At 34.7% G+C, this 57,138-nt stretch carries 62 protein-coding genes and 1 pseudogene (2 of these 63 running past the window's edge); 19 read left to right on the forward strand and 44 right to left on the reverse strand.

All coding sequences use genetic code 11. The features are described from left to right. The 4 genes from ABJ955_RS11290 to thiE all read left to right on the forward strand — a co-directional run. Positions 1-12: the end of an NAD(P)-binding domain-containing protein gene (locus ABJ955_RS11290; RefSeq protein ID WP_347374728.1), read on the forward strand. It extends 618 nt beyond the left edge of the window; 12 of the gene's 630 nt are visible here — the last part of the coding sequence; its start codon lies beyond the left edge, outside the window; the stop codon is at positions 10-12. A 100-nt stretch (positions 13-112) separates the two neighbouring features. Continuing rightward, positions 113-973 (forward strand): formate/nitrite transporter family protein, encoded by an 861-nt coding sequence (locus tag ABJ955_RS11295; RefSeq protein ID WP_347374729.1) that lies wholly within the window; start codon positions 113-115, stop codon positions 971-973. A gap of 528 nt (positions 974-1,501) precedes the next feature. Beyond that, positions 1,502-2,119 (forward strand): DEAD/DEAH box helicase, encoded by a 618-nt coding sequence (locus ABJ955_RS11300; protein ID WP_347374730.1) that lies wholly within the window; start codon positions 1,502-1,504, stop codon positions 2,117-2,119. A gap of 58 nt (positions 2,120-2,177) precedes the next feature. Further along, a complete protein-coding gene (thiE, locus tag ABJ955_RS11305; protein ID WP_347374731.1) occupies positions 2,178-2,819 on the forward strand; it encodes a thiamine phosphate synthase in 642 nt (213 codons plus the stop codon). Between the two features lie 90 nt (positions 2,820-2,909). Here the strand turns inward: thiE and ABJ955_RS11310 are convergent, their stop codons facing one another. The 8 genes from ABJ955_RS11310 to nfsB form a co-directional block, all read right to left on the reverse strand. Beyond that, positions 2,910-3,437: a peptide-methionine (S)-S-oxide reductase gene (locus ABJ955_RS11310; RefSeq protein ID WP_347374732.1), complete on the reverse strand. Its 528-nt coding sequence runs from the start codon at positions 3,435-3,437 to the stop codon at positions 2,910-2,912. A 22-nt stretch (positions 3,438-3,459) separates the two neighbouring features. Beyond that, positions 3,460-3,741 carry a DUF427 domain-containing protein gene (locus tag ABJ955_RS11315; RefSeq protein ID WP_347374808.1) on the reverse strand — a complete coding sequence of 94 codons (282 nt, stop codon included), beginning with the start codon at positions 3,739-3,741 and terminating at the stop codon, positions 3,460-3,462. A 62-nt stretch (positions 3,742-3,803) separates the two neighbouring features. Then, positions 3,804-4,076: a GNAT family N-acetyltransferase gene (locus ABJ955_RS11320; protein WP_347374733.1), complete on the reverse strand. Its 273-nt coding sequence runs from the start codon at positions 4,074-4,076 to the stop codon at positions 3,804-3,806. A 257-nt stretch (positions 4,077-4,333) separates the two neighbouring features. Further along, the gene (locus ABJ955_RS11325; RefSeq protein ID WP_347374734.1) at positions 4,334-4,546 is read right to left on the reverse strand and encodes a hypothetical protein; all 213 of its coding nucleotides are present in this window, start codon (positions 4,544-4,546) and stop codon (positions 4,334-4,336) included. Between the two features lie 139 nt (positions 4,547-4,685). Continuing rightward, positions 4,686-5,138: a peptide-methionine (R)-S-oxide reductase MsrB gene (gene msrB / locus ABJ955_RS11330; RefSeq protein WP_347374735.1), complete on the reverse strand. Its 453-nt coding sequence runs from the start codon at positions 5,136-5,138 to the stop codon at positions 4,686-4,688. 318 nt (positions 5,139-5,456) lie between these two features. Next, on the reverse strand, positions 5,457-6,317 hold the full coding sequence (locus tag ABJ955_RS11335) for a helix-turn-helix domain-containing protein (RefSeq protein WP_347374736.1): 861 nt from the start codon (positions 6,315-6,317) through the stop codon (positions 5,457-5,459). A gap of 204 nt (positions 6,318-6,521) precedes the next feature. Continuing rightward, the gene (locus tag ABJ955_RS11340; RefSeq protein WP_347374737.1) at positions 6,522-6,899 is read right to left on the reverse strand and encodes an ester cyclase; all 378 of its coding nucleotides are present in this window, start codon (positions 6,897-6,899) and stop codon (positions 6,522-6,524) included. Between the two features lie 20 nt (positions 6,900-6,919). Further along, positions 6,920-7,576 (reverse strand): oxygen-insensitive NAD(P)H nitroreductase, encoded by a 657-nt coding sequence (gene nfsB, locus ABJ955_RS11345; protein ID WP_347374738.1) that lies wholly within the window; start codon positions 7,574-7,576, stop codon positions 6,920-6,922. A gap of 236 nt (positions 7,577-7,812) precedes the next feature. On the opposite strand from nfsB, the gene ABJ955_RS11350 reads away from it, so the two are divergent. Further along, positions 7,813-8,184, forward strand: a complete 372-nt coding sequence (locus ABJ955_RS11350) for a helix-turn-helix domain-containing protein (RefSeq protein ID WP_347374739.1) — start codon at positions 7,813-7,815, stop codon at positions 8,182-8,184. Between the two features lie 13 nt (positions 8,185-8,197). On the opposite strand, the gene corA is transcribed toward ABJ955_RS11350, so the two are convergent. The 9 genes from corA to hisG are packed head-to-tail and all read right to left on the reverse strand — an operon-like array spanning position 8,198 to position 16,390. Beyond that, positions 8,198-9,286, reverse strand: a complete 1,089-nt coding sequence (corA, locus tag ABJ955_RS11355; RefSeq protein ID WP_347374740.1) for a magnesium/cobalt transporter CorA — start codon at positions 9,284-9,286, stop codon at positions 8,198-8,200. Positions 9,287-9,325: 39 nt separating this feature from the next. Beyond that, complete coding sequence (hisIE, locus tag ABJ955_RS11360; protein ID WP_347374741.1) at positions 9,326-9,931, reverse strand: bifunctional phosphoribosyl-AMP cyclohydrolase/phosphoribosyl-ATP diphosphatase HisIE; 606 nt, start codon at positions 9,929-9,931, stop codon at positions 9,326-9,328. 5 nt (positions 9,932-9,936) lie between these two features. Continuing rightward, entirely contained in the window at positions 9,937-10,692 is a 756-nt protein-coding gene (gene hisF, locus ABJ955_RS11365; RefSeq protein ID WP_347374742.1) for an imidazole glycerol phosphate synthase subunit HisF, read from the reverse strand. A 40-nt stretch (positions 10,693-10,732) separates the two neighbouring features. Continuing rightward, positions 10,733-11,464 (reverse strand): 1-(5-phosphoribosyl)-5-[(5-phosphoribosylamino)methylideneamino]imidazole-4-carboxamide isomerase, encoded by a 732-nt coding sequence (gene hisA / locus ABJ955_RS11370; protein ID WP_347374743.1) that lies wholly within the window; start codon positions 11,462-11,464, stop codon positions 10,733-10,735. Continuing rightward, positions 11,461-12,048: an imidazole glycerol phosphate synthase subunit HisH gene (gene hisH / locus ABJ955_RS11375; protein ID WP_347374744.1), complete on the reverse strand. Its 588-nt coding sequence runs from the start codon at positions 12,046-12,048 to the stop codon at positions 11,461-11,463. The genes hisA and hisH overlap by 4 nt, the downstream gene beginning before the upstream one ends. Beyond that, on the reverse strand, positions 12,049-13,185 hold the full coding sequence (hisB, locus tag ABJ955_RS11380; RefSeq protein WP_347374745.1) for a bifunctional histidinol-phosphatase/imidazoleglycerol-phosphate dehydratase HisB: 1,137 nt from the start codon (positions 13,183-13,185) through the stop codon (positions 12,049-12,051). It abuts the gene before it with no gap. Next, positions 13,185-14,237: a histidinol-phosphate transaminase gene (gene hisC / locus ABJ955_RS11385; protein WP_347374746.1), complete on the reverse strand. Its 1,053-nt coding sequence runs from the start codon at positions 14,235-14,237 to the stop codon at positions 13,185-13,187. Before hisC ends, hisB begins: the two co-directional genes overlap by 1 nt. Then, positions 14,230-15,528 carry a histidinol dehydrogenase gene (gene hisD / locus ABJ955_RS11390; RefSeq protein WP_347374747.1) on the reverse strand — a complete coding sequence of 433 codons (1,299 nt, stop codon included), beginning with the start codon at positions 15,526-15,528 and terminating at the stop codon, positions 14,230-14,232. The genes hisC and hisD overlap by 8 nt, the downstream gene beginning before the upstream one ends. Positions 15,529-15,532: 4 nt before the next feature. Beyond that, positions 15,533-16,390 (reverse strand): ATP phosphoribosyltransferase, encoded by an 858-nt coding sequence (gene hisG / locus ABJ955_RS11395; RefSeq protein ID WP_347374748.1) that lies wholly within the window; start codon positions 16,388-16,390, stop codon positions 15,533-15,535. A gap of 288 nt (positions 16,391-16,678) precedes the next feature. Between hisG and ABJ955_RS11400 the strand changes: the two genes are divergently transcribed. After that, positions 16,679-18,406 (forward strand): sodium:solute symporter family protein, encoded by a 1,728-nt coding sequence (locus ABJ955_RS11400; protein ID WP_347374749.1) that lies wholly within the window; start codon positions 16,679-16,681, stop codon positions 18,404-18,406. A 56-nt stretch (positions 18,407-18,462) separates the two neighbouring features. Here ABJ955_RS11400 and ABJ955_RS11405 read toward each other — a convergent pair whose 3' ends face one another. The 11 genes from ABJ955_RS11405 to ABJ955_RS11455 all read right to left on the reverse strand — a co-directional run bounded on the left by ABJ955_RS11405 (position 18,463) and on the right by ABJ955_RS11455 (position 30,081). Continuing rightward, positions 18,463-19,278 (reverse strand): prohibitin family protein, encoded by an 816-nt coding sequence (locus ABJ955_RS11405; protein WP_347374750.1) that lies wholly within the window; start codon positions 19,276-19,278, stop codon positions 18,463-18,465. Positions 19,279-19,304: 26 nt separating this feature from the next. Further along, positions 19,305-21,338, reverse strand: coding sequence for a vWA domain-containing protein (locus ABJ955_RS11410; RefSeq protein ID WP_347374751.1), 2,034 nt, complete (start codon positions 21,336-21,338; stop codon positions 19,305-19,307). Between the two features lie 86 nt (positions 21,339-21,424). Then, positions 21,425-22,171, reverse strand: a complete 747-nt coding sequence (fabG, locus tag ABJ955_RS11415; protein WP_347374752.1) for a 3-oxoacyl-[acyl-carrier-protein] reductase — start codon at positions 22,169-22,171, stop codon at positions 21,425-21,427. Between the two features lie 227 nt (positions 22,172-22,398). Continuing rightward, positions 22,399-23,271 carry a succinate--CoA ligase subunit alpha gene (gene sucD, locus ABJ955_RS11420; protein WP_347374753.1) on the reverse strand — a complete coding sequence of 291 codons (873 nt, stop codon included), beginning with the start codon at positions 23,269-23,271 and terminating at the stop codon, positions 22,399-22,401. A gap of 111 nt (positions 23,272-23,382) precedes the next feature. After that, positions 23,383-23,796 carry a nuclear transport factor 2 family protein gene (locus ABJ955_RS11425; protein WP_347374754.1) on the reverse strand — a complete coding sequence of 138 codons (414 nt, stop codon included), beginning with the start codon at positions 23,794-23,796 and terminating at the stop codon, positions 23,383-23,385. Further along, a complete protein-coding gene (locus tag ABJ955_RS11430) occupies positions 23,793-24,731 on the reverse strand; it encodes a UDP-3-O-(3-hydroxymyristoyl)glucosamine N-acyltransferase (RefSeq protein WP_347374755.1) in 939 nt (312 codons plus the stop codon). The genes ABJ955_RS11425 and ABJ955_RS11430 overlap by 4 nt, the downstream gene beginning before the upstream one ends. A gap of 59 nt (positions 24,732-24,790) precedes the next feature. Further along, positions 24,791-25,357, reverse strand: coding sequence for an elongation factor P (efp, locus tag ABJ955_RS11435; protein WP_347374756.1), 567 nt, complete (start codon positions 25,355-25,357; stop codon positions 24,791-24,793). A gap of 77 nt (positions 25,358-25,434) precedes the next feature. Next, on the reverse strand, positions 25,435-26,220 hold the full coding sequence (gene lpxA / locus ABJ955_RS11440; protein WP_347374757.1) for an acyl-ACP--UDP-N-acetylglucosamine O-acyltransferase: 786 nt from the start codon (positions 26,218-26,220) through the stop codon (positions 25,435-25,437). 71 nt (positions 26,221-26,291) lie between these two features. Further along, positions 26,292-27,698 carry a bifunctional UDP-3-O-[3-hydroxymyristoyl] N-acetylglucosamine deacetylase/3-hydroxyacyl-ACP dehydratase gene (locus tag ABJ955_RS11445; protein ID WP_347374758.1) on the reverse strand — a complete coding sequence of 469 codons (1,407 nt, stop codon included), beginning with the start codon at positions 27,696-27,698 and terminating at the stop codon, positions 26,292-26,294. Then, positions 27,691-28,716, reverse strand: coding sequence for a UDP-3-O-(3-hydroxymyristoyl)glucosamine N-acyltransferase (gene lpxD / locus ABJ955_RS11450; protein ID WP_347374759.1), 1,026 nt, complete (start codon positions 28,714-28,716; stop codon positions 27,691-27,693). The genes ABJ955_RS11445 and lpxD overlap by 8 nt, the downstream gene beginning before the upstream one ends. A gap of 120 nt (positions 28,717-28,836) precedes the next feature. Continuing rightward, positions 28,837-30,081 (reverse strand): HD domain-containing protein, encoded by a 1,245-nt coding sequence (locus ABJ955_RS11455; protein ID WP_347374760.1) that lies wholly within the window; start codon positions 30,079-30,081, stop codon positions 28,837-28,839. Between the two features lie 112 nt (positions 30,082-30,193). Here ABJ955_RS11455 and ABJ955_RS11460 point away from each other — a divergent pair, with 112 nt between their 5' ends. The 4 genes from ABJ955_RS11460 to ABJ955_RS11475 all read left to right on the forward strand — a co-directional run bounded on the left by ABJ955_RS11460 (position 30,194) and on the right by ABJ955_RS11475 (position 34,042). After that, positions 30,194-31,744, forward strand: a complete 1,551-nt coding sequence (locus ABJ955_RS11460; RefSeq protein WP_347374761.1) for a response regulator — start codon at positions 30,194-30,196, stop codon at positions 31,742-31,744. A gap of 95 nt (positions 31,745-31,839) precedes the next feature. Beyond that, positions 31,840-32,247: a tRNA (adenosine(37)-N6)-threonylcarbamoyltransferase complex ATPase subunit type 1 TsaE gene (gene tsaE / locus ABJ955_RS11465; protein WP_347374762.1), complete on the forward strand. Its 408-nt coding sequence runs from the start codon at positions 31,840-31,842 to the stop codon at positions 32,245-32,247. A gap of 149 nt (positions 32,248-32,396) precedes the next feature. Next, positions 32,397-33,596, forward strand: coding sequence for an alanine dehydrogenase (locus tag ABJ955_RS11470; RefSeq protein WP_347374763.1), 1,200 nt, complete (start codon positions 32,397-32,399; stop codon positions 33,594-33,596). A gap of 68 nt (positions 33,597-33,664) precedes the next feature. Next, complete coding sequence (locus ABJ955_RS11475; RefSeq protein ID WP_347374764.1) at positions 33,665-34,042, forward strand: hypothetical protein; 378 nt, start codon at positions 33,665-33,667, stop codon at positions 34,040-34,042. Positions 34,043-34,055: 13 nt separating this feature from the next. Here the strand turns inward: ABJ955_RS11475 and ABJ955_RS11480 are convergent, their stop codons facing one another. Then, a complete protein-coding gene (locus ABJ955_RS11480; RefSeq protein ID WP_347374765.1) occupies positions 34,056-35,228 on the reverse strand; it encodes a proline dehydrogenase family protein in 1,173 nt (390 codons plus the stop codon). 70 nt (positions 35,229-35,298) lie between these two features. Between ABJ955_RS11480 and aroB the strand changes: the two genes are divergently transcribed. Both aroB and ABJ955_RS11490 read left to right on the forward strand, forming a co-directional pair. Then, positions 35,299-36,369 (forward strand): 3-dehydroquinate synthase, encoded by a 1,071-nt coding sequence (gene aroB, locus ABJ955_RS11485; protein ID WP_347374766.1) that lies wholly within the window; start codon positions 35,299-35,301, stop codon positions 36,367-36,369. Positions 36,370-36,447: 78 nt separating this feature from the next. After that, a complete protein-coding gene (locus ABJ955_RS11490; protein WP_347374767.1) occupies positions 36,448-36,741 on the forward strand; it encodes a hypothetical protein in 294 nt (97 codons plus the stop codon). Between the two features lie 80 nt (positions 36,742-36,821). Here the strand turns inward: ABJ955_RS11490 and ABJ955_RS11495 are convergent, their stop codons facing one another. The 4 genes from ABJ955_RS11495 to ABJ955_RS11510 all read right to left on the reverse strand — a co-directional run bounded on the left by ABJ955_RS11495 (position 36,822) and on the right by ABJ955_RS11510 (position 39,804). Continuing rightward, positions 36,822-37,370 carry a type 1 glutamine amidotransferase domain-containing protein gene (locus tag ABJ955_RS11495; protein WP_347374768.1) on the reverse strand — a complete coding sequence of 183 codons (549 nt, stop codon included), beginning with the start codon at positions 37,368-37,370 and terminating at the stop codon, positions 36,822-36,824. A 173-nt stretch (positions 37,371-37,543) separates the two neighbouring features. Further along, a complete protein-coding gene (locus ABJ955_RS11500) occupies positions 37,544-38,059 on the reverse strand; it encodes a DinB family protein (RefSeq protein WP_347374769.1) in 516 nt (171 codons plus the stop codon). Between the two features lie 68 nt (positions 38,060-38,127). After that, complete coding sequence (locus ABJ955_RS11505; protein ID WP_347374770.1) at positions 38,128-38,607, reverse strand: winged helix-turn-helix transcriptional regulator; 480 nt, start codon at positions 38,605-38,607, stop codon at positions 38,128-38,130. A 45-nt stretch (positions 38,608-38,652) separates the two neighbouring features. After that, complete coding sequence (locus ABJ955_RS11510) at positions 38,653-39,804, reverse strand: M14 family zinc carboxypeptidase (protein ID WP_347374771.1); 1,152 nt, start codon at positions 39,802-39,804, stop codon at positions 38,653-38,655. 321 nt (positions 39,805-40,125) lie between these two features. Between ABJ955_RS11510 and ABJ955_RS11515 the strand changes: the two genes are divergently transcribed. Both ABJ955_RS11515 and ABJ955_RS11520 read left to right on the forward strand, forming a co-directional pair. Next, entirely contained in the window at positions 40,126-40,515 is a 390-nt protein-coding gene (locus ABJ955_RS11515) for a helix-turn-helix transcriptional regulator (protein WP_347374772.1), read from the forward strand. A 42-nt stretch (positions 40,516-40,557) separates the two neighbouring features. Continuing rightward, a complete protein-coding gene (locus tag ABJ955_RS11520) occupies positions 40,558-40,932 on the forward strand; it encodes a DNA topoisomerase IV (protein WP_347374773.1) in 375 nt (124 codons plus the stop codon). 14 nt (positions 40,933-40,946) lie between these two features. Here ABJ955_RS11520 and cmk read toward each other — a convergent pair whose 3' ends face one another. The 3 genes from cmk to lon all read right to left on the reverse strand — a co-directional run bounded on the left by cmk (position 40,947) and on the right by lon (position 45,351). Further along, complete coding sequence (gene cmk / locus ABJ955_RS11525; protein ID WP_347374774.1) at positions 40,947-41,648, reverse strand: (d)CMP kinase; 702 nt, start codon at positions 41,646-41,648, stop codon at positions 40,947-40,949. After that, on the reverse strand, positions 41,648-42,667 hold the full coding sequence (gene porQ, locus ABJ955_RS11530) for a type IX secretion system protein PorQ (protein ID WP_347374775.1): 1,020 nt from the start codon (positions 42,665-42,667) through the stop codon (positions 41,648-41,650). Before porQ ends, cmk begins: the two co-directional genes overlap by 1 nt. A 233-nt stretch (positions 42,668-42,900) precedes the next feature. After that, the gene (gene lon / locus ABJ955_RS11535; protein ID WP_347374776.1) at positions 42,901-45,351 is read right to left on the reverse strand and encodes an endopeptidase La; all 2,451 of its coding nucleotides are present in this window, start codon (positions 45,349-45,351) and stop codon (positions 42,901-42,903) included. Between the two features lie 229 nt (positions 45,352-45,580). Here lon and ABJ955_RS11540 point away from each other — a divergent pair, with 229 nt between their 5' ends. After that, positions 45,581-46,315: a head GIN domain-containing protein gene (locus ABJ955_RS11540; RefSeq protein WP_347374777.1), complete on the forward strand. Its 735-nt coding sequence runs from the start codon at positions 45,581-45,583 to the stop codon at positions 46,313-46,315. Between the two features lie 73 nt (positions 46,316-46,388). Here the strand turns inward: ABJ955_RS11540 and ABJ955_RS11545 are convergent, their stop codons facing one another. The 3 genes from ABJ955_RS11545 to ABJ955_RS11555 all read right to left on the reverse strand — a co-directional run bounded on the left by ABJ955_RS11545 (position 46,389) and on the right by ABJ955_RS11555 (position 50,062). Further along, the gene (locus ABJ955_RS11545) at positions 46,389-47,777 is read right to left on the reverse strand and encodes a DUF6252 family protein (RefSeq protein ID WP_347374778.1); all 1,389 of its coding nucleotides are present in this window, start codon (positions 47,775-47,777) and stop codon (positions 46,389-46,391) included. Between the two features lie 57 nt (positions 47,778-47,834). Beyond that, positions 47,835-49,154, reverse strand: a complete 1,320-nt coding sequence (locus ABJ955_RS11550) for an MFS transporter (protein ID WP_347374779.1) — start codon at positions 49,152-49,154, stop codon at positions 47,835-47,837. A 92-nt stretch (positions 49,155-49,246) separates the two neighbouring features. Next, entirely contained in the window at positions 49,247-50,062 is an 816-nt protein-coding gene (locus ABJ955_RS11555) for a M48 family metallopeptidase (protein ID WP_347374780.1), read from the reverse strand. A gap of 279 nt (positions 50,063-50,341) precedes the next feature. Here ABJ955_RS11555 and ABJ955_RS11560 point away from each other — a divergent pair, with 279 nt between their 5' ends. The 3 genes from ABJ955_RS11560 (at position 50,342) to lpdA (ending at position 52,943) form a co-directional block, all read left to right on the forward strand. Continuing rightward, positions 50,342-50,869, forward strand: a complete 528-nt coding sequence (locus ABJ955_RS11560; RefSeq protein ID WP_347374781.1) for a collagen-like protein — start codon at positions 50,342-50,344, stop codon at positions 50,867-50,869. A 1-nt stretch (position 50,870) separates the two neighbouring features. Next, a complete protein-coding gene (gene msrB, locus ABJ955_RS11565) occupies positions 50,871-51,359 on the forward strand; it encodes a peptide-methionine (R)-S-oxide reductase MsrB (protein WP_347374782.1) in 489 nt (162 codons plus the stop codon). 207 nt (positions 51,360-51,566) lie between these two features. After that, positions 51,567-52,943: a dihydrolipoyl dehydrogenase gene (gene lpdA, locus ABJ955_RS11570; protein ID WP_347374783.1), complete on the forward strand. Its 1,377-nt coding sequence runs from the start codon at positions 51,567-51,569 to the stop codon at positions 52,941-52,943. A 98-nt stretch (positions 52,944-53,041) separates the two neighbouring features. Here lpdA and aroQ read toward each other — a convergent pair whose 3' ends face one another. The 4 genes and pseudogenes from aroQ to ABJ955_RS11590 all read right to left on the reverse strand — a co-directional run bounded on the left by aroQ (position 53,042) and on the right by ABJ955_RS11590 (position 55,354). Next, the gene (gene aroQ / locus ABJ955_RS11575; protein ID WP_347374784.1) at positions 53,042-53,467 is read right to left on the reverse strand and encodes a type II 3-dehydroquinate dehydratase; all 426 of its coding nucleotides are present in this window, start codon (positions 53,465-53,467) and stop codon (positions 53,042-53,044) included. 39 nt (positions 53,468-53,506) lie between these two features. Further along, positions 53,507-53,985, reverse strand: a pseudogene (locus ABJ955_RS11580) (porin family protein). A 41-nt stretch (positions 53,986-54,026) separates the two neighbouring features. Then, on the reverse strand, positions 54,027-54,674 hold the full coding sequence (locus tag ABJ955_RS11585; protein ID WP_347374785.1) for a porin family protein: 648 nt from the start codon (positions 54,672-54,674) through the stop codon (positions 54,027-54,029). A 134-nt stretch (positions 54,675-54,808) separates the two neighbouring features. Further along, entirely contained in the window at positions 54,809-55,354 is a 546-nt protein-coding gene (locus ABJ955_RS11590; RefSeq protein ID WP_347374786.1) for a porin family protein, read from the reverse strand. Between the two features lie 109 nt (positions 55,355-55,463). Between ABJ955_RS11590 and xerD the strand changes: the two genes are divergently transcribed. After that, on the forward strand, positions 55,464-56,360 hold the full coding sequence (gene xerD / locus ABJ955_RS11595; RefSeq protein ID WP_347374787.1) for a site-specific tyrosine recombinase XerD: 897 nt from the start codon (positions 55,464-55,466) through the stop codon (positions 56,358-56,360). A gap of 111 nt (positions 56,361-56,471) precedes the next feature. On the opposite strand, the gene rny is transcribed toward xerD, so the two are convergent. After that, positions 56,472-57,138: the final stretch of a ribonuclease Y gene (gene rny, locus ABJ955_RS11600; protein ID WP_347374788.1), read on the reverse strand. The gene runs 896 nt beyond the window's last position; 667 of the gene's 1,563 nt are visible here — the last part of the coding sequence; its start codon lies off the right edge, out of view; it ends in the stop codon at positions 56,472-56,474.

The following is a 57,138-nucleotide window of genomic DNA, read 5'->3' on the forward strand; positions in this document are numbered from 1 at the left end:
ATAACGAAGTAAAATCCTTAATTCTTAATACTACATAAGGTTTCGTTTCAAAACCAATAACAGTCCCTTTTCTTGAAACGAAACCTTTTTTTACAGCACAACTCCCAAAAAAATGGACGAAGAAGAAAAAAATAAAAAGGAGAAACAACAAAACATAGATAGAGAACTCAAAAACTCCAAGCCATCAGATTCTACTACAGCAAAATCTCACGGCGAAATCCTTAAACAACAGATTATTGAAGGGCAGGAGACCTACGATAAAAAACCAGTAAGCATCCTACTAAGCTCGCTTACAGCAGGGTTAGAAATTGGTTTTAGCTATTTAATGATCTGCGCTTTGTTTTTCTTTCTCTCAGGAAAAGTTGCCGAAGACACCATCATTAAAGCCCTTTCAATAGTCTATCCCATAGGGTTTATAATGGTTATTTTAGGGCAATCCATTCTTTTTACCGAGCAAACATCCTTGCTAACATTACCAGTGCTGAATAAAAAACGTTCTCTGAGAAGTCTCTTAAGACTCTGGGGCTTAGTAATACTAGGTAATTTAATCGGGGGCTATATTATTGCGTTTCTATTAGTTTGGTTCGGTCCTAAACTTGGTATTTTTAACCTTCAAACCATTGAAAAAATAGCCATACACGTAACAGACCACGAAGGCAGCGCCGTTTTTGTGAGTGCAATCCTCGCTGGCTGGCTGATGGGGTTATTATCATGGCTGGTAGCTGCTTCAAAAGATACCTTAAGCAGGTTGTTAATCATATTTATAATCACTGCAATCTTGTCATTTGCGGGATTACACCATAGTATTGTTGGTAATGTAGAAGTTTTTGCTGGCTATATAAGTTCGCCACAAATTAATTTTACAGACTATCTAAGCTTTATCGCCTTAGCGCTAATTGGTAATGCAGTAGGTGGCGCCGTGTTTGTAGCATTACTTAAGTACCGTGCATTTGTATACAATGTAAAAGATTAAGTTTCGATTACACACTTAAAGTAATAGCGGGTTTTTAAACATTCTATTTTACATAATATAAATTATAGTACATTTATAACAATTAGTGAATAGCGCTTTTTTGCGCTATTTTACATAGTTGCAGATATAATGACTGACAGACTTATATCGATAGCAATTATGTAACAGCTAATTGTGGCTTCGTTAGAATAATTTAGATGTGTAGCTATAATTCTCTATTATGGAAAATACCCCAGGAAGTCTTGTACACACAATAAACTGTAGTACTTGGGTCATTAAACATTAGGCTCTTGGTTTAGCACTAAATAAGAAACATTCTGCTGTTTGTAGCTATAATTAGCCGTTATGTAAAATAGCCGCTGCTCCCGAAGCTTCGGGACTCGATTGTTTTAAAATACAAATGCGTAGCATTCATGAGCTCCTCTAAAAAATAAAAATCCGCGATTCGCAGCGATTGGCGTTTGTAGGCAGTATATTTGCCAGCAGTAGTAAAAACAGTTTGCTAAAGCCTTTATTTATTTAACTTCTATGCCTTTTAAAAAACTACATGCCGATATACAAGAAAAGCTAGCAACTTTAGAAATAACCACTCCTACTCCATTTCAAAGTAAAAGCATTCCCGTTATTAAAAGCGGTGCTAATGTGTATTGTAATGCTCCAACTGGAAGCGGAAAAACCACTAGCTTGATACTTACAACCCTACAAAAGTTAAAATGTAAAGCCGTTGGTAATGCCCCAAGAGCGGTAGTTCTTGTAGAAAACAAAGAAAAAGCAATGGAGTTGTACGATGCTTTTTTATGCTATACCAAACACACTTCACTTCGGGTGTATGTAGGCTATGAAGAACTGCATATCGATGTGCAAAAATCGGAAATAGCAATGGGAGCAGACATTCTAATTTCCACCCCCAAGTCTATGAATAAATTGTTTTTATTAAACGGGGTAAGTATCTCACAATTAAAACTATTTAGTATCGATGACGCCGAGTTTCTAAGTCAAAAATCTTCCTATGCAGCAATAATGTCTATTACTCAAAGCATTCAAAAGTGTCAATATGTGCTATATTCGGAGAAAATGCACCCCATGTTACAACGTTTTGAAGGCTATTTTATGGAGTATGCTAAAAAAGTAGCTGTTGTAGACTAGCTAAAACTGTTGAATAGTAAAAAGGAAGTACTTATTTTCAATGCCAAACCCTTATAGCATGATACCCAAATTACACTATATCTCTCAAGGAAACACGCCAAAGGAACATCTTGAAAACATCCAAAAAGCATGTACCTCTGGTGCGGAATTAGTGCAATTACGCTTAAAAAACATTTCAGAAAAGAAAATCTTAAAATGTGCAAAGGAAGCTAGAGAGATCACGGCGCATTTTCAAACCAGACTGCTAATTAACGACTATTATAAAATAGCTATAGCTGTTAAAGCAGACGGTGTACACCTAGGGAAAGGTGATACCTGCCCTACCAAAGCTAGAAAACAGTTGTATACGTGGCAGTTTATTGGTGGCACCGCAAATACCTTAGAAGATTGTGAAACATTAATCGCTAAAGAAGTAGATTATATTAGCGTAGGTCCTTTTAGGTTTACTGAAACTAAAAATAACCTCCCTCCCGCTTTAGGACTAGCGGGATATGCTGCAATTAATGATTTTTTAAATACAGAAACTCCCATTATTGGTGTTGGTGGCATTACTGTTGCTGATGTTACCTCCATACTTGAAACAGGCATTTCTGGAATCGCAGCTTCAGGAGAAATTACACGTAATTTTAATACAATAAAGACATTTAACCAACTACTAAAAGCCTCGTCTACAGACGAAAAACGCTATACTTTTCAATAAATAGTGTAGGTTTCTCAAAATAATGTGCTAAAAGCCTGACTTAGCATTAAAAAAACTTTTTTGTAAGTTACTTCTATTCATCCAGACACTTTAGCTAAGTGGATCTGTTGGGATTTGTAGCCTATTTAAAGCTATATTCGCTCTAAACTTATCGTGCAAAATCTGCAATTTTGGCTTGATAAACGTTTCACAAAAAGGCTTTGAAGGATTGCTGTAATAATAATTAAGCAATTGTTTTCGGGATGGCTTAAATTCTGAAAAGGGGTATCTTTTTGTTATTAATTGCTCTTCAAATTCAGCTTGGTGGGAGTTAAGGATTTTAGCTACGACTAGGGCTTGTTTATCAGAAAAAGTATAAACAGCAGATCTATAGTTGTCGCGTATACTGTGCAATGAAGTACTTTTATGTGTGTGTAAATGCACTGATAGCAATACCTTTAAAGAGATCTGAATAGGGTTAAAATAAACTAAAACTGCTTCAGAAAATGAAGTAACTACTCCCTTTGAAGCAACATAGCCTTGAGAAGCCTTTTGAACCCCTTTTAGAGATTGAAAAACAGCTTCTGTGCCCCAATGGCATCCACCTCCTAAAGCTATTGTTTCTAGTTTATTTTTCATTTTATATCCCATGTTTATACACCTACTCGCCTACTTTGACACCTTTCCAAAAGGCTATATGATCTTTTATTCCTTTTGCTAAAGCAGAGGGGGTTTCATAAAACCAAGCGGCATCTTTATTTTCTTTTCCCGCTACAACTAGTGTATAATATGAAGCTTGCCCTTTCCACGGACATGAAGTATGTGTCTCTGAAGCTTTAAAAAACGCTTGTTTTATACTATCCTTTGGAAAGTAATGATTGCCTTCTATTTGAATAGTTTTATCGCTTTCTGCTATTATTTGATCGTTCCAAATTGCTTTAATTGTCATATTTTTTACTTTTATTTTAACATTAGTGTCTTCCCTACTGTAAGTTTTAGGGAGTATTATACTGCTATACGGGTTTTCCACTTTGAACTTCTACTCGCCACTGCTTTTACATAACTGCATACCGCTACAGCCTTGTACCCTTCTTCGGTGAGTTTTTCAAAGGTTTTTTCTACTAAAATTTTTCCAAGGCCTTTGCCTCTTAAATTAGAAGGCACTTCGGAGTGATTTAAATACATTTTCCCGTCTCTGAGAGTATAGGTTACCTTTGCTATTTCCCCATTGATATTTAATTTAAAACTATTGTTTTCTTTATCGTGTGTTATTTCCAAAATTTCTGGTATTAGTATGTTAATCTATTTATTTCCTTTTTCTCAGGATTTCGTAATTTTTTTTGCCAATGGTGACACTTGAAAAATTAAGCTTTCTATTTTTATAAAGTTGTCGAAGTTCCTTTGCAAACATTTCATTTGTTACTACAGCTAAAAAAGTAAAAGGCAAGAACGTGCTTTTAGCAATGACTGATACTAGCTGGTTTTATGACAGGCTGCTGCCCCCTACAACTTAATTACAGAAATTTTCTTCATGCTTATTTAATAGTTTTTATTACCGTAATTGCCTTTTTTGTATTGAGATGAAAATCTGAAAAAACAATAGTATCATGCTGGTCAATAAATAAAAACCCAAGGGTACCGCCGGTATTATAATCTCGAATTATTTTTGAACGGTTGTGGGAAGTTGCATCGCCAGGATTATGACCAAAAGGTATCTTAAGCTTATATTTTTTCTGTGTTTCAAGCATTTTTTCCACTGTATTTGGATGGCAACCCAGTGGTTTACTTCAAATTCCTTTGTTTTATAAATGGTCGTAGTATTGACAGTTTTCACGGTATATTAAAACAGCTAAACTTCACTTATACATAGGTATACGCATAGGTGGTTTAGACTATTTTATTTGAAAGCTCCATCGATTCAGAGTTTATACAATACCGAAGCCCGCTAGGTTCTGGTCCGTCAGGAAACACATGTCCCAAATGTGCGTCGCATGTATTGCACATTACTTCTATTCTAACCATGCCAAAGGCAGTATCTTTTTTATACTTTATTGCGTTTTCTTTAATGGGCTGCGTAAAACTGGGCCATCCTGTGCCTGAGCTAAATTTAATTGTAGAATCGAATAATGGCGTATCACAGCAAACACAGTTATAAAGCCCTTCTTTATAAACATTGCATAAAGTTCCACTGTTTGGTGCTTCTGTCCCTTTTCGTCTCGTTATTCTAAATTGTTCGGGAGTTAATAAGGCTTTCCATTCCGCTTCAGTTTTTTCTAATCTTCTATCTGGGGTTGGGTTGCCTTTTACTGTAAAATTTATTACTTCTTTCCATGTTAACATACCTTATCCTTTTTTAGTTTACGCTGCTTAAATACTTAGTTAATAATACAAATTTACAATGTTCATAGCAGTAAAAAAGTATTGATATTTCCTATAACCTTATACATTTTACTTACTGTGAAATGATTAAAAAAGTGTGGCTTAAAAAAGGCTTTTGCGTATTAAAAACTAACACTTATAATCATAAATATTCTCCTAATAAATGAATATCTATCCTCATTTTTACGTATGTAGGTAATTCTTTATGTTGGAAAGAATTATATTTGAAAAATTGGTTTGGGGCTAATTTTTCGTATTGAAAAAATATAATTAGAAGATTCAATTATGCGAATAATCCAGTTCATTTTTAAGGGTCTCTTTATACGATTTGGGAGATAAACCAGTGTTTTTTTTAAAAAATTTAGAAAAATGTGAAGCTTCTTCGAACCCAAGCTCAAAAGCGATTTCTTTAGTGCTTTTGTTTGAATACTGCAACAAACGTTGTGCTTCAAGGATGATACGCTCTCCTATAACTTTTAAAGGGGATTTATTGTGGTAGTTCAAAAATAAATTTGAGAGTGATTTTGATCCTATATTAAGTAAATCTGCATATTCAGAAACTTTATGCTTCGTGCGAAAATGCATTTCCAATACTAAATTAAATTGTCTGATAATATCTAACTTAGACTGTGGCATAGCAGAATCTTCCATAGTTCGTCTTGCTATTCGTACCGATTTTAATAAAAGGCGTTTTAATAAAACCCGAAGCATTTCGCCTTGTATTTTGTCTTTGGTGTTAAATTCTTCAATAAAAAAGCGATATAACAAATCGAAACTGGAATCCTCCTTCTCCGTTAATGAAATTACAACGGGAGATGAAGATCCATAAAATAGAAACCCATTGCAAGCTACTTCGCTATCGTGGTCTCTAACACAATAAAACTCTCTGTTAAATACATAGCAAATTGCAGCATCCGTTTCTTCTGAAACCTGTAACCTATTTAAAGGGGTGCAAAAGAGCAGCTGCCCTTTGTTTAAATGAACTCTATAACCGTCTAAACCCAAGGAAACACGATCCCTTTTTGCCCAGATAATCTTATAGCAATCACCTATTTTTAAGTTGTTGTAAAAAGATTCTTTTTTAAGATCGGTTAATACGAACTGCCCATTTTGATAAATATTATTATAAAAGAAATCCATTAAAAATGATTTATGGTAGCTAATACACTTAAAACTTAGGGCTGAAATTTTAGCTTGCTTATCGTATTAGACTAAATTTAGACCGAAAGTTACAGTTTTATCATTTATGAATTTAAAAATAATTCTCTTTCTTAAAATACTATCTCCTAAAAAAGACTCTTCATATTTTTATAGAAGAGCTTTTTTAGTAAAAGAATAAAGCCATTAATACATTGTATTCGAATTTTCTGATGTTTTAGGAAGCTGCTGAATAGCATCCCAATGTTCTACAATTTTTCCTTTTGAATCAAACCTGAAAAAATCCATGGTAACATATTGATCATTTCCTGGCCAAACTTGATGGGTATGTAGGGCTACTAAATCAGCCTCAGCTATACTACGCACAAAACTTATTGTCTTTTTAGGATACGCGCGCTGCATCCGCTCAAAATACGATATAAAGCCTTCTTTTCCATCTTCTACAGTTGGGTTATGTTGGATGTACTCATCGCCAACAAATAGTTTTACGGCTCTACTCGGGTTTCCTTCATACGCCATTTTATAAAAAGCGATGGCGTTTTGTTTGTTAACTTCAGTATGCATAAGACAGCTTTGGTTTTATATTAAACAAGTTGTGTGATTATTTCTTCTTCGGGAAACCTAGATTTTGGAAGTGTGGCATTAAAGTCTGTTTCTTTGCGATACCCTAAAGATACTACAGCAACAGCTGTAAGTCCTTTTTCGCGAAGCGCAAATTCTTGATCCAGAATTTTTAAATCTACTCCTTCCATAGGTACGGCATCAATGCCTAAAGCCGCGACCCCAAGCAATAATGCCCCCATATTTAAATATACTTGTTTTTCCATCCAATGCTGCAAATCTTTATAATCATAGCGATGTAAGTCTGCAAAAATCTTTCTTCCAGCATGCATTTGGTCTTTAAATTCTTGTTTTGCAAAACGACCATCTTTATCTTCTTGCTCTAAAACCTTTAGCATATATGAGGTATCAGCATCTGTTCTTGCACAGAAAACAATTACTAACGACGTATCCATAACCTTAGCCTTGTTAAAAATATAAAATCCCTCAGTAGCTTTGCTTATACGCTCTTTTCCCTGTTGCGTAGTGGTCATAATGAAATGCCATGGCTGAATGTTTGTGCTTGAAGGACTTAGTCTTAAAAGACCTTTGATTTGTTTAATATCTTCCTCTGAAATATTTTTTTTTGTATCAAACTCTTTTGTGGAATACCGTCTGTTTGAAATTTCAATTAAATTCATTGTATTTTATTGTTTTTAGGATTGAATAATTATACTATCAAAAGTATAGTGCAAAAGTAAGGATGGTTTTAATTTCTCACAATAACGGTCAAAAAGTATAGTATAAGAAACTAGAAACACAAAGAAGTTAACTTGCTAATTTAAAGTTGTTTATGTGTTTTAAAATAAACTATAAAAAATATAGTTGTAAACAATAGTATAGTGAGCTATCTTTGTAATTGCGTAATAACAATACAATGGAGATAACAACAAAAAAGAGACTAATAAAATATAACAATAAAACATTTTCTTGTACCACTAGTATTGCCATGGAACTAATAGGTGGGAAGTGGAAAAGTGTAATATTAATCTATTTAGTGGATGGGAAAAAACGTTATAATGAATTGCGAAAAACTATTTCAACAATTACCGAACGCACTTTGAGTTTGCAATTAAAGCAATTAGAAAAAGACGGCCTGATTACACGTAAGGTTTATACAAAAAAACCTCCTTTAAAAGTGGAATATGAACTTACTGAATTTGGAAAAAGCTTAGCACCAGTGCTTCATGCGATTGCTGAATGGGGAATGTCTGTAGCTAATGAAAAGGGGCAATTTATAGAAGATTAATGTTTTTTTACTTTTACAACCATTTTTTTCTTTTAAAATACCAAAGCATTCCCACAAATACGATAATCATTGCCGCCCATAAATAATAGTATCCATATTGGAAATGCAACTCAGGCATATTTTCAAAATTCATCCCATAGATTCCTGCCATAAATGTTAATGGAATAAAAATGGATGCCATAATGGTTAATACTTTCATTACTTCATTCATTTTGTTGCTAATGGTCGTCATATACATATCCATCAACCCCCAAATCATATCACGGTATATTTCTACACTTTCATTTACTTGAATAATATGGTCATAAAGATCGCGAATGTATTTATTGGTGCGCTCTTCAATTAATGGGGTTTCTATTTTTTCAAGCCTGTTTATTACTTCTCGAAGCGGTAAAACCGCACGTCTAATTTTTAAAATTTCCTTTTTAAGTTCTTGTATTTCTTCTGTAATATGATAATTGCCTTTGTCGTCAAAGAGTTTGTCTTCTAGCAACTCTACTTTATTACTTAAAAATTCTATTACTGTAAAATAATTATCAACCACAGCATCTAGAATTGCAAACATTAAATAGTCTGCTCCCGCACTACGAATTCTACCTTTGCCATGTACTAATCTTTCTCGTAAATCATCAAAAACATCGCCTTCAGCTTCTTGAAATGTAAGCACATAATCCTTTCCCATCACCATACTTACATGCTCCGTAGTAAGGAATTCATTTTCATTGTAATGCAACATTTTAAAAACTAAAAACAAGTAGTCATCATATTCATCAATCTTTGGACGTTGGTGAGTCGTTACAATATCTTCTTGTATAAGTGGGTGAAGTTCAAAATGGTCTCCAAGAGTAATAATAGCGTCCGTATCGCTTAACCCATTTACATTAATCCAAGTAATATGATTAGAGTCTTCATATTTAAAAGCATCCTGAATGGCATTCGTTTCAAAACGATCATAATGTTCTTTTGAATAGTCTATAATATCCAGTTGCGTTACAAGTGTGTGTTTTTTTCCTGTATAGCTAACTGTTCCTGGCGAAAGATTTTTGGCCCTTTTAGGTTCTATTTTTATTGTTTGTTGCTTTTTTCTTCTTTTGGCAGCCATAAACGCGGATTTTTTTTAAAGGTAGGAAAAAGTATAAAATTATTCTGCATTGTGTCGCAGCTCTAAAACATTCTCTATATCCTGCAATTTAAATCCTTTTGCTTGTAACAAAATCATATAATGAAAAAGTAAATCTGCGCTTTCATTCAAAAATAATTTATCGTCATTATCTTTTGCTTCAATAACAACTTCTACTGCCTCCTCACCTACTTTCTGAGCAATCTTATTGATTCCTTTTCTAAAAAGCGACGAAATATAGGAGTCTTCATTTGCAACATCTTTCTTTCGGTCTTCAATAATCGTTTCTAATTCTAAAAGAAACCCAAAATTCGACATATTTTTTTCCTCCCAACACGTATCAAAACCTTTGTGGCATACAGGGCCAACGGGGTTTGCTTTCACTAAAAGCGCGTCATTATCACAGTCAATTCGCATGGAAATAACTTTCAAAAAATTGCCACTTTCTTCGCCTTTTGTCCAAAGACGTTGCTTGCTTCTACTAAAAAAAGTAACAACGTTAGTTTCATTTGTTTTTAGAAACGCCTTTTGATTCATATACCCTAACATTAGTACGATACCAGTGGTATTGTCTTGTATAATTGCGGGAACAAGTCCATCGCTGTATTTATTAAAATCTATTTTCATCTTTTTTATAATCGCACAGGAATATCCTGATTCTTTAATTCGTTTTTTAAATTTGTAATTGTTATTTCATTAAAATGAAAAACACTTGCCGCTAAGGCTGCATCTGCTTTTCCTAAAGTAAATGCATCTGTAAAATGCTGAATTTTTCCGGCACCTCCTGAAGCAATTATAGGAATCGTTAACATGGTAGAAAGCTTTGATAAGGCTTCATTTGCAAAGCCATTCTTGGTGCCATCATGATCCATGGAGGTAAAAAGAATTTCTCCAGCACCACGCTGTTCAACTTCTTTCGCCCATTGAAATAAATCAAGATCCGTTTCTTTCTTTCCCCCCATTAAGTGAACTTTCCAGTTACCAGCAAGTACTTTAGCATCAATCGCCACTACAATACATTGCGCCCCAAATTTAGAAGCTAAATCGTTTATTAACTGTGGATTTTTAATTGCCGAGGAATTAACCGAAATCTTATCAGCACCATTATTTAAAAGGATCTCCACATCTTCAACCGAAGAGATTCCACCCCCAACAGTAAATGGTATGTTAATAGTTTCTGCCACCTTTAAAACCAATTTAGCCAATGTTTTTCTACGTTCTTCGGTAGCTGAAATATCTAAAAAAACAAGCTCATCTGCCCCATTTTCTGAATAATGTTTAGCAAGCGCTACAGGATCACCAGCGTCTCTCAGGTCCACAAAATTGATTCCTTTTACGGTTCTTCCATTTTTAATATCCAAACAGGGTATAATTCTTTTTGTAAGCATGGCTTTGGTAGTTATATTTTTAGTAGTTGTGCTAGGTATTTTAAAAATTATGTGCCAAAATATATTTTTCTAATTGATATAAACTGATTCTATTTTCATAAATCGCTTTCCCTATAATCGCTCCTTCACAACCAATTTCAGCAAGCTTAGGGAGCTCATCAACTGTTGAAATGCCTCCAGAGGCAATTAAGTTTACGGGGGCAATTTTTGAGGTGATTTTTTTATACAGCTCAAAGGAAGGACCTTCTAACATCCCGTCTTTACTAATGTCTGTACAGATTACATACAGTATTCCTTCTGCCGTATATTTCTGAATAAACGGCAATAACTCTTCCTCGGAATTTTCTGTCCAACCACTAACAGCTACTTTTTCATCTAATGCATCAGCGCCAAGAATAATTTTATCACTTCCAAATCTTTGAAGCCATTTTTTAAATTTCTCTGGATTCTTTACGGCAATACTCCCGCCCGTTATTTGATTTGCACCACTTTCAAAAGCAATTTTTAAATCCTCATCCGTTTTTAAACCACCGCCAAAATCAATTTTTAAAGTAGTCTTTAAAGCTATTTCTTCTAAAACACGGTGATTTATAATTTTTTTACTTTTTGCGCCATCTAAATCTACCAAATGCAAATACTGAATGCCATGCGCTTCAAACTGCTTGGCAACTTCCAAGGGGTTTTCGTTGTATATTTTTTTGGTCGTATAATCTCCTTTTGAAAGACGTACGCATTTTCCGTCAATTATATCTATGGCTGGGATAATTCTCATGGGGATAGTTCTAAAAAGTTTTTTAATACTTGCGCTCCGGCTTTGCTACTCTTTTCTGGGTGAAATTGCACCCCATAAAAATTATCTTTTTTAAGCGCTGAAGCATATTCATTTCCATAGACTGAGGTAGCTATAGTCTCATTACATTTTGGGGCATAATAGCTGTGAACCAAATACATAAATTCATCTTCAGAAATATTTTTAAACAAATCTGATTTTAAATTTGAAATTTGATTCCAACCAATTTGTGGTACTTTCACTACGTTTGAAAACTTTACGACAGCCACATCAAAAACACCCAAACCCTTTGTGTTTCCTTCTTCAGATGAATTGCAAAGCAGTTGCATTCCCAAACAAATTCCAAGAACTGGCTGTTTTAAAGTTGGAATAATTTTATCTAAACCTGAAGCTTTTAATTTTTTCATCGCACTACTTGCCTCGCCTACTCCAGGAAAAATCACTTTGTCTGCCGCTTGTATTTCTACTTTAGAACGCGTTAAAATTGCGCTGTGATTTAGCCTTTCAATAGCGAATTTTACACTTTGAATATTTCCTGCTCCATAATCTATAATTACAATTTTCATTTATAAGATTCCTTTTGTTGTTGGTAAAATCATTTTTTCTGAATCGCGTTTTACAGCCATTTTTATAGCTTTCGCAAAAGCTTTAAATATCGCTTCAATTTTGTGATGCTCATTTGTACCTTCGGCCTTTATATTTAGGTTTGCTTTAGCACCATCTGTAAAACTTTTAAAAAAATGGTAAAACATTTCAGTAGGCATTTTCCCAATCATTTCACGTTTAAAATCTGCTTCCCAAACCAACCAATTTCTCCCGCCAAAGTCAATCGCAACCTGCGCTAAGCAATCATCCATCGGTACGCAGAAGCCGTAACGTTCTATTCCCAGTTTATCGCCCAAGGCCTTGCCAAAAACGTCACCTAACGCAATGGCTGTGTCTTCAATGGTATGGTGTTCATCTACCTCTAAATCGCCAGAAACCTGGATTTCTATATCCATTTGACCGTGACGCGCTAGTTGGTCTAGCATATGGTCAAAAAATGCGATACCCGTGCTTATATTGCTTTTTCCTGTACCGTCAAGATTAATCGCAATGGTAATGGCTGTTTCATTTGTTGTACGCTTTAATGTTGCTACACGCGCTTTAAGCTTTAAAAACTCATAAATTTTCTGCCAATCATTGGTCTCTATAGCGATGTACTGTTGAATTTCTTCAGGATTTAAAGAGATTTCTGAGGTTCCTAAATTGGTCGCATCATTAATAAATATTCCTTTAGAACCAAGATTTTTAGCTAATTCCATATCTGTAAGTCGATCGCCAATAACAAAAGAATTTTCTAAATCATAAGACTTAGAAAAATACTCCGTCAATAACCCTATGCCAGGTTTTCGAGTAGGAGCATTTTCGTGTGGAAATGTACGATCTATAACTACATTCTTAAACACAATACCTTCATTTTCAAAAGATTTTATAATAAAATTTTGCACAGGCCAAAACGTTTCTTCTGGAAAAGAAGCGGTTCCCAAACCATCTTGATTGCTAATCAGAACCAATTCAAAATCTAATTCAGCAGCAATTTTACCGAGATATTTAAACACTTTTGGGTAAAAAATCATTTTCTCAAAAGCATCAATTTGCTCATCTATTGTTTCTTTTATAATTGTACCGTCACGGTCTATAAATAACACACGTTTTTTCATTATTTCAATTCTTTTAGTGTTGCAATTAGTCTCCTGTTTTCTACTGGTGTGCCTACCGTTATTCGTAAGCTGTTTGCGCAAAGCGGTTGTGTGCTTCTATTGCGAACTACAATGCCTTTTTCAAGTAATTGCGAATACCGCAATGCTGCATTATCTACTTTAATAAGTATAAAATTAGCATCAGATTGGTACATTTTAGTGATAAATTTTATTTGAACTAAACCTTTAAATAATCTATTCTTTTCAATTGCTAATGAACTAATATCAGTTTTTATTTTATTAGTATCACTTAAGTTTTTAATTGCCTCTTTTTGTGTAAGTTGATTTACATTATAAGGAGGTTTAATTTTATTTAAGATTGAAATTATTTCTGTGGAAGCATAGCAAATTCCAAGGCGAATTCCAGCCATTCCATATGCTTTTGAAAGTGTTTGCACTATAATTAAATTAGGAAACTCCTGTAATTTTGAAATCCAACTTTCTTGTGATGCAAAGTCAATATACGCTTCATCAATAACCACTAAGCCATTAAAATGGGTTAACAGTTTTAAAATTTTAGCCATACTAATTAAATTACCTGTTGGATTGTTAGGTGAACATAGGAATATGATTTTAGTATTTTCGTCTATGCTTTTTAAAATTTCATCCGTTTGTGGCTGAAAATCTTTATCTAAAAGCACTTCCCGGTTTTCAATAGCATTTAGCGCTGCCAAAACAGCATACATTCCATAAGTAGGCGGCAGTGTAAGTATAGCGTCCTTCCCAGGTTCACAAAAAGCCCTAAAAAGCAAGTCTAATACCTCATCGCTACCATTTCCTAATAAAATTTGATTTTCAGAAATATTCTTTAGCTTAGAAAACCAACGTTTAAGCATTCGTTGTTGCGGATCAGGATAGCGATTAAAGCTAGTTTCAAAAGGGTTTTCATTCGCATCAAGGAAAATCATTTCTTTTTCAAATTGCTTAAATTCATCACGCGCAGAACTATACGGTTTCATTTTCCATACATTGGGTCGCACCAATCGCTCTAAATTAAAATTAGTATTACACATTTTGCTCCTTTTTTAAGCTAGTTAAACGAAGTGTAACAGCGTTTTTATGTGCTTGTAAGCCTTCTGCTTCCGCCATAACCTCAATTGCTTCGCCTATATTCTTAATTCCTTTTTTTGTTATTTTTTGAAACGTCATACTTTTTAAAAAGCTATCTAAACTTACACCGCTATATTGTTTTGCAAAACCGTTTGTCGGTAATGTATGATTGGTGCCCGAAGCGTAGTCTCCGGCGCTTTCCGGCGTATAATTGCCAATAAAAACCGATCCTGCATTTTGTATATTTTCAAGGAAAAAACCTTCTTCCTTTGAGATAATAATGAAATGTTCAGGCCCGTATTCATTAATAAGGTTTATAGCTTCTGAATTATTTTGAACCAATATCAACTTTGAGTTTTCAATTGCTTTCGCAGCAATACTTTTACGAGTTAAGAGCTCGAGCTGTTTTAGCACTTCTTTTTCCACTGAATTCAGCACTTTTTTTGAAGTAGTAACTAAAATCACTTGGCTATCTGCTCCATGCTCAGCTTGCGACAACAAATCAGATGCTACAAATGAAGTATTTGCGGTCTCATCGGCAAAAACTAATAATTCTGAAGGCCCCGCAGGCATATCAATAGCTACATTATATTTCGTTGCCAGTTGTTTAGCAACAGTTACATACTGATTCCCTGGGCCAAAAATTTTATAAACAGCAGGGATTTTTTTAGTGCCAAAAGTCAATGCGCCAATTGCTTGAATTCCTCCAACTTTATAGATTTTTGAAATACCACAAAGTTTTGCTGCATATAGAATTGTAGCGTTTATTTTTCCGCTTTTATCTGGTGGTGAACACAAAACAATTTCTTTACACCCAGCAATAGCCGCTGGTATGGCAAGCATTAAAACTGTTGAAAACAAAGGCGCTGAGCCACCAGGAATATACAAACCTACTTTTTGAATGGGTCTTTTTTCTTGCCAACAACAAACCCCTTCTGTGGTTTCAACGGTTATTTTTTCCGTTTTTTGAGCTCGGTGAAATTTCTCAATGTTTGATTTAGCAATATTAATAGCTTTTTTTAAGCTGTCTGAAACTAGCTTTTCTGCATCTACAATTTCGTTCTCAGAAACTATTGTTTCCGCAATCGTTACCCCGTCAAAAAGCGCTGTGTATTTTTTTATGGCTTCGTCTCCATTTAATTTTATTTCAGAAAAAACTTCAGTTACCAGGGTTGCTACCTCAGCTACAGACTGGGTGGGACGTTTTAATAAAGCAGTCCATGTTTCTGGTTTGGGATATATAATTTTTTCCATTTTCTTATAAGATCATTTTTTCAATAGGGCAAACAACTATTCCTTCTGCTCCAGCCGCTTTAAGCTCCTCGATCACTTCCCAGAAGGTATCACGATTTACTACTGAATGTATACTACTCCAACCTTTTTCTGCCAAGGGAAGTAAGGTTGGGCTTTTCATTCCTGGAAGAATTTTAATAATAGCATCAATTTTATCATTTGGTGCATTTAGCAATACATAACGGGAATCTCGACCTTGCAATACAGATTGAATTCTAAAGCGAAGCTTATCGAGTATTTTATTGGTGTTTGTTGTAATATTTGGAGAAACAGCAAGTACAGCTTCACTCTTAAGGATTACCTCAACCTCCTTTAAGTTATTTTTAAAAAGTGTGCTTCCACTGCTTACAATATCACAAATTGCGTCTGCTAAACCTATGTTTGGAGCTATTTCAACACTTCCATTAATAATGTGTAATTCCGCTTCAATACCTTTTTCTTTTAAGAAATTTTTTGTTGTTTCAGGATAGCTTGTAGCTATTCTTTTTCCGTTTAAATCTTGAATGGAATCATATTCAAATATTTTTGAAACTGCCAGTGAAACTCTACATTTTGAAAAACCTAACCGCCTAACAATATTGATTCCTTCCCCTTTTTCAACCAAAAGGTTTTCACCAATAATGGCGCAATCAACAACACCGTCATTAAGATATTGCGGAATATCTCCATTCCTTAAGTAATAAATTTCTAATGGAAAGTTTGTTGCAGCAGCTTTTAGCTGATCCCGACCATTGTCTATATAGATTCCACAATCCTTTAAAAGCGCTAAAGACTCATCGTGAAGACGTCCTGATTTTTGTATGGCAATTTTTAGTTTTTTCATTGATTACAGTAGTTTTAGTTGAGTTATAGGTATAAAAAAACCCGTTTGATTGCTCAAACGGGTTTTGAATATTGTTGAATTTACAGCACAACCATATCACCTCGCGTGAGCAAAGAAATTAATATGGTGATGATGTAAACTTGTTCTATTCATAATTGTAGGGACAAATCTAAACAAAAAGATTGTTTAAAAAACTGTGAATATTAAATTTAACGATTAATTAATTTATAAATCTATTTCTTTACTTTAACGGCAGTAAAGTAAACCATAGTAAAACCAATACTTCTTATGCATTTAGCCACACTTGACTGGGTTCTTATAATTTTCTTTTTTATTGTTTTTATTGTTATTGGATTAGTTGTAGCAAAAAAGTCTGGTAAAGATTCAAAATCCTTTTTTCTTTCCGATAGAAATATGCCGTGGTGGTTGCTTGGTGTAAGCATGGTGGCTACAACCTTTGCTGCAGACACACCCAATTTTGTAGCGGGCGTTATTCGTGAAGATGGAGTGTTTGGCAATTGGATCTGGTGGAGTTTTCTTTTAACAGGAATGCTTACCGTGTTTTTTTACGCTAAACTTTGGCGAAAAAGTGGAATAACCACAGATTTAGAATTTTATGAATTGCGCTACAGCGGCAAAAGTGCTGCTTTTTTAAGAGGCTTTCGGGCTATTTACCTAGGTGTTTTCTTTAATATAGTAATTATGGCGAATGTCTGCCTGGCAGCAATAAAAATTGGCCATGTAATGTTTGGTTTGTCATCGTATGAAGTTTTATTAATTGCTTCTCCTGTAGTAGTAATTTATTCGGCTTTTGGTGGTTTAAAAGGTGTTTTACTTACAGATTTTGTGCAATTTATAATTGCTATGATAGGAAGTATTTGGGCAACTATCTATATTGTAAATATGCCTGAAATTGGGGGAATAGAAAAATTACTCTCCACCCCTGCCGTAGCAGCCAAGACGGCTATGTTACCTGACTTTTCTAAACCAGAGCTTTTAATTCCGCTACTTATTATTCCCCTTGCGGTGCAATGGTGGAGTGTATGGTATCCTGGAGCAGAACCAGGCGGAGGCGGTTATATTGCGCAAAGAATGCTTGCTGCAAAAGATGAAAAGCATGCAACTTGGGCTACCTTATTTTTTAATATAGCGCATTATGCACTTCGCCCTTGGCCTTGGATTATTATTGGTTTAGCTTCCATAATTGTTTTTCCAAACCTTGAAAGTTTACAGGCTGCATTTCCAAACTTGGATCCATCATTTGTGAAAAATGATTTGTCATATCCGGCAATGCTTACATTTTTGCCAGCAGGTTTATTGGGTATCGTAATTACATCGTTAATTGCTGCATTTATGAGCACCATTTCTACACATTTAAACTGGGGAAGCTCGTATGTGGTAAATGATTTTTATGTTAGATTTCTTCGCAAAGAAGCCTCAGGAAAAGAACAAGTGGCAGTTGGCAGAATCGCTACTGTTGTAATGATGGTACTTGCTGGTTTATTAGCGCTCGTTTTAGAAGAAGCTCGTGATGGGTTCAATTTACTACTATCTATTGGAGCCGGAACTGGATTACTCTTTATTTTACGATGGTTTTGGAGTAGAATAAATCCATATAGTGAAATTGCTGCAATGCTAATCTCTTTTGTTATCGCTGCTTTTTTCTTTATAAATGAAAAAATGGAGACTCCTATGGTTGAAATAGCTGGGCATTGGCAACTGGTGTTAGGAGTAGTAATAACAACCCTTGGTTGGGTGCTTGTAACATTTTTAACGAAACCTTCAGATGCAAATACATTAAACAGTTTCAACAGTCTAATTTTTGGTAATGAATCAAAATTTAAAGGCTTTGGAATGAAAATTCTTGGTTTTTTTGCAGGTGTGGTTGGCGTGTATTGCACCCTGTTTGCTATCGGAAATTTTATTTATAGCAATACTGTTTTAGCTTTTGGGTTAACAGCTGTAGCTGTAGTTTGTGGCTTGGTAATTATAAAATCATTTCAGAAAACAGAATAAAATAAAAGCCTTCCACAAAGGAAGGCTTTATTAAAAATTTGAATGTTGTTACTTAATTAGTTATCCCCTAAAATTAAAGGCAAACCGCTTTCACCTGAACCAACCACAACTACTTTCGCATTTGGTGATTTTGCTAGCTCTAAGGTAGCATCAATACCTTTGTCCTGAAGAATTTTATCTGTCAAAGACGCACTTAATATCTTGTTAGCATCTGCTTTCCCTTGTGCTTCGATACGTACTTTTTGAGCTTCTTTCGTAGCTTTTTCAAGACGGAATTCATATTCTAACGATTCTTGCTCTTGTCGTAGTTTTCTTTCAATTGCATCTTTAATCGCAGCTGGAAGGGTTACATCACGTACTAAAACTTCATTCAATTGAATGTACTGCTTGTCTAAAATCTTCTTTGTTTCTTCAAAAATCTCTTCTTGAATGGCATCACGCTTGCTAGAATATAATTGCTCTGGCGTATAACGTCCTACAACACTTCTTGCCGCACTTCTAATTGCTGGCTGAATTACACGTTGTAAATAGTTTTCACCTTTCTCTTGGTGTAATTTAGCAATATCTGAAGGAACTGGTTGGTACCAAGCCGAAGCATCCAGTTTAATTTCAAGTCCATTTGAAGAAAGCACCTGCATTTTTTCACTTAATTCCTGCTGACGTACTTCATAAATAAAAACTTTATTCCAAGGAGCAATGATGTGAAACCCCTCCCCTAATGGGGGTTCGTCTGTAACAACCCCATTCGAAAATGTTTGATAAAGCACTCCAGCATGTCCTGCTTTAATAGTAACTGAAGATTTTGAAACTAAAATAATAAGTAATACAATTCCTACGATTACAGGTATTGTGAGTTTGGGTAATTTTTCCATTATTTATTTTGATTTTGATTATTTAACTAGATGAGCCCGTTATACTTTCTGATAAACCATTCTGCAGCGAGGGCAAAAACGATAAGTGCGAGAAGATATTTCCAATCTATCAAAGGTACCACTTTTTGTTCGCTTCGTTCAATATTTTGAAAATTTGGATTGTCAATTAATGATTTTAGTAGGGAATCGCTTTGCGTCACAAAATAGCTTTCCCCCTTAGTATTAGTTGAAATACGTTGTAATTTTGAAACAGCTGCATTTTGAAATTGCTGTTCTACATTAAAATCTAAAATTGTAAAGTTTCCACTACTAGAAACCCCTTCATTTGCTACAGAAATGGTATAAGCATATTCACCCGCAGCAAGACTATTTAAATCTACTTCATAATAATTATTTCGCAAAAGCATCGGAAAAACGGTTTGTTTCTCCGTTTCCTTATTTTTTACAGTAATATTAAGTGCTGCGCGATTATCAAAAGCATAGTTTTTATCAAAATACTGTGCCGAAATCTTTATAGCATTGTTATTGTAGTAAAATGATTCAGCGCTAACCGCTAGCCTACTTCTACGCTTATTTGAAGCCAAATACTGAATAAGGTTTCCTAAAAAATCATCAAACTCTTGAAAACTAGTCCCTTTTAAAAAACTAGCGGCACGCCATCGCCAAAAACCTTCACCATCCCATATAGCATCGCGCTTACCATTAATTTCCATTGTAGCTATCAAAGGGTTTCCATTAGCAATTCCACTAACATTTTGTGTTAGCATTACTTCATTTGGTACACGAATCGTTAACGCACCAAACTCTGTATGCAGTGGCGGAAAATTATGAAACCCAATGTCTGCAACAGCAAAAGTTCCATAATTAGTGCTTAATGCAGCTTGCACATCTTCACTTTGACTGCTGGCTTCTTTGTTAAAATTGTTTTGAGCAGCATTTAAAAAATACCAATCTGTTTGAAGCCCAGAAATAATCCAAGTATTTTTTTTAAGCTTTTCAAGTTCTGAAAATACCGAAGCAAAATTCCGATCAGGTTGATATAGAATAACTAGCTGATAATCATTTAAAATAGAAACTGCTGCTAGCGGTTTTTTGAAAGTTACTGTGCGTTGCTCGTTTGTTGTTATGGCACTTTTAAGAGCGCCTAAATCGGGATGTGTTAATTTGCTAACCACCAAAACATTCGTAGCTTCGTCTATAACTTCCACTGCAAACTGCTTTGTGTTGTTTGTTTTATTTTTTTCGTCTAAAAGGGGGCGTATTTGTGCTGTATATTTTTGAAGACCAACACTAGTCGCTGAAAGTGTAAAATGAAGCGTTTTTGAAGTTTCATTAGCAGCAAATGAAACCTTGGAACTATATACAGTTGAAACTCCTTTAGTAACCACAAATTCCGCATTTACAGGACTAGTGCCACTATAGTTTAATATCACTTCAACTGGAAATTGGTTTTTTAAAAACGCATACCTATTGGTGTTGAGCTGTTCAATTTTTAAATCAGTGTATCTTATGGAGTCGCCTAAAACCACTGTATATATTGGATTTTTATAGGTGGTGGTAGAAAATTCATAATCGCTGCCCAGCGTTTGGTTTCCGTCGGTTACTAAAACTGTCGCTGCGTTCTGGTTTTTAAAGAGTTCATTTGAAGAAACAAGTGCTTTTGAAATATTGGTGTTTTTTTCAGTAAACGAGAGCGAATCACCTTCGCGAAAATCATTTCCGAAGGAATAATAAGAAATATCAAATTTTGAATTGAGTTTATCGCTTTCTTTGAACGCTTGAAGTAATTGTTGCACATTCTCTTCTTGCCCCAACTCCCCTATTGAAGCTGAATTATCAACCAGAATAGGCAGCTTAGGCTTTTCAATAGTATAGCTTTCACTTTTAAATTTTGGATTGATTAATAAAAGTAAAATAGATCCTAATGTTATAAAACGTAGTAATCCAAAAACCCAAGCTAAAGCCCCTTTTTGTTTTGACTTATAGCCATACATAAAAACCGCCAGAGCAATAGAAATTATTCCGGCGATGATTATATAAAAAATGGTTACTGTGGACATTTGGATTTACGATTTAGATATTGGATTTAAAGTATAATCTTAAAGTTTCAACTTTTCAATAATAAATATAAATCGCATATCTTAAATTAAGTCAACATTCCTCCGTCTACATTAAGCACTTGGCCTGTAACGTAGGCAGAAAGGTCGCTGGCTAAGAAAACACATGCATTTGCTATGTCTTCTGGAGACCCGCCGCGTTTTAATGGAATGGCATCACGCCAGCTTTGAACGGTAGCTGCATCAAGCTTTCCAGTCATTTCTGTTTCAATAAATCCAGGAGCAATTGCGTTACAACGAATGTCGCGAGATCCAAGTTCTAACGCAACAGATTTTGTAAACCCAATAATACCGGCTTTTGAAGCTGCATAATTAGTTTGCCCAGCGTTTCCTTTAACCCCAACAACAGAGCTCATATTAATTATAGAACCTTTACGTTGTTTCAACATGGTGCGCTGTACGGCTTTCGTCATATTGAAAACAGATTTTAGGTTAACTTCAATAACCTTATCGAAGTCTTCCTCCGAAATGCGCATTAAGAGATTGTCTTTGGTAATTCCTGCGTTATTTATAAGAATATCGATGCTTCCGAAGTCTTTTACAACTTCTTCAGCCAGTTTTTGTGAATCTTCATAGGAAGCAGCATCACTCTTATATGCTTTTGCTTTTACGCCAGTTTTTGAAACTTCAGTTGCCAGTGCATTTGCTGCTTCAGCAGAAGCGCTATACGTAAAAGCTACGTTAGCACCGTGTTGTGCGAAAACTTCAACGATACCTTTTCCAATTCCACGGCTGCCGCCTGTGATGATTGCTGTTTTTCCTTCTAATAATTTCATATAAAAAAGTATTTCAATTTAAATTAAAAAGGTTTCGGCGCCACTTTTCTAATTCGTTGGGAACGCTTAACCAGACATATATTTATTAAAAAAGCCGCAAAAGGCGGAGAGTCAAATATAATAAAAGCTTATGGGTTCTCCATAAAAAAAGCCCTGTGAAAACCACAAGACTGTAAAAAAAGACCTGTAAGGTTATAAAAACGCTACAGGTCTTATAGATGTATTGATTATCCTAAAACTTCGGCAACTTTTTTACCAATTTCTGCAGGAGAATCTACCACGTGAATTCCACATTCACGCATTACTTTTTTCTTAGCTTGAGCAGTGTCTTCACTTCCTCCAACAATTGCGCCAGCATGGCCCATTGTTCTTCCTGCAGGTGCAGTTTCACCAGCAATAAACCCAATTACAGGTTTTTTAATTCCACTATTTTTATACCAGTTTGCAGCGTCAATTTCTAACTGACCACCAATCTCACCAATCATAACAACAGCTTCACTTTCTGGATCCATTATCAACATTTCCAATGCTTCTTTAGTTGTAGTTCCAATAATTGGATCCCCGCCAATACCAATTGCAGTTGTAATACCTAAACCTTGTTTTACTACTTGGTCAGCAGCTTCGTAGGTAAGTGTTCCAGATTTTGAAACAATACCAACTTTTCCTTGTTTGAATACAAAACCGGGCATAATACCTACTTTTGCTTCCCCTGGAGTAATAACTCCTGGGCAGTTAGGGCCTATTAAACGACACGCTTTATCTTTTATATAGTCTGAAGCAATAATCATGTCTTTTACAGGAATTCCTTCAGTAATTGTGATAATCACTTTAATACCAGCGTCAGCAGCTTCCATAATAGCATCTGCAGCAAATGCTGGGGGAACAAAAATAATGGTTGTATCTGCCCCAGTTTCTTTGACAGCTTCTGAAACCGTGTTAAATACTGGCTTGTCAAGATGTTTCTGTCCACCTTTTCCTGGCGTAACGCCTCCAACCACATTGGTGCCGTACTCTATCATTTGTCCGGCGTGAAAAGTACCTTCACTTCCGGTGAAACCTTGAACTATTATTTTTGAATTTTTATTTACTAAAACGCTCATTTTTAAGTATTTTCTGTTGTTTATGTATGTTAATTATTGAAGTAAATTCAGTATTGCTTTTTTAAATAATTCCCGCAAAGATACGGCTTTTGTTGGGGGAAAGAAAAAATATTAAACCTTAACTCTATGATAAGATTCAGTAGTGTCATCATTATCGGTTACAGGTTGACTTACTTGGTATCCACGATAAAGCTTATCGTCTTTTACTTCCCATATAGCGATAAAATGTGCTATCCCCAATTCTTCGTCTGGGTTTTCCATAGTACGGATATAGTATTTATAACGTATCGTTACATGGTTAGCATCACCTAATAAATGACTTACCTCAATGCGAAGATCGTTATAGGAACGACGAACTTCACTAAAAAAACCAACAATATCATTATAATGCATTATTGAAAGTCCATTGGCACTGTTCCAAATTAGAACAAGTTCTGGATGAAAAAAACGCTCCAAAACGCTATCATCATTCAGAATATCAGACTTATAAAAATCTCTTACTACTTCTTTTGCTTTATTGTTCATGATAATTTGTCCAATTTTTCAATAATATCTGGAATCAGTTTTATTGACGCTAATTCTTTATATTTTTTTCTAAATTCATCTGCTGGGGATCCAAAATACGATTTATTTCCAACTAAAGATTTACTTACGCCACTCTGAGCTGAAATTATAGCTTTTTCACCTATGGTAACGCCGCTAGTAATACCAACTTGCCCCCAAATGGTAACATAATCTTCAATTAAAACGCAACCTGCAATACCAACTTGAGAAGCAATTAAACACCGTTTTCCTATAACAGTATCATGCCCTACATGTACTTGATTGTCAAGTTTTGAACCTTCTCCAATTGTGGTTGAAGCGGTAACGCCTTTATCGATGGTGCATAACGCGCCTAAATCTACATTATTTTCAATAACAACGTTTCCACCACTTAAAAGCTTATCAAATTTTTCGGGACGATTTTTATAGTAAAAAGCATCACTTCCTAAAATAGTTCCAGCATGGATTGTAACATTATCCCCTAGTATCGTATTATCATAAATACAAACGTTTGAATGAATCAAGCAATTGCGACCAATCTTTACATTGTTGCCTACAAATACATTTGGCTGTATAACGGTTCCCGCTCCTATTACTGCAGATTCAGCAATTGAGCTCGTAGCACGTTGGAAAGGTCTAAAATGATTTGTTAGTTTATTAAAGTCTCGAAACGGATCTTCTGAAATAAGCAGTGCTTTCCCTACAGGGCATTCCACTTTTTTGTTAATAAGTATCACCGTCGCTTGTGATTGCAATGCCTTGTCGTAATACTTTGGGTGATCTACAAAAACAATATCTCCGGGCTGAACAACATGAATTTCATTCATTCCAAAAACCGGAAAATTTGCTTCACCTACATAATCTGAACTGATTAAGGATGCTATATTTTCAAGAGTTTGAGGATTTGGAAATTTCATTTATGCTTGCTCGGTTTTTATTTCAAAAAAATCATTGAAGTTACTATTGCTATTGAATATTATTCTTTTACTCTTTCTTGATATTGCCCTTTTTCAGTATCGATTCTAATTTTATCCCCTTCATTTATAAAAAGTGGGACGTTAATTTCAGCTCCTGTTTCAACAATAGCTGGTTTTGTAGCGTTTGTAGCTGTATTTCCTTTTACCCCAGGTTCGGTAGAAGAAACCTCTAAAATAACATGCGCAGGCATTTCAACTGAAAGCGGAGCACTATCTTCTGTATTTATAAGAACTGTCACTATTTCGCCTTCTTTCATTAATTCTGGCGTGTCGAGTATTCCTTTCATTAAACTAATTTGAGAATAATCTTCGGTATTCATAAAATGATACATTTCGCCTTCATTATAAAGGTATTGAAACTTATGAGTCTCTACACGTACATCTTCAATTTTATGACCTGCAGAAAACGTATTGTCAATCACTTTTCCTGTGGTAACACTTCTCAATTTAGTACGCACAAAAGCGGGGCCTTTACCGGGTTTTACGTGAAGGAATTCAATAATTTTGAAAATGTCGTTGTTATAGCGGATGCAAAGTCCTTTTCTGATATCTGATGAAGTAGCCATTATAAATTTTATTTTTTTAAATGTGGTTTTTAGATTGTTGCGTTAAAATTATCAACCTCTAAGTATTTAAACTCTTTTTAATTTGAATTGAAATATCCTTTCATAATTCCTCTTTTCGAGTTTTTTATAAATTGAAGTATTTCGTCGCGCTCAGGCGTAGCTTCCATTTCCGCTTCAATAATTTCTGAAGCCTGGGAAGTATTAAAGTTTTTTTGATATAAAAGTCTATATATATTTTGTATTTCAGTGATTTTCTGTGAAGTGAAGCCTCTTCTTCGCAAGCCAATACTATTGATACCCACATAACTAAGGGGTTCACGCGCAGCTTTTACAAAAGGAGGAACATCTTTTCTAACCAAAGAACCGCCGGTAACAAAAGCGTGATTTCCAATCATGCAAAATTGGTGAACCGCAGTCATTCCTGCCAAAACTACGTGATCTCCTACAGTTATATGCCCTGCTAGTGTACTATTATTTGAAAAAATACAGTTATCCCCCACTATACAATCATGTGCAATATGGCAATATGCCATAATCCAGCAATTTTTACCAACAACAGTTTTACCGCGATCAATAGTTCCACGATTAATTGTTACATATTCACGGATTGTGGTACCATCCCCAATTTCAACAGTAGTGTCTTCATCCTTAAATTTTAAATCTTGAGGAACTGCTGAAATTACTGCCCCTGGAAAAATATTGCAATTTTTACCGATGCGTGCACCTTCCATAATTGTTACATTACTACCTATCCAAGTTCCTTCGCCAATTACAACATTATTGTGTATTGTTGTAAACGGTTCTATAACAACATTTTTGGCTATTTTTGCGCCCGGGTGGACGTATGCAAGTGGTTGGTTCATTATTTAATATATTATATTTTTAATGAAATTAGAATTGTGTTCTAAATACTAAAACACACTACATTATTCATCTATAAGTTTTTTGTTTTAACCATTTGGGCCATTAATTCAGCCTCGGTTACAAGCTTGTCGTTTGCATACGCATTACCTTTCATATGAACAATACCACGACGTATTGGAGACATTAATTCTAATTTAAAAATAAGTGTATCCCCTGGATTAACTTGTTGTTTAAACTTTACATTGTTTATTTTCATAAAGAATGTAAGATAATTTTCAGGATCAGGAACCGTACTTAATGCTAGGATCCCCCCTGTTTGTGCCATTGCCTCAACAATTAAAACACCAGGCATAACGGGTGCTCCAGGAAAATGACCTACAAAAAACGGCTCGTTCATTGTAACATTTTTAAGCCCTACAACATGGGTGTCAGACATTTCCATGATCTTATCAACCAGTAAAAAGGGTGGCCTATGTGGAAGCATTGCCATTATCTGGTTTACGTCCTTTACAGGAGGTTGATTTATATCGAATTTTGGAATATTATTTCGACTCTCTTGTTTTATTATTTTAGAAAGTTTTTTTGCAAATTGGGTATTTACGTGATGCCCGGGTTTATTTGCAATTACTTTTCCTCGAATTCGAGTTCCTACTAACGCTAAATCCCCTATTACATCTAAAAGTTTATGCCTTGCAGCTTCATTTGGGTAGTGTAATGTTAGATTGTCTAAAATCCCATTTGGTTTTACAGAAATTGTATCTTTTCCAAAAGCAGTACGAAGCTTATCCATTGTACCCGGCGAAAGCTCTTTATCTACATAAACTATTGCATTATTAAGATCTCCACCTTTAATGAGTCCATGTTCTAATAACATTTCAATTTCATGAAGAAAGCTAAAGGTTCTTGCGTTTGCAATTTCATCTTTAAATCCTGAAATATGCGTTAAGGAAGCATTTTGTGTGCCTAAAACTTTAGTGCCAAAATCAACCATGGTTGTTACTTGGTATTCATCAGCCGGCATTACAATTATTTCACTACCCGTTTCTTCATCTAGGTATGAAATAACTTCTTTCACCACATACTCTTCTCTTGGGGCATCTTGTGCTACAACCCCTGCTTTTTCAACGGCTTCAACAAAAAACTTTGAAGATCCATCCATAATAGGCGGTTCAGAAGCGTTTAATTCCATAATACAATTATCCACTTCAAGTCCTACCAATGCGGCAAGCACATGTTCAGATGTTTGGATTTTTACACCGCGTTTCTCAAGATTTGTACCTCTTTGTGTATTGACTACATAATTTGCATCTGCTTCAATAACAGGATGCCCTTCCAAATCAATTCTCACAAACGAATACCCGTGGTTTTCGGGAGCGGGTTTAAATGTTATTGTTACTTCTTTACCCGTATGCAGACCGACTCCGGTAAGCGAAATTTCCTTTCCGAGGGTGCGCTGTTTTACAACACTTTCATTCATTATCAAGCTTTTTTTCAACTATATTGAACCTATCCATTATTTTGGGTAGGTTTTTAAAATATACATAACTTTTATTGTAATCGGCATAATTTAACGCTGGTGATCCTTGTAGGGTTTCATTGTCCTTTACATTTCTACCGATTCCACTTTGGGCTTGTATTTTTACATTGTCGCCAATTATAATATGCCCTGCAATACCAACTTGGCCGCCAATCATGCAGCTTTTGCCAATTTTGGTTGAACCAGCAATCCCAGTTTGAGCAGCGATTACAGTGTTTTCTCCAATAATAACATTGTGAGCTATCTGAATTTGATTATCCAGCTTTACTCCTTTTTTTATAACTGTAGCTCCCAAAGTTGCGCGGTCTATGGTAGTGCCCGCGCCAATGTCTACATTATCTTCAATAATTACGTTTCCAGTTTGAGGTACTTTATGATATTCTCCTTTTTCATTTGGCGTAAAACCAAAACCATCTGCCCCAATAATAACTCCACTATGAATAACACAAGCTACACCAACAACTGTTTCAGAATAAAGCTTTGCTCCAGTAAAAAGAATTGTATTATCGCCAATAGTTACATTATCACCAATATAAACATTCGGAAAAATTTTCACATTATCGCCTATTTTTACATTTTCTCCTATATATGAAAAAGCGCCTAAATATAAATTTTCTCCATATTTGGCACTTTCCGAAACAAACACAGGGTTTTCAATCCCCGTTTTATTCATTTTTACTTGATTGTAATACTCTAAGAGTTGCGAAAAGGCTTTATACGCATTTTCTACCCTAATTAAAGTGGTTTCTATTTTGCTTTCAGGAACAAAGTCGTCATTTACTATTGTTATTGAAGCTTTGGTAGAATATATATAATGTGTGTATTTTGGGTTTGCCAAAAAAGTAAGGCTCCCTGTATTCCCTTCTTCAATCTTTGCAAGTTGTGAAACTTCTACTCCTTCATCACCATCTACGGTACCGTTTAAAATTCCTGCTATTTGGGCTGCTGTAAATTTCATTGGATGTGTTGGGTTATTTTAACCAAATTATAGAAAGTTGGCAACCGCAAAATAGTATTTTTTATGTGAATTAAATTTTGTTGGTTGGTTTTCATTCATGCAAAAATAGAAAAAAAGGATTTAGCGTTGATAGCTATCTATATTGTTTTTTGGATAGCACATATAGTATTTTACAACAGATTTAGAAAGCGCCTCCAAATTTAACTGGTCGCTGGCCTTCGCAACGTCAACTGTTTTACCGTTTTTCTTAAGTAGGTTTATGGTGTCTTTTTCCATGCTATAAGCTTGGTTCTCCATTTTTCCTGTAAAAACAAAATAGGAAGCTTCTTCTTCAGAAAGCTTAAAAACGTCACTTATTTTATTTCTTTTAACGGCTACTTTTTGAAGTGAAAAGGGTTGCGATTTTACTTTAATTTTTAATAAATCACGATTAAGAAGCATTTTAGAAAGGTTCTTAAGCACAAAATCACTGCTGCTTACCCACATTTTCATCGCAGAAATTATATCGTAATCATCGAGTTTTGAAAAAGTATTTAGTACTTCATCCGAAAAATCATCAAAACTTATATTGTTTTTTAGAAAAAAACGCAAGCCTTCACTTGCTGGAAGCTCCACTCCTTCAGCAGTTAATTGCTTGGCACGTTTTAGCAGGCGTACTAAAAGTTGCTCTGCGACTATACCCGTTTTATGAAGGTATACTTGCCAGTACATTAATCTGCGGGCAATTAAAAAATTTTCAACCGAATAAATACCTTTTTCTTCAACCACCAACGCATCATCTTTTACATTTAGCATCGCTATTAATCGTTGCGCATTTACCGTGCCTTCTGAAACTCCAGTATAAAAACTATCTCGTTTTAAGTAATCCAAACGATCCATGTCTAACTGGCCTGAAACCAATTGATGTAAAAACTTTCGGGAGTACTGGTCTTTAAATATGTGTATGGCAAGCGTTAAACCGTTGTTAAACTTTCGGTTCAACGACTCCATAAATAGCAGAGAAATTTGTTCATGACTTACATTTTCAACAATGCTATTTTCCATAGCATGCGAGAAAGGACCATGACCAATATCATGAAGAAATATAGCAGCATACAAGGCTTCCTCTTCTTCTGTAGAAATGGTTACGCCCTTAGATTTAAGTACTTGCACCGCTTTTTGCATTAAAAACATGGCGCCTAGCGCATGATGAAAACGCGTGTGGTGCGCACCTGGATAAACAATATAAGAGAACCCCATTTGCGAAATTCTACGGAGCCTTTGGAAATATTTATGCTCCATTAAATCGAATATCAGTTTTGTAGGTATGGTAATAAAACCATAGATCGGGTCGTTTATAATTTTAAGCTTTGGAAGGGATTTCAAACTTTAACTTTTAATTAATAGCTTCAAAAATTTTTTGAAATAATTCAGGTTTATTTTTGAAGAAAATTCTTCGTAAAAGCGCAGAATTATTTACACACACAAATATACATATATGAGCGACATAAAAGTACTATGGGTTGATGATGAAATAGATTTGCTTAAACCACATATTCTATTCCTTGAGAATAAAAACTATAAAGTAACTACAGCACAGAGCGGTACAGAAGCTTTGGAAGAAATAAAAAAAGAAACTTTCGATATTGTTTTTCTAGACGAAAATATGCCTGGCCTCACCGGGCTTGAAACATTGGCTGAGATTAAAGAACAACAAGCTTCCTTGCCTGTGGTAATGATTACTAAAAGTGAAGAAGAATATATAATGGAAGAAGCTATTGGTTCTAAAATTGCCGATTACCTTATAAAACCAGTTAACCCAAACCAAATTTTATTGAGTTTAAAGAAAAACTTAGACCACAACAGGTTGGTTTCTGAAAAAACAACTTCAAATTATCAGCAGGAATTCCGCAAAATTGCGATGGACCTATCAATGGTGAATAGTTTTGAGGAATGGAAAGACCTATATCAAAAGTTGGTATATTGGGAGTTAGAGCTTGAAAACATTGAAGATTCAGGGATGTTTGAGATTTTAGAATCTCAAAAAACAGAAGCTAATAGTCAGTTTTGCAAATTTATAGATAAAAACTACCCTAGATGGTTTGAAAATCAAGATGAAGCTCCAACCATGTCTCATACCTTATTTAGAGATAAAGTACAGCCAGAGTTGCAACAAGGCAAACCTACGCTATTGGTCGTAGTTGATAATTTAAGATTTGATCAATGGAAAGCTTTTGAGCCTACAATTGCTACTATTTACAAAAAAACTACCGAAGATCTTTTCTGTAGTATTCTCCCAACAGCTACCCAGTATTCCCGTAATGCTATTTTTTCTGGACTTATGCCTAGTGAAATGGAAAAATTACACCCTGACCTTTGGTTAAACGATACCGAAGAAGGCGGAAAAAACATGAAGGAAGAGGCGTTTTTTTCTGCCCAACTTAAAAGACTTGGACTAAAACTAAATTGGAGCTACCACAAAATTTCAAGCTTAAAACAAGGTAAAAAACTAGTTGAAAACTTTAAAAGTCATAAAGATGAAGACTTAACTGTTGTAGTATACAACTTTGTTGATATGCTTTCACACTCCAAAACCGAAATGGAAGTAATAAAAGAGCTTGCTTCAAATGATAAATCATACCGTTCTTTAACACAAAGTTGGTTTAAAAACTCTCCTTTATTAGAAATCATCCAACAAGCAGCTCGCCTAGGCTTTAAGTTAATTATTACCACAGACCACGGTACCATTAACGTAAAAAACCCTTCAAAAGTAATAGGCGATAAAAACACCAGCCTTAACCTACGTTACAAAACAGGAAAAAGCCTTACCTATGAAGATAAAGAAGTTTTGGCAGCAAAAGACCCGAAATCAATCTACCTACCTACTATAAATATGAGTAGTTCGTTTATTTTTGCCAAAGGGGATTATTTCTTTGCATACCCAAACAATTACAACCATTATGTAAGTTATTATCGAAATACCTACCAACACGGTGGCGTTTCCTTAGAAGAAATGATTATTCCGTTTTCTGTTTTAACACCGAGGTAACACGTTTACATTGCTTTAAATTGAAGCCAAACAATTGTTTTGTAAACCATGGATTTGACAAATAATTTTTTTTATATTCGTTTTGATTTAAAAAAATGAACTTTACCTATACCCAATCTGAAATTACTGAAATTGCTGAGAAAATTATAACCCTCTCAGCATCTAAAACTTTCTTGCTATATGGTGAAATGGGGGTTGGTAAAACAACACTTATTAAAGAGATCGTCCAACTTCTTGGCGTTAAGAGTGTTTCTGGCAGCCCCTCCTTTTCAATTATTAATGAATATGAAGCTACCGATGGTGTTGTTTATCACTTTGATTTCTATAGAATTGATAGTGTAGAAGAAGCGTTTGATATTGGTGTTGAAGATTACTTTTATAGTGGAAATTACATTTTTATTGAATGGCCTAAAAAAATTGAAGCTATTTTACCAGAAAATGCAACCAATATATATATAACAAAAAACGCTAACGGCAGTAGAACACTAAGACTAGTTGTATAACATAGATTATCTGGGACTTCTTAAAACCCATTGCACATTCAATATTCAGGATTTACAACTAAATGAGAGACCAATCAAATGACCGTTTTTGATCGTTTTTTAAAAATGAAATATAAAATTATTACGTAACTTGAGGTCAAGTTTTTAATATGTCTAAGCCAAAATCACCTTTTACAAGAGAACAATTACTTCCCCAGGAAGAAATGCTTGAAATAGCCAAACAAAAAGGGGAATTACATATTGGTATTCCTAAAGAAGCTTATTTTCAAGAAAAAAGAATCTGCCTTACGCCAGATGCCGTTAATGCTATTGTTAGTAATGGCCATCGGGTTTTAATTGAAAAAGGAGCTGGAAACGAAGCTGGATTTTCCGACAAAGATTACGCCGAAGCTGGCGCAGAAATGACGGAAGACACTAAGAAGGTTTTTGGCTGCCCCATGGTATTAAAAGTGGAGCCACCAACACTTGAAGAATTAGAACTTATAAAACCGAAAACGGTACTTATTTCTGCCCTTCAATTAAAAACTCGTCAAAAATCTTATTTTGACGTACTTGCAAAAAAGAAAATTACAGCCCTTGCTTTTGAATTTATTAAAGACGAAGACCATAGTTATCCTGCCGTTAAAGCTTTAAGTGAAATTGCGGGCACGGCCTCTGTATTAATTGCTGCAGAATTAATGGTTAACGCAAAAAAAGGAAATGGGTTACTTTTCGGAAATATTAGTGGCGTCCCTCCCGTAGAAGTTGTTGTTATTGGCGCAGGAACTGTAGGCGAATTTGCCGTTAGATCCGCCTTAGGACTTGGAGCAAACGTAAAAGTATTTGATAGTTCAATAACAAAATTAAGAACCATTCAGACCAACGTAGGCCGTATATTATACACTTCAACAATACAGCCTAAAAATTTAATGAAAGCATTATTACGCTGTGATGTAGCTATTGGTGCTGTACGCGGACACAATAGGGCCCCTATTATTGTTTCGGAAGCTATGGTGCGAAATATGAAAAAAGGTGCTGTAATAATTGATGTTTGTGTAGATATGGGCGGTTGTTTTGAAACTACTGAAACAACTAGTCATGACGCTCCAACATTTATTAAACATGAAGTAATTCATTATGGAGTGCCAAATATTCCTGCGCGTTACCCCAAAACGGCCTCAATTTCAATAAGTAATATTTTTACTCCATACGTTTTAGAAATCGCAGAAAGCGGGGGGTTAGAAAATGCGATTCGTTTTGACAATGGTTTGAAAAATGGTTTGTACTTTTACCGCGGAATACTGACTAATAAAGCAGTTGCAGATTGGTTTGATATGCCTTATAGCGACCTCAATTTATTGATTTTTTAAAACGTATTGAATACGTGCTTATTAGAGTTTTTTATTGAGTCAAACCACAAATCCTTAAATCTAAATTAATGAGATTAGCATACCGGTTAGCCTACTTTTCAGGTGGTTTTTTACTTGGAATAGCATTGCTCCTATTTATCTTAAATGGCAAAAAAACATCCTGCGCATATGGCCCAGAATCTAGAACACTTAAAAACCTAAGATTAAAAGAACGTGCTTTTTCTAAGAATACCTTAAATGTGCTTCGTGAAAATAAAATGGATACTTCCGCAATTTCTATTTTGCTTAAAGATGGAGATGTGCTTTTTTCTGAAAGCAATACCGCCCTTGACTCCTGCAAACAATATGTTATTGAAGGAGAAATCTTAGAAAAAATATTAAAAATTAGAGTTGAAAATTGTGAAAACAAAGCTACAATTATTGATGCTAGTGTTTTTCAAGAATAATATTTCTAAAATATTATAATTTTCTTCGCGCTTTCTCTTTTTTCAATAGTGTAAGCTCTCTACTGGTCTGTCCCGCTACAGAAGTGTTTTCTTCTGCACGACGAATTAAATAAGGCATAACGTCTTTTACAGGTCCAAAAGGAAGGTATTTTGCTACATTATAACCTTCAGCACCAAGGTTAAAAGTAATATGATCACTCATACCGTAAAGTTGTCCAAACCAAATACGACTATCGCTCTTTGCAATCCCCTTTTCTTTCATTATATCTATAGCTAGATAGGTACTAGATTCATTGTGAGTGCCAATAAATAGTTCTATATCTTCAAGATTATCAATAATATACTTCATTACTTCATTGAAGTTATCATCCGTAGCTTTTTTACTTTCACAAATTGGAGTTTTATATCCTTTTTCTATAGCACGATCGTTTTCCTTTTCCATATACGCACCACGAACTACCTTAAAGCCAAGTTTAAAGCCTTTCGCTTTTGCTCTTTGATGCAACCCTTTTAAGTAGTCAAGCCTATCCCAACGATAACATTGCAATGTATTAAAAACAATAGGGCGCACTTTATTATACTTTTCCATCATTTTCTCACAAAGATCATCTGCGGCATCTTGTATCCATGATTCTTCACCATCTATAAGCAGACTAATTTTACTGTCGTGAGCAATTTTAGAAATTGCATCGTAACGCTTCTCAATTCTTTCCCATTGCGCTTTTTCATTTGCTGTTAAAGGCTGTTTTTCAGTTACTTTTTGCCAAATAGAGAACCTACCAAGACCTGAAGGCTTAAACACCGAAAAAGGCATCGCTTCTTTATTCTGTGCAAATTCTGTAAGCTCCCCTACTTTATTAGCTGTTGCATCAAATTGAACCTCCGCTTCTTTCCCTTCCACAGAATAATCTAAAACAGCAGATACACCAACATCAAAAAGACTATCAACAGTGCTCATACAGTCTCTTTCATTTATGCCGCCGCAAAAATGGTCAAAAACTGTAGCGCGAATAAGCCCTTCTACAGGTAGGTTTATGTTTAATGCAAACTTTGTTGCCGCAGCCCCTATTTTTACTAATGGTTCTTTAGAAATCATTTTAAATAGAAAGTATGCGCGTTCTAGCTCAGAATTACTTTTCAATTGAAAAGCAGTTTCTGTATTATCGAAAAGTGAATTTGAGGTCATAAAAAAAAATAATGTGTGCAAATATAGTTAGATTTGAACTTTGAATAATGAAGAATAATTGCCAAAATTGATGGAAGAAAAGAATAATTTTAAAGGAGGGGTCTATAAAGATGAAATTGCATGGAAAACACTATTAAAACATGTTGAAAACCTTACGCCTTCCAAGGTTTTTATAATCTCCGACACCAACACCTCAAAACACTGTATTCCATACCTTTACAGCAAGTTTTCCTTTCAGATTACTCCAGAGGTTATTACAATCCCAGCGGGTGAAAGCTACAAAACAATACATACCTGCTTACATGTTTGGGAAATACTTTCAGAAAAAGGCGCAGATCGAAATAGTTTAATAATTAACCTAGGTGGTGGTGTGGTTACAGATCTTGGTGGTTTTGTAGCATCAACATTTAATCGCGGCATTCCCTTTATAAACATCCCCACCTCCCTACTCGCTATGGTGGATGCTTCTGTTGGTGGAAAAAATGGGGTGGACCTTGGGCATATAAAGAATCAAATTGGTGTAATAAATCCTCCAGAAATGGTTGTTTTAGATACTTTTTTTTTAAAAACTTTACCCGCAGCGCATATTACATCTGGAATTGCAGAAATGCTTAAACACGGCATTATTCATAGTAAAGCATATTGGAATCGCGTAAAGAATATTGATTTTAACAATAAAATGGAATTTGAAACCCTAATTTGGGATTCTATCGAAATAAAAAGAGAAGTTGTTGAAAAAGATCCTCTTGAAAAAGAGCTGCGCAAAACCTTAAATTACGGTCATACACTTGGCCATGCCATAGAATCGTATTTTCTTGATAGCCCTGAAAAGAGCGATTTATTACATGGGGAAGCGGTTGCTGTGGGGATTATTTTGGCTACATATATTTCAAAAGAAATCTATAATTTCCCAGAAGAAACTTTAACTGACATCTCAAAAAATGTTTTAAAGTATTTCCCAAAGCTAGATTTCTCTCAAAAAGATATTGCTGCAATCATAAAATTAATGGTCTTCGATAAGAAAAACAGGAATGGAAAGGTGCTTTTTGTGCTATTAGAGGATATAGGAAGCCATAAAACAAACTGCATCGTGAGTAACGAATTGATATTCAGCGCCTTTAATTATTATAAAAATTTATAAAAAATTTCTTGTAAAAATTTTTAAGTCTTTTATATTTGAATAGTTTTATAACCCCAAACTAAAAAGATTGAATTATAAATGAAGCGAATCATTGTAGATTACCGAAAGTTAACACCAGAAATACTTTCCCTATTAGTAGAAAAATATCCAGATGGGTATGATGACGCCCATGTTATCACTTTTAAAAATGCTAAAAACGAAACAGTTGAAGCGGTTGAAGTGAAAACGGAAGACACTATTTTTTTAGTGAAAGTAAGTTCGCGACTTGAAATAACCATGGCAAATTTTGATGAAGACGACTATGATGATGCTGATTTTAACGAGCCAATCAGTGAGATTCCTGATAGAAAAAAAATGGATGAGGAGGAATAATCCTTCATTACATAGCTAAACAATAAAAAAGAGGCGAAAATCGCCTCTTTTATTGTTATATGCTAAACGCATTTAGTTTATTAAGCATGTTGAAGCTCATGTTTCCCCTCTTTAATCTCTTCAATTAATTTTGAATTAAATGCTGGTAAATCATCTGGATTCCTACTAGTAACAAACCCTTCGTCCACAACCACTTCTTCGTCTACCCAATTAGCACCTGCATTTATAAGGTCATCTTTAATAGAACTAAAGGAAGTCATTTTTCTATCTTTTACCACTTCCGCAGAAATTAAAACTTGTGGTCCGTGGCATATTGCTGCAACAGGTTTCTTTTGTTCAAAGAAATGTTTTACAAATTTCAATGCGTTTTCATTTCTCCTTAATTTATCTGGGTTTATAACACCTCCCGGCAAAACCAATGCATTATAATCAGATGAAGATGCATTTTCAATGGTTTTGTCTACTGCGTATTCATTACTCCAGTTGCCATCAGCCCATGCTTTTATTTTACCTTCTTTTTCACTAATAATTTCTACAATAAACCCTTCATTCTCCATCGCCTCTTTTGGTGACTTCAATTCAGATTCTTCAAAACCATCCGTTGCTAAAATTGCTATTCTCTTATTCATAATCTTTTCTTATAGTTAAACAATTAATTTTACGTGAAGATAATAAGCAACTAATTTACTAGGAATTATTTCCTATTAATGTTTTACTAATCTTTGTTAAGAAATGCTAATGATACCAGCTATTTACAGCTATCTTTAATATTGGAAGTGAAGTTTATAAGAGTCTTTACGACTTATAAGTAACGCTCTTTTATAATATTACAATGGTGTATTTCGTGACCACAAATAATAAAACCAGCAGCTCTCACAGACATTAAACTACCGTTTGCTGTCCCTGTTTGTTTTAATTCAGATTCATTGAGGTATTTAAATAATGAAAGTGATGCCGCTCTGATAGTTTTGTATTCATTTATTAAGTCTGTTATAGATTTTTTGTTAGCATGTGCATTCATAGCAAAAACATTTTCATCAAAACCTTTAAGATCTGCATTTTTAAATCTCGCAAAATACAATGCCCTATAGGCAAAAACCCTTTCAGTATCCGAAACATGCTGCAATATATCTTTCGGAGTCCATTTATCTGGCGCATATTGATACTTCCATTTTTCTTTAGGTAAAGTCTCAAAAAATGTTTGCGTCGTTTCTAAACCAACTATTAGTGCGTTAGTAAGTGAAGTCTTTTCAACTAAACCTATATAGTTTTTATAATAGGAATTATATTCAGCGGCTAATACTTCAGATCTTGTCATGTTTTTTTATTAAATATAAAAAAACCTTTGCTGTAGGGCAAAGGCTTTAATCTAAATTTTAAAGACACTTATATCTCATTAAATATGGAGTGTAGTAATCTTTTTTTATCATTAATGCTTTCTTCCATAGATATCATCGTTTCTGTTCTACTAACCCCTTCAATATCATCTATTTGATAAATTATGTCTTTTGCATGCGAAGTATCTCGTGCTCTAATCTTACAAAAGATATTAAATTTTCCCGTTGTAACATGTGCTACAGTTACAAATGGAATATGGCTTATACGCTCCAAGACAAACTGGGTTTGTGATGTTTTAAAAATAAAAACCCCTACATAAGCTATAAATGAATACCCTAATTTTTTATAATCAACTTGAAGAGAAGAACCTGTAATTATTCCAGCCTCTTCCATCTTTTTAACACGAACGTGAATTGTTCCTGCAGAGATTTCTAATTTTTTTGCAATGTCAGTAAAGGGGATTCTTGTATTGTCTATTAAAAGGTCCAGGATTTTGTGGTCCGTATCATCTAACTTAAACTTCGGCATATCAATTATATTTTTTTTGCAAAAATATGAAGTTTTATGATATTACTAAATAAAATTGTAAGAAAATATTACCGAATTCGTAGTTTTATCAATTATTTTTGAAATATCCATGCCGACTGTTAAACTTTCTTGAGGAATTGTTAATATTTCACCCCCATTTAAGTCGGCCTCTTTATGCCCAATTCTAGTATCTAGCCCCCCTATTTCATCAATAAATGGCTTAAAATCAACAGATTTATTTTGTAGGAACTCTTTAAATTGAATTGCAATCGAGACTGTTTCTTTTTGTGTAGGAATTGTTACATTTCGCAAGATAAAATCGTTGAAATTTTTAAGATTTTCAGGAATATTAAAATATGCTTTATATTCTGGCGCACTCCCTTCGCCAATAATATCAAATAATGCTACTAATGCATAAAAAATAAACTCTCTAGGCTTTTCGCGTTGATAATCCTGCTCATAATGTCCAGCCTCAAATAAAATAGTTGGCGCGCCTGCTTTTTGAAAAGTATCACCTACACAAGTATTATTAAAGCTATCATCGTACCTTCCTACTTGACCAGGAATGTATTTCTGAAGTATTGCATTCATTTTAACAATCTGCTCCATAGCAACTTTCCGTGCTGTTGTTACAGTCCGTTCTTCATCTGCTGCCGGTGATAAAAATGAAATTGTAGCGGGTTTCCCACTTTTAAAGCCAAATATAGAGCGTTGGTCATGCAGGTTTAAGCAAAGTGAAGGTTTTAATTCTTCAAATAATTTACGTAAACATTGACTCTCCAGTTGCGATAAGCTTAATGCATCGCGGTTAAGGTCAATATTATTTGCGTTTACTCGTGTGTAACATGCGGCGCCATCTGGATTGAGGATTGGAACTATATAAAAGCTATACGTATTTAAAAAATGTTCTATTTCGGTTTTAAAAACTGTATCCTGACTTATAAATTTTAAAAAATCAAAAAGAGCCTTCGTAGTGGTACTTTCATTTCCGTGCATTTGAGACCAGCCCAAGACCACTTTATCACCTTTTCCAACTTTAAGCATTGGAATGTCTTGACCCTTTTCTGAAACCCCAATCACAGAAATTTCATATTTTAAATTATACATTTCTAACAAAGGGTAAACATGCTCCATGCTTATATAACGACCCAATAAATGATGCTCAAAATTTTGTTGATACCAACTTTCTATTTTCATACTTAAATTTATTGTTTACAAAGTTAAACAATGGATAGTTTACAAATGTAAACAAGATTCATCTTTCATTTTGATTACAAGGGTAAACAAGCAGCGCTATTTTGAACCCAATAATTGTTTAAAATAAATGGCTTAAACAAAATCAACTATAAAATATTTTATTTCAGGTAATTAAGATCATCACTATAAAGTCTTAGTTTAATAAATTTGTGTAAATTTTACATTATATATTGTATATCTATTATAATATTTTACATTTGTAACCGTTGATATGATAAGAACAATGTTACAATGGTAAACAGCGAGGATTTTGTAAAACGGATGGAAAAAATACTGGATTATTACAATCTTACTGCTACAGCTTTTGCAGAAGAAGTGGATTTTAACCGCTCCACTATTTCGCATTTGTTATCGGGTAGAAATAAACCTAGTCTTGAGTTTGTAATGAAGTTACTTCAGAAATTTCCTGAGGTAGATTTAAATTGGCTTCTTTATGGAAAAGGGACCTTCCCTACTGTTTTGAATAACTTAAAAGAAATTAATACGCCATCACAAAAAAATCAGAATGACACAAAAAAAAGCTTCGATCTTTTTTCGAATGACATTACGGATACCACTAAAAACATAATCCACAATAGTGGAAATTCAAATAAAATAGAAAAAATTGTATTTTTTTATAGCGATGGGAGTTTTAATGTTTATCAAAATTGAGCCGTTTCAGTAATTTTTCAGAAATTCGCATAAAAATTGAAGATGCGCGTATTCCTCTTACTAGTAAGTTTATTTTTATTGAGCAGTTGTTACGAAACAGAACGCAATTGCACTGATTTTAGAACAGGAACCTTTGAGTTTGAAGCACTTTCTGGTACTGAAGTTTTTAAAACAACCATTACACGCTCAGATTCTATTGAAGTTGATTATTTCAATGAAAAAATTGATTCTTCTACTATTCGCTGGGTAAATGATTGTGAATATGTGTTAGAAAAGATTAATCCAAAAAATCAAGCTGAAAAGAAAGCTATTCTTATAAAAATCTTGACTACAGATAAGGATTCTTATACTTTTGAATTTAGTGAAGTTGGAAAAACTAAGACCAGTAGAGCAACGGCTCGTAGAGTTAAGCCATAATATTTTTTCTAAAACTAGTATAAAAGACGTCCTGCAATTCGGTCTTTTGCCAATTGCAATACCGTATGAAATTGATCTTCAAGATTCATTTCAGAATTGTCAATTTCAATGGCGTCTTTAGCTTTTAGTAAAGGAGAATCTGCTCTAGTAGTATCCATATAATCGCGCTCCTGAATATTTTTTAATACATCGCTGTACTGTACACTATTATCGCACTCTAGAAGTTCTTTATACCTGCGTTGTGCACGTTCTTGCGCAGAAGCATTCATAAATATTTTAAGCTCAGCATCAGGAAAAACTACGGTACCAATATCACGACCATCCATTACAACACCTTTTTCCAAACCCATTTTTTGCTGTTGCGCAACTAATTTTACACGAACTTCGTGTATGGTTGCTATGGGACTCACAAATTCTGAAACTTCTAGATTACGTATTTGACTTTCAACATCTTCTCCATTTAAAAAAATATGAGCCTTATTCCATTCCTCTTTCTTTTTAAAACTTAAATTAATGGAGTCTAGCGAATTTTTAAGTTTTTCTTCATCAAAATTGTCTTTTGAAATAATCTCATTTTGCATAGCAAACAAAGTAACAGCGCGATACATGGCGCCACTATCTACATAAACGTAACCCAAGTAGTCTGCGAGTTGTTTTGCTACAGTACTTTTGCCCGTGGAAGAATATCCGTCAATTGCAATGGTAATTTTTCTCATTATTGAAGGTCTATATTTAATCCAAAGAAGCTTGATGATGCTGCAGCGCTGTATTTTGAGTACGAATAGCTTAAACGTAATTTATTTAATTTTATACCAAATCCGGCACTCAACCCTGCAAATGTTCTCTTTTCAACAATGCGAAGCTCTTCTCCTCTTCTAAAATTGTATCCCAAACGGATATTAAAACCACTTTCTGGAAAAAGTTCAATGCCCGTAATCATATGGCGAAAAACATTATCTACAAATGAAATTTTTTCTTCTTGCGTATTACCTTCAAGATCAGTTGCTGCACGCGCTGGGTTTGCAAAAGCGATATTCCATGTTTGCATATTTTCTAAAGTAAAATGCCAACGAATAGGAATATTTTCTAAAGTCTGTGAAATTCCAAAAATCACTTCAAAAGGTAAGGGCTCATAATCTATATGATAGGGTGTAAACTGTACGCCTATGTTTCTAGCAACACCTGTAATTTGAAGGTCCCAATCTTCATAAACATACATTAATCCTATATCTAAAGCGCCACCAAAGGAAGAATATTGTTCGAGTTTTGAGGATATAAGCTTCAAATTTACCCCAACATGAAAGTTTGTAAAAGCAATATTTCTAGCATGTCCCATTGAGAGTGCTACTTCACCTCCACTAAAACTATTTGTTGGGTTTCCTGCTTCATCATAACCATCAAATTTTCCATAGTTAACATATGTAATTCCGGCGTGAAGCACTTGTGTTCTTCTATCCCACAGGTATGCATAAGTAGCTGTCCCGTAGTTAACATCGCCAATATAATTTGTGTAATTTAATGAAAGTTGATTATCCATCGCACGATTTATACTCGCTGGATTGAACAAGCCTTGTGTGGGGTCGTAATCGTAATTGGTAACCACTTTTCCTCCCAATGCAGCCATTCTTGGACTGTTTACCAAATTAAGGAATTGATAGGTTGCCTTGCCTCCTACCTGAGCTACTAAAAGCTGGGAAATTAGAAGTGATACAACTAAGAAAACCTTATGGGTCATAGACGCGAGTTACCGTAACTAAAAACTAAACGATTGCAAGTATAATTTATTTTTGCAAAGGAAAGAAACATCAGTGATTTATTTTCAAACTCAAAAGAGTTGGAATATTGCAAATTTAATATGTTTCAAATTTATAACACATAAAAAGCAAGGATATCCTTATAAAAAAGATGGTTGTATTAATGTCTTTCCTAAACAATTAAACAGCAACCATCCTTTTATAATGCTAGTTATTATAGTTTTTTAGCATGCTTCACTTTTTCTTTGGTAAGTGCTAAATCTATAACATCACTCATTTCTTTTACATAATGAAAGGTTAAGCCTTTTAAGTACTCAGGTTTTATTTCATCAATGTCGCGTTTGTTATCTTCGCAAAGAAGTATTTCTTTAATACGTGCTCGTTTAGCTGCGAGTATTTTTTCTTTTATTCCTCCAACAGGAAGTACTTTTCCACGAAGCGTAATTTCACCAGTCATCGCAATCGATTTTTTTACTTTTCGTTGCGTAAATAAGGAAACTAATGAGGTTAGCATTGTTATACCAGCACTCGGCCCATCTTTTGGTGTTGCCCCTTCTGGTACGTGAATATGAATATTATAATTTTCAAAAATATCGGGGTTGATGCCTAGCTTTTCTGTATTAGATTTTATGTACTCTAAAGCAATTGTAGCTGATTCCTTCATTACTTTTCCGAGGTTCCCCGTCATATTTAGTGCTCCTTTTCCTTTAGAAATTGTAGATTCAATAAAGAGAATATCTCCACCAACCCTTGTCCATGCTAATCCAGTTACAACCCCAGCTACATCATTATTTTCATATTTATCGCGTTCCATTTTCGGAGCACCTAAAACTTCAACAACAACATCATTGGTTACTTTTACCTCATATTCTTCTTCCATTGCAATTTTCATGGCTGCATAGCGCACCATTTTTGCAATTTGTTTTTCCAAACCTCTTACACCACTTTCACGTGTATATCCTTCAACAATTTTCTCGAGTTGAGGTTTCGCTATTTTTAAGGCGCTAGTGCCCATGCCATGTTCTTCTAATTGCTTTGGAAGAAGGTGGCGCTTGGCTATTTCTACTTTTTCTTCAACGGTGTATCCGGTAACATTTATTATCTCCATTCTATCGCGGAGTGCGGGTTGAATTGTGCTTAAGCTATTTGATGTTGCAATAAACATAACTTTAGAAAGATCATAACCGAGCTCTAAGAAATTGTCATAAAAAGAATTGTTTTGCTCTGGATCTAAAACCTCTAACATTGCTGATGATGGATCCCCTTGATTGCTTGCTGAGATTTTATCTATTTCATCTAAAACAAACACAGGATTACTTGTTTCTGCCTTTTTTATACTCTGGATTACCCTTCCTGGCATAGCACCAATATAGGTTTTTCTATGCCCGCGAATTTCAGCCTCATCACGAAGCCCCCCTAAGCTCATTCGCACATATTTTCGCCCCAATGCTTCTGCTATAGATTTTCCTAAAGAAGTTTTACCTACTCCTGGAGGTCCATAAAGACATAGAATTGGCGATTTCATATCGTTTCGAAGCTTTAAAACTGCCAAATATTCAATGATTCGTTTTTTAACATCGTCAAGACCATAATGATCACGGTCTAGAATTTTTCGCGCACGATTTAAGTCGAATTTATCCTTGCTGTATTTATTCCAAGGTAATTCTAATAACAAATCGAGGTAATTTCGCTGAATGCTGAATTCTGCAACTTGTGGATTCATCCGTTGCATTTTGGAAAGCTCTTTTTGAAAATGCTTCTCAACTTCCTCACCCCATTTTTTAGATTTAGCACGCTCGCGCATTTCCTCAATTTCTTCCTCCATAGAAGATCCTCCCAATTCTTCTTGAATTGTTTTCATTTGTTGTTGCAGGAAATATTCGCGTTGCTGTTGGTTGATATCGTTTTGAACTTTAGATTGAATATCATTGCGAAGCGAAAGCTTCTGAATTTCCATATTCATATACCGCAAGGTTTCTAAAGCACGATCTTTTAGATTGTTAATTTCTAAAAGCGTCTGTTTTTCTTCAACATCGATATTTAGGTTTGAAGAAACAAAATTTATAAGAAAGCTGGAACTTTCAATATTTTTAATTGCAAAAGCAGCTTCCGAAGGAATGTTTGGGCTTTGTTTTATTATTTGCAGTGCCATTTCCTTTATAGAATCAATAATTGCTTTAAACTCTTCACTTTCTGTTTCTGGTCTAGCTTCAGCAACTTCATGAATGGTCGCCGTCATATACGGGTTTGTCGTTATAACCTCCGAAACTTCAAAGCGTTTTTTTCCTTGAATAATTACTGTGGTATTCCCATCAGGCATTTTTAACACCCGAAGTATTTTAGCCACAGTACCAATGGTATTGATATCGCCAATTCCAGGTTCTTCTTCGGTTTCATCTTTCTGAGAAACAACCCCAATTACTTTTGATCCTTTATTGGTTTCATTTATCAACTTTATAGATTTGTCACGCCCGGCTGTAATGGGAATAACCACACCTGGAAATAAAACGGTATTTCGCAAGGGTAAGATTGGAAGTATTTCAGGAAGTTCTTCTTTATGCATTGCATCTTCATCTTCTGCAGACATTAGGGGTATAAATTCCGCATCTTCTTTTAAATCCTGAAATGACAACTTGTCTAATGATGTTACTTTTGAATTAGCCATAAATATGTTTAGGACATTGTGTCACGATTATCGCAGCCACAATGATTTATTAATTTAAAATTATTAGTTTTTCATGAAAGAACACTGATTAACAAACGTTTTACAGCTTCTCTAGATATATAATTCAAGAGTTATGCCAGTATATTTAATTGTATTTTTAAAAACTGTAACATCGGTACTAAAATAGAGTCTTTAGTATAAAGCATATTCATTTAAAACCACAAAAATTATGCATACACTTATTAAAACATCATTAGCACTAACTTTTCTAGTTTTTTCAAGCCTTCAATTTACTGCGCAAAATAGGAAAAATAATGCCATTACAGGAAGCGGAAATATGATTGAAAAAACGGTAACTACCAAACCATATAGGTCCATAAAGGTTTCCGGATCTATGGATGTTTACCTTCAAAAAGGGACGGAAGGAACTATAAGCGTCCTTGCTGAAGATAATGTTCAAGACAGTATTGTTGTTGAATCTGACGGGACCACTCTTACTATTTCAATGAAAAATAATACTTCATTACGGAACACTAAAAAAATTAAAATCACTGTGCCCTTTGAAGATATTTCAGAGATTTCCCTCTATGGTTCTGGAAGTATTGAAGGAAAAGCGATGCTAAAAACAGATAAACTAACACTAAGTTTAAATGGTTCTGGTGATATTGAAATTGCAGTAGCAACAAATTCATTGGAAGCAACTATAAGAGGTTCTGGTGATATCGAAATTTTAGGTAATGCGACAGATGTAGCAATAAGTACAACTGGTAGCGGAGATTTTGAAGGAAGAGAATTAATTTCAGAAAACGCTGAAGTTTCAATTACCGGATCGGGAGATTCAACAGTATATGTTAAAAATAATTTAAAAGCTAAAATACAAGGTTCCGGCTCTATCTATTATGGTGGAAAGCCAGCTACAAATAATTCAAAAGTAAAAGGGTCTGGGAAAATAAAGGCTATTTAAATAAACCTTTTAAGCAATAAAAAACCCGGCTTTAGTAACTAAAGCCGGGTTTTTTTATATATAAGAGTATTGCTTACGGAAGTATAATCAAAAACTCTCCGTTAGTAACCTGATGAATTGTTGGATCTTGACCTGAAGCATCACGGCCTGTAAAATTAAATGTTCCTTCAATTATACCCGTTGTAATATCGTATTTGGTAATTACTAAGCTTCCTGGACTAGAAACGTAGGTAATGGAAGTACCTACTTTCGGGTTGTATTTTGCTACAACTTCATCGCCATCAATAACTTCATCGCCCATTTCGTAGGTTGTATTTTCTTGTACAGTTAATGGGAAGGTAAGTTCCATTCTTTCATCGCCTTTAGTTGCAGTAATGGTAACACGTGGGTATTGATTAACAACAGAAGTTTCAATTACCAATTCTTCTGCATCAAATCCACTACCACCAACAGTTGCAGTAAAAGTATTGTTTGCTCCTGGAACCCCTTCAAAATAGGCGATTAAATCCCCTTCTGTAATTTCAACAATATCTGGTAATATCCCTATTGGATCGGTTGCGGTAAAGTTGAAAGTAGCTTTTAAAACACCTGCCACAAGATCAAATTCTGTTATGGTTATGGTTCCTGGATCTGAGGTAAGGTTTTCAGCTCCTACGCCTGCATTATAAATGGCAGTAAGTCTTGTGCCGTCTGAAATACGCTCCATATTAAAAGTACCTACCCCCAAAGAACGAGGAACATCAATACGTATTTGTTGTCCATCTATAGATTTTGCTTCAATTTTTATCATATGTACAGAACCAACCATTGGTTCACTAACAGCAATTGTATCTGCTACAAAATCAACTCCGTCTACTTTTGCGAAAAACTCATTCTCTGGGTTTCCGCCGCCGCCGCCGCCGCCGGTGTCGTCAAGGATATATTCAATAGCATTAAATGCGCCACGTGTAATTTCTATAGCTTCAATAATTGGATTACCTTCACCATCTAATATTGGTTCTCCATCACCATCTACTTTTACACGACCTCCAGTAAAACTAAATGTTCCTGAAATAGTCATAGCCGTAGCATCCATTTCAGTAATCTGTAGCTGTCCTGATCCGCCAAAAGCTAAGGCAGAGCTATAGGGAAGTATGTTTACCGAACCGTCAAAATAGCTTCCTGAATTTTCATTTGTACCACCAGTGGTTAAATTAAAATTACCAATAGCGGCATCAGTAATAGCAAGTATAATATCGCCATCGCCAGACTTTGAACCTTTTATCACCAATTCGTTTTCAGAATTAATTGTTGCGGTTACTGTAGTTGCGATAAATTCTGTTCCAGCTATTTCTGCTCTAAACTGCCCCTCTTCTGCTTCATTTTGTTCTTCCTGAGGAAATTCACCTGTGAGGGGTTCATTTTCACAGGAAAAAAATTGAAATGCCAGAAACGCTAAAAGCACTCCCTTTACTAAATACATTTTTTTCATAAATACATAGATTGATATGTAATAAACGCAAACTTAAACAAAAATTGTTTAATTGTTTTTATTTCTTGGTACTCTTACTAGTAAAAATACCCCTGTCATAAAAAATATGACTAAAAATAATATGGCGTTGCGCATACTACCCGTTATTTGGTCTATAAAACCATAAATTAACATTCCTATTACAATTCCTATTTTCTCCGCTACATCATAAAAGCTAAAATATGAAGTTGTATCTTTTGTTTCAGGTAAAAATTTTGAGTACGTAGAGCGGGAAAGCGATTGTATGCCGCCCATTACCAACCCAACTATACCTGCTGTTATATAAAATTGCATTGGTGCATATATAAAGTAAGCCACAATACAAATACCCACCCAAATTATATTAATAATAATTAGTACAGGTATATTGCCAAATCGTTTTGAAGCGCTAGATGTTAAAAATGCACCTAAAACTGCTACTAATTGGATTATTAAAATACTTAAAATCAATCCAATTGTTTTAGCATCGTCATCCCCCCATGAAATTTCTTGTTCACCAAAATAAGTTGCAACGAGCATTACTGTTTGTACTGCCATGCTGTAGACAAAAAACGCGACTAAATATCTTTTTAATTGAATGTTTTCAGAGAGTGAATTGTAAACTCCTTTCAATTCCCGGAAACCATTTAATACTATTTTTGCGCTTACTTTTTTTCCACTTTTGTTCCCTTTCGGAAGGAAATAAAATGAAAATTGGCTAAACAATATCCACCAAACTCCAACGCTTACAAAAGACCAACGCATTGCTTGCATACTTGCGGTTCCCCCTTCTCCAAACCCGAAATATTGCGGAAACATTACCATCCCCAAATTAAAGAGCAGTAAAATAACACTTCCAATATACCCCATAGAATATCCTCGGGCACTCACGCTATCTTGTTGTTCTGGAAAAGCAACATCCGGTAAATAGGAGTTATAAAAAACAAGACTTCCCCAAAATCCAATTAATCCTAAAAAATAAAAAAGAAGACTGATATGAATATTTTCAATGCTAAAAAAATAAAGCCCCATACAAGACAGCGCCCCCAAATAACAGAAGAATTTCATAAAATTCTTTTTGTTACCTACATAATCTGCAATCCCTGAAAGTAAAGGCGAAATAAGGGCGACTATTAAAAAAGCTGCTGCCGTAGTATAACTTATTAATGGTGTACTTCGTATAGCCCCACCAAATACGGTAACCGTAGTTACAGCTGCCGATTTAAACAGCGCTTGATAATAAATAGGAAAAATGGCTGAAGCAATTACAAGACTATATACTGAATTGGCCCAATCGTAAAAAGCCCATGCATTAAGCAGTTTTTTACTTCCTTTTTGTAAGTTGGGCATAGTGTTGCTTCATTTTTTTGAAAGTACTAAACTAATAAAAAATCCCACTTGAAGTGGGATTTTAATAATTTTCAATAAAAAAATATTTTAGCTTACCTTTTAAAGGTCGTAACATTAAATTTTCTTGCTTCAGCTTTTGCCTCTGGCACCCAGGCTTGTATATTCTGAATTCGGGTAGCACTAGAGGGGTGTGTACTTAAAAATTCTGGTGGCGCACCTTGTTCTTGGGCTTGCATACGTTGCCATAATTCTGCGGCAACACTTGGTTCATATCCTGCAATGGCCATTAATATTAAACCTATATGGTCAGCTTCGGTTTCATGACCTCTACTAAAAGGTAGCATTATCCCAACGTTTGAACCTAATCCATATGCAGTATTAAAAATTTCAGCATTCTTTGAGTTTGCAGTCGCTATTCCCACTCCCACGGCACCAATTTCTTGTAGCTGAGTTCCACTCATACGCTGTTGTCCATGATTTGCTAAGGCATGTGCAACTTCATGCCCCATAACAGCTGCTAATCCAGCTTCATTTTTTGTGATTGGTAAAATACCAGTGTAAATAACTATTTTTCCTCCTGGCATACACCAAGCGTTTACATCTTTACTAGCTACTAAATTGTATTCCCAACGATAGTCGGTTAAATAACCTGCATATCCATTTGCGGTGAGGTATTTTTCTGCAGCAACAGCTATTTTTTGACCTACGCTTTTTACCATATTAGCGTCTGCAGTTCCATTTACAACTTTATTTTCTGATAAAAATTGATCGTATTGCTGAAAAGCCATTGGCAAAATTTGCGAATTTGGCACCAAAGCCAGAGTCTGTTTTCCTGTGAAAGGATTTGTGGTACAGGCAACCACAATTAATCCCACTATTAAAATTGATAAGGGTTTTTTAAATTTCATAATATAGATGGTTTGTTTGAAGTGTTAAATTTAAAGTTATAATTCTACTATTCTATTAAAATTATTCTAAAATTGTTTTTCAAAAAGCATTCCAAAAAAAATATTCTTGCTAAATTTTTAAAGCTACCGATAAATTTAAATAAGTCTTTGACGCTTTATGTTTCAAACTTTAATCTTTCTTTAATACAATGAGGTATTTTAAGTTTATAATTTTAGCGGCTTAAAAGTTGGAACGACTTTTGTAAACTTCACTATAAATCATTTAAAAAAAAATAAATTATGAAAAGCATACTTCTATTTTTAGCACTCTCAACAACCGTATTATTTACTTCCTGCGAAGGCGATCCAGGACCTCCAGGAGTGGATGGTGGATTAGTCTATGCGCAGGTTTTTGAAATAAATGCTACATATAGCTATAACAACACTCAAAACACTTATTCTAGCCCAGTTTACAATTTTCCATTTACAGTTTATGAAAGCGATGCTGTATTAGTATATCGTTTATCTGGTGAAGACACAACTGTAAACCCGCCTGCAGATGTTTGGACACAATTACCACAGAATAAATTTTATAATGATGGAACTGGTGATTTTTTCCAATATAATTTCAATAATACCTTTTTTGATCTTCAACTTACAATAGAAGGAAATTTCGACTTAACGAATATTGATTCAATAGACATTACAAATCAAATATTTCGTGTAGTTGTTGTACCAGCAGAATTTGCTGCTACCAATCCATCTATGCAACAAGTTCTTGAAATGATGCAAATTGATGGTTCACAAATAGAAAGAATTGAATTATAAAATGAAATTTTTAAGCACATTACTAATTTTAAGCAGCTTGCTTTTTAGTTGCAACTCACCTGCACAAAAAAGCAAAGCTGTTGAAAAGGAAACTTTTAAGGTAACCAAAACCGATGCGGAGTGGAAAGCACAGTTATCGCCAGCAGCATACAATGTGTTGCGTCATGAAGGGACCGAGCGTGCTTTTACCAGTGCGCTGAACGACAATCATAAAACGGGAACCTATGTTTGCGCGGGTTGTAATACTCCTGTTTTTGAAAGCAAATATAAATTTAATAGCGGTACTGGCTGGCCAAGTTTTGATCGCCCTATTGAAGGGAATGTAGCTTTTGCTACAGATACCAAAATTGGGTATACTCGCACCGAAGCGCATTGTACAACTTGTGGTGGGCATTTGGGGCACGTGTTTAATGATGGTCCAAAAGATACTACTGGGGAGCGTCATTGTATTAATGGTGTTGCATTAAAATTTATTCCAGAAAAAAAATAAACAATCATTTTTTAAATCTTAAAAGCCAAATTCTAATAGCTTCTGCTTAGGAATTTGGCTTTTTTGGTTTTCAAATGTTACTGATTTGAATTTGTTTGTTTTTTGAAAATTCGTCAGTGGTCACTTTTTATAATTCTTTCTTTGGAATTTTTTCCTTTGTATTTCGTAAATTCGTTGCTTCAAAAGAAATTTACATAAAATTAAGTAATGAGTAAATACGACGTAATAGTTTTAGGAAGTGGTCCAGGCGGCTATGTTACTGCCATACGAGCTTCACAGTTAGGTTTAAAAACAGCCATTGTTGAAAAAGAAAGCCTTGGAGGGGTTTGTTTAAATTGGGGATGTATTCCTACAAAAGCACTTTTAAAAAGTGCACAGGTTTTTGATTACCTAAAACACGCAGATAGTTACGGACTTACCGTAAAGGAATTTGATAAAGATTTTGGAAAAGTAGTTGAAAGAAGCCGTGGCGTTGCAGAAGGAATGAGTAAAGGCGTACAGTTTTTAATGAAAAAGAACAAAATCGATGTTATTAACGGTTTTGGAAAACTAAAAGCAGGTAAAAAAGTAGATGTTGACGGAAAAGAATATTCCGCAGACCATATAATTGTTGCAACTGGCGCACGTTCCCGCGAATTGCCAAACCTAAAGCAGGATGGCAAGAAGGTAATTGGGTATCGTGAGGCTATGACGCTAAAAAAACAACCTAAAAGCATGATTGTTGTAGGTAGTGGTGCCATTGGTGTTGAGTTTGCACATTTCTATAATTCTATGGGAACCGAAGTTACTATTGTTGAATTTTTACCAAATCTTGTTCCTTTGGAAGACGAAGACGTTTCAAAACAATTTGAGCGTTCTTTCAAAAAAGCTGGAATTAAGGTTATGACTAATTCTTCCGTAGAAAAATTAGATACTTCAGGAAAATTAGTGAAAGCAACAGTAAAAACAGCTAAAGGTGAAGAAACCTTAGAAGCAGAAATCGTACTTTCTGCAGTAGGTATTGCTTCAAACCTAGAAAATATTGGACTTGAAGATGTTGGTATTGTAACCGATAAAGGAAAAATAATGGTGAATGATTGGTACCAAACCAATATTCCCGGTTATTATGCAATTGGTGATGTAGTTCCTGGTCCTGCCCTAGCACACGTTGCTTCTGCTGAAGGTATTACTTGTGTTGAGAAAATTGCTGGTCTTCATGTAGAGCCTATTGATTACGGAAACATTCCAGGTTGTACCTACGCAAGCCCAGAAATTGCTAGTGTTGGTTTAACTGAAAAACAAGCTAAAGAAGCTGGTTATGATCTAAAAGTTGGAAAATTTCCTTTTTCAGCTAGTGGAAAAGCAAGTGCTTCAGGGGAAAAAGATGGGTTTGTAAAAGTTATCTTTGACGCAAAATATGGCGAATGGCTAGGTTGCCATATGATAGGTGCTGGCGTAACCGATATGATTGCTGAAGCGGTTTTAGGAAGAAAATTAGAAACTACTGGACACGAAGTGTTAAAAGCAATCCACCCGCACCCAACGATGAGTGAAGCTGTAATGGAAGCCGTTGCAGATGCTTATGGGGAAGTGATTCATTTATAGAAGTGAGTATTGAACTATTAATTTTAGCTATTGAATAATATAAAAGCCGCAATGTTGCGGCTTTTTTTTATGTCTATACTCTTTATCTAGCCTTGCTATTATTTGTTTTTCATACCAAAACTCTGTAACGCTAATTCATAGCTTTGCAGACCAAAACCTACAATTACACCTTTAGAATTAGGGGATATATAACTTTTATGCCTAAAGTCTTCTCTAGAAAATGTATTTGAAATATGAACTTCCACAACGGGAGTCTGTATTGCTTTTACAGCATCTGCAATACCTACAGAGGTATGGGTATAAGCAGCCGCATTTAGTATTATGCCGTCAAAGCTATAACCTACTTCTTGAATTTTATCTATTAATTCTCCTTCAATATTTGATTGAAAATAGGAGATTTCTTGGGTTGCGTATTTTTTCTGAAGTTTTTCAAAAAAATCATTAAAAGTTTCATTGCCGTATATATCGTTTTCACGCTTACCGAGCAGGTTTAAATTTGGACCGTTGATAATTATTATTTTCATATTTCAAATATATGCGAAAATAAAAATAGAAGTGTTTATTTAGAAAAAATATCCTTCTGAAGCTTGAAATATATTGCTCTGCAGTTTAGAGCTGTTAAAATCTTTATCGTTTATTTCTGTATGTCCAAAGTTGTATCGAAGTCCAAAAAATAGTTTAGATTTAAGTTTAAATGAAACACCCATACCAAGAGCTATATCAATTGGTTTGAAGCTATCAGTAACATCTATTCGCTCTCTTAGACCCTCGCTCGTTAAAGTAGCTTCATACTTTACGAAAAGTAAATACCCAAAAACGGGACCTGCTTCTACACTTATACTTTCATTAATTGAATATTTACCAAGAATAGGGAATTGAAGGTAATGCATATTAAATTTTCGTTCCCTGAATTAATAGTTGCGCCTTGATATGAATAAAGCAACTCAGGTTGTAATGAAAATTTTTCAAATAAAGTAACTTCGACAATGCCACCAATATGAAAGCCTACTTTTCTTGAATATTCATTAAAATAAAAAAGCAGAAGATTTCTCTTCTGCTTTTAAAAAATATTTTTTTCTTAATTTAAAATGAATATCCAAGCGACAATTGAATTACACTGTTACGTTGTGAGAAATCTTCAAGGTCAATGTCACCAATTTCTGTTTCAATATCTTCGTTGATATCTGAAAATCCTCCCACATATCTAGCAGAAACAAATAATCCCATAAGTGTTCTGTATGAAACACCTACTCCATAGCCTAAATCTAAAGATTTAAAAGCGTCTTTTACATCTTCATCTCCAGATTCTGATTCACCTCCTCCTGAAATTTCATAATCAGCATTAGCAGAAACTAAAACTCCTATTTGTGGTCCAGCTTCAAGACTTAAACCTTCTGCAACATAAAACTTTGCCATTATGGGAATATTTATGTAATCTAGTTTAAGTGATTCATCGACACTAATAACAGTTCCAAGGATACTTTCTGAATACTCCGAAGTTGCTCCCTGAGATGAATAAAGTAATTCAGGTTGCACTGCAAATTTTTCTGAAATAGGTATTTCAACCAAACCACCAATATGGAAACTCGTTCTTCCATCTATGTTATCAGTAGCATCTCCTGCTATTGAAGCAAAGTTAGCACCGATTTTAGCTCCCATACGAATTTCTTGCGCTTGCATAGCTGTAAGAGAAAAAACGGTAAAAACAGTAAATAATAAAACTTTTTTCATAATTTAAAATGTTAAGATTAGTTGATTAAAATTAATCTAAAATATTTAAATTTCACAATAATACATTTAACTATTAGCTAAAAAATAAAAATCCACCCTTTAGAAGGTGGATTTTAGTAGTATTATTTTGTAGCTTACAGGAAGGAATACCCTAAGGCTAAGGAAACTACATTATTTTTACCATCGCTGTCTTTTACAACTTCATTAAAGCCAAAGTTATAGCGTGCATCTAAACGCACTCCAAAAGGAAAATCATATCCCGCACCTACAACTGCAGAAATATCACTTTTTTCAGCATTATCTTTTATTCTTACATGACCAATCTCAGCATAAATATCATCATCCAAAATAAAACCAAACTGTGGCCCAGCCTGAATATTCAATCCTTGCACTAAATAATATTTTAATACAATAGGAACATTCACATAATTCAAATCAAACTTTCCAGCATCAAACTTTGCGCCTTGTTGCGAATACAATACATCTGCCTGGATACCTACATTATCTGTAAATTTAATTCCCGCAAAAATACCTGCTTGAAAACCAGTTTTGTTAGAAAGATCATCTGCATCCGAAATACTTGCAAAGTTTGCCCCAGCTTTTATACCAAGGTCTATTTCCTGCGCAAAAGCGGTAGTTCCAATAAATACAGTAATAACTGCTACAATCAATTTTTTCATAAATAATGGTTTTTAAGTTTTTATGTTAACGCAAAGATACTTTTAATGTTTTGCTTTAAAATACATTTAGTTTTTTGTTAACTATTGTTTTTAATAGTAATATAGCGGAATGAAGTGGCAACAAATTTTAAAGGATTACCAAAATTACCTTCGCTTGGAACGCGGATTGTCAGAAAATTCCATACTGAATTATTCCTTAGATGTTAAAAAATTAATCCGTTGGCTAGCTATAAATGAAATACCTATTTCCCCTATAGCAATTTCTGAAGAAACCTTACAACAATTTATATATGAGATTGCCAAGCAGCTAAATCCGCGCTCTCAAAGCAGGGTTATTTCTGGATTAAAAGGCTTTTTTAACTATCTTATATTTGAAGACTACCGAAAAACAAACCCTTTAGAGCTAATTGAAGCACCAAAATTAGGAAGAAAATTACCCGACACCCTTGCCATAGAAGAAATTGACGCACTTATTAGCGCCATTGATTTAAGTTCAAAGCAAGGCGAACGAAATCGTGCAATTATAGAAACCCTTTACGGTTGTGGCCTTCGCGTTTCTGAATTAACGAGTCTTAAAATTTCCGATCTTTTTTTTGAAGAGGGTTTTATTAAAATTACTGGTAAAGGAGATAAACAACGCCTTGTACCTATTGGCCCCACCACCGAGAAATACATAACTATCTATAGGAAAGAAATTCGTGTACATCAACAAATCAGCCCAATGGCAAAGGATACACTTTTTCTAAACCAACACGGAAAACCATTAACCCGAGCAATGATTTTTACCATTGTAAAACGTCTCGTTGAAAAAGCAGGAATTCATAAAACAATTAGTCCACATACGTTTAGGCATTCATTTGCTACACACCTCTTAGAAAACGGCGCCGATTTACGCGCTATTCAGCAAATGTTAGGGCATGAAAGCATTACAACCACAGAGATATACACGCATATAGATCGTAAGCACCTTACAGAAGTTATAAACAGGTTTCACCCTAGGAAGTAAGTAACCTAGCCCCTAGGAGGGGAGATTCCACTGTTATAAAAAACAAAAAGCTCCCTACGGAGCTTTTTTATTGAGTATGAGTACGCGTTTCCCCTTTGGGGCATAGCGTCTTTATTTAGCTATATTAACCGCTCTCGTTTCACGAATAACAGTAACTTTCACTTGACCTGGATAAGTCATATCCGTTTGTATTTTTTGAGATATTTCAAAAGAAAGTTGCGCTGCTTTTTCATCACTAACTTTTTCACTTTCTACCATCACTCGAAGTTCTCGTCCTGCTTGAATAGCGTAGGCTTTGTTTACACCTCCAAACCCGAATGCAATATCTTCTAAATCTTTTAAACGTTGTATGTAAGAGTCTAAAACTTGGCGTCTCGCACCAGGTCTTGCGCCGCTAATTGCATCACACACTTGAACGATTGGCGACAATAATCCCGTCATTTCAATTTCATCGTGGTGTGCCCCTATTGCATTGCATACTTCTGGTTTTTCACCGTATTTTTCAGCCCATTGCATCCCTAAAAGTGCGTGTGGCATTTCGGTTTCGGTTTCAGGTACTTTTCCAATATCATGAAGCAACCCTGCACGTTTGGCAAGTTTTGCATTCAAGCCTAACTCAGCAGCCATTACGCCACAAAGTTTTGCTACTTCACGCGAGTGATGTAATAAGTTTTGTCCGTAGGAAGAACGATATTTCATACGTCCCACAGCTTTAATAAGCTCAGGATGTAATCCATGAATCCCTAAATCGATAACGGTTCGTTTTCCAACCTCTATA

The sequence above is a fragment of the Aequorivita sp. Q41 genome, assembly GCF_039831855.1.
Classification (GTDB): domain Bacteria; phylum Bacteroidota; class Bacteroidia; order Flavobacteriales; family Flavobacteriaceae; genus Aequorivita.

Coding starts and splice junctions, on each gene's coding strand:
- ABJ955_RS11295 (WP_347374729.1), top strand. CDS start 113: ATGGACGAAGAAGAAAAAAATAAAAAGGAGAAACAACAAAACATAGAT.
- ABJ955_RS11300 (WP_347374730.1), top strand. CDS start 1,502: ATGCCTTTTAAAAAACTACATGCCGATATACAAGAAAAGCTAGCAACT.
- thiE (WP_347374731.1), top strand. CDS start 2,178: ATGATACCCAAATTACACTATATCTCTCAAGGAAACACGCCAAAGGAA.
- ABJ955_RS11310 (WP_347374732.1), bottom strand. CDS start 3,437: ATGAAAAATAAACTAGAAACAATAGCTTTAGGAGGTGGATGCCATTGG.
- ABJ955_RS11325 (WP_347374734.1), bottom strand. CDS start 4,546: ATGCTTGAAACACAGAAAAAATATAAGCTTAAGATACCTTTTGGTCAT.
- msrB (WP_347374735.1), bottom strand. CDS start 5,138: ATGTTAACATGGAAAGAAGTAATAAATTTTACAGTAAAAGGCAACCCA.
- ABJ955_RS11335 (WP_347374736.1), bottom strand. CDS start 6,317: ATGGATTTCTTTTATAATAATATTTATCAAAATGGGCAGTTCGTATTA.
- ABJ955_RS11340 (WP_347374737.1), bottom strand. CDS start 6,899: ATGCATACTGAAGTTAACAAACAAAACGCCATCGCTTTTTATAAAATG.
- nfsB (WP_347374738.1), bottom strand. CDS start 7,576: ATGAATTTAATTGAAATTTCAAACAGACGGTATTCCACAAAAGAGTTT.
- ABJ955_RS11350 (WP_347374739.1), top strand. CDS start 7,813: ATGGAGATAACAACAAAAAAGAGACTAATAAAATATAACAATAAAACA.
- corA (WP_347374740.1), bottom strand. CDS start 9,286: ATGGCTGCCAAAAGAAGAAAAAAGCAACAAACAATAAAAATAGAACCT.
- hisIE (WP_347374741.1), bottom strand. CDS start 9,931: ATGAAAATAGATTTTAATAAATACAGCGATGGACTTGTTCCCGCAATT.
- hisF (WP_347374742.1), bottom strand. CDS start 10,692: ATGCTTACAAAAAGAATTATACCCTGTTTGGATATTAAAAATGGAAGA.
- hisA (WP_347374743.1), bottom strand. CDS start 11,464: ATGAGAATTATCCCAGCCATAGATATAATTGACGGAAAATGCGTACGT.
- hisH (WP_347374744.1), bottom strand. CDS start 12,048: ATGAAAATTGTAATTATAGATTATGGAGCAGGAAATATTCAAAGTGTA.
- hisB (WP_347374745.1), bottom strand. CDS start 13,185: ATGAAAAAACGTGTGTTATTTATAGACCGTGACGGTACAATTATAAAA.
- hisC (WP_347374746.1), bottom strand. CDS start 14,237: ATGTGTAATACTAATTTTAATTTAGAGCGATTGGTGCGACCCAATGTA.
- hisD (WP_347374747.1), bottom strand. CDS start 15,528: ATGGAAAAAATTATATATCCCAAACCAGAAACATGGACTGCTTTATTA.
- hisG (WP_347374748.1), bottom strand. CDS start 16,390: ATGAAAAAACTAAAAATTGCCATACAAAAATCAGGACGTCTTCACGAT.
- ABJ955_RS11400 (WP_347374749.1), top strand. CDS start 16,679: ATGCATTTAGCCACACTTGACTGGGTTCTTATAATTTTCTTTTTTATT.
- ABJ955_RS11405 (WP_347374750.1), bottom strand. CDS start 19,278: ATGGAAAAATTACCCAAACTCACAATACCTGTAATCGTAGGAATTGTA.
- ABJ955_RS11410 (WP_347374751.1), bottom strand. CDS start 21,338: ATGTCCACAGTAACCATTTTTTATATAATCATCGCCGGAATAATTTCT.
- fabG (WP_347374752.1), bottom strand. CDS start 22,171: ATGAAATTATTAGAAGGAAAAACAGCAATCATCACAGGCGGCAGCCGT.
- sucD (WP_347374753.1), bottom strand. CDS start 23,271: ATGAGCGTTTTAGTAAATAAAAATTCAAAAATAATAGTTCAAGGTTTC.
- ABJ955_RS11425 (WP_347374754.1), bottom strand. CDS start 23,796: ATGAACAATAAAGCAAAAGAAGTAGTAAGAGATTTTTATAAGTCTGAT.
- ABJ955_RS11430 (WP_347374755.1), bottom strand. CDS start 24,731: ATGAAATTTCCAAATCCTCAAACTCTTGAAAATATAGCATCCTTAATC.
- efp (WP_347374756.1), bottom strand. CDS start 25,357: ATGGCTACTTCATCAGATATCAGAAAAGGACTTTGCATCCGCTATAAC.
- lpxA (WP_347374757.1), bottom strand. CDS start 26,220: ATGAACCAACCACTTGCATACGTCCACCCGGGCGCAAAAATAGCCAAA.
- ABJ955_RS11445 (WP_347374758.1), bottom strand. CDS start 27,698: ATGAATGAAAGTGTTGTAAAACAGCGCACCCTCGGAAAGGAAATTTCG.
- lpxD (WP_347374759.1), bottom strand. CDS start 28,716: ATGAAATTTACAGCAGCCCAAATAGCAGGAATTTTAAACGGTACCGTA.
- ABJ955_RS11460 (WP_347374761.1), top strand. CDS start 30,194: ATGAGCGACATAAAAGTACTATGGGTTGATGATGAAATAGATTTGCTT.
- tsaE (WP_347374762.1), top strand. CDS start 31,840: ATGAACTTTACCTATACCCAATCTGAAATTACTGAAATTGCTGAGAAA.
- ABJ955_RS11470 (WP_347374763.1), top strand. CDS start 32,397: ATGTCTAAGCCAAAATCACCTTTTACAAGAGAACAATTACTTCCCCAG.
- ABJ955_RS11475 (WP_347374764.1), top strand. CDS start 33,665: ATGAGATTAGCATACCGGTTAGCCTACTTTTCAGGTGGTTTTTTACTT.
- ABJ955_RS11480 (WP_347374765.1), bottom strand. CDS start 35,228: ATGACCTCAAATTCACTTTTCGATAATACAGAAACTGCTTTTCAATTG.
- aroB (WP_347374766.1), top strand. CDS start 35,299: ATGGAAGAAAAGAATAATTTTAAAGGAGGGGTCTATAAAGATGAAATT.
- ABJ955_RS11490 (WP_347374767.1), top strand. CDS start 36,448: ATGAAGCGAATCATTGTAGATTACCGAAAGTTAACACCAGAAATACTT.
- ABJ955_RS11495 (WP_347374768.1), bottom strand. CDS start 37,370: ATGAATAAGAGAATAGCAATTTTAGCAACGGATGGTTTTGAAGAATCT.
- ABJ955_RS11500 (WP_347374769.1), bottom strand. CDS start 38,059: ATGACAAGATCTGAAGTATTAGCCGCTGAATATAATTCCTATTATAAA.
- ABJ955_RS11505 (WP_347374770.1), bottom strand. CDS start 38,607: ATGCCGAAGTTTAAGTTAGATGATACGGACCACAAAATCCTGGACCTT.
- ABJ955_RS11510 (WP_347374771.1), bottom strand. CDS start 39,804: ATGAAAATAGAAAGTTGGTATCAACAAAATTTTGAGCATCATTTATTG.
- ABJ955_RS11515 (WP_347374772.1), top strand. CDS start 40,126: ATGGAAAAAATACTGGATTATTACAATCTTACTGCTACAGCTTTTGCA.
- ABJ955_RS11520 (WP_347374773.1), top strand. CDS start 40,558: ATGCGCGTATTCCTCTTACTAGTAAGTTTATTTTTATTGAGCAGTTGT.
- cmk (WP_347374774.1), bottom strand. CDS start 41,648: ATGAGAAAAATTACCATTGCAATTGACGGATATTCTTCCACGGGCAAA.
- porQ (WP_347374775.1), bottom strand. CDS start 42,667: ATGACCCATAAGGTTTTCTTAGTTGTATCACTTCTAATTTCCCAGCTT.
- lon (WP_347374776.1), bottom strand. CDS start 45,351: ATGGCTAATTCAAAAGTAACATCATTAGACAAGTTGTCATTTCAGGAT.
- ABJ955_RS11540 (WP_347374777.1), top strand. CDS start 45,581: ATGCATACACTTATTAAAACATCATTAGCACTAACTTTTCTAGTTTTT.
- ABJ955_RS11545 (WP_347374778.1), bottom strand. CDS start 47,777: ATGTATTTAGTAAAGGGAGTGCTTTTAGCGTTTCTGGCATTTCAATTT.
- ABJ955_RS11550 (WP_347374779.1), bottom strand. CDS start 49,154: ATGCCCAACTTACAAAAAGGAAGTAAAAAACTGCTTAATGCATGGGCT.
- ABJ955_RS11555 (WP_347374780.1), bottom strand. CDS start 50,062: ATGAAATTTAAAAAACCCTTATCAATTTTAATAGTGGGATTAATTGTG.
- ABJ955_RS11560 (WP_347374781.1), top strand. CDS start 50,342: ATGAAAAGCATACTTCTATTTTTAGCACTCTCAACAACCGTATTATTT.
- msrB (WP_347374782.1), top strand. CDS start 50,871: ATGAAATTTTTAAGCACATTACTAATTTTAAGCAGCTTGCTTTTTAGT.
- lpdA (WP_347374783.1), top strand. CDS start 51,567: ATGAGTAAATACGACGTAATAGTTTTAGGAAGTGGTCCAGGCGGCTAT.
- aroQ (WP_347374784.1), bottom strand. CDS start 53,467: ATGAAAATAATAATTATCAACGGTCCAAATTTAAACCTGCTCGGTAAG.
- ABJ955_RS11585 (WP_347374785.1), bottom strand. CDS start 54,674: ATGAAAAAAGTTTTATTATTTACTGTTTTTACCGTTTTTTCTCTTACA.
- ABJ955_RS11590 (WP_347374786.1), bottom strand. CDS start 55,354: ATGAAAAAATTGATTGTAGCAGTTATTACTGTATTTATTGGAACTACC.
- xerD (WP_347374787.1), top strand. CDS start 55,464: ATGAAGTGGCAACAAATTTTAAAGGATTACCAAAATTACCTTCGCTTG.